Origin of the sequence: Erythrobacter sp. (genome assembly GCF_036351135.1) — a bacterium.
Taxonomy (GTDB): Bacteria; Pseudomonadota; Alphaproteobacteria; order Sphingomonadales; family Sphingomonadaceae; genus Erythrobacter.
In genome coordinates, this window is sequence record NZ_JAZBON010000013.1 from 114,129 (window position 1) to 171,799 (window position 57,671).

Annotated in this window: 50 protein-coding genes and 1 tRNA gene (2 of these 51 cut by a window edge); 38 read left to right on the forward strand and 13 right to left on the reverse strand. The window is 64.7% G+C overall.

Annotated elements, in window-relative coordinates:
* The 24 genes from rsmH to V2I30_RS04230 all read left to right on the forward strand — a co-directional run.
* Positions 1–673 carry the 3' portion of a 16S rRNA (cytosine(1402)-N(4))-methyltransferase RsmH gene (rsmH, locus tag V2I30_RS04115; RefSeq protein ID WP_330660809.1) on the forward strand. 275 nt of this gene lie to the left of the window's left edge, so the window shows 673 of its 948 coding nt (coding positions 276–948); its start codon lies off the left edge, out of view; the stop codon is at positions 671–673.
* Positions 673–1,272 (forward strand): hypothetical protein, encoded by a 600-nt coding sequence (locus V2I30_RS04120; protein WP_330660810.1) that lies wholly within the window; start codon positions 673–675, stop codon positions 1,270–1,272. The genes rsmH and V2I30_RS04120 overlap by 1 nt, the downstream gene beginning before the upstream one ends.
* A gap of 176 nt (positions 1,273–1,448) precedes the next feature.
* Positions 1,449–3,110: a peptidoglycan D,D-transpeptidase FtsI family protein gene (locus tag V2I30_RS04125; RefSeq protein WP_330660811.1), complete on the forward strand. Its 1,662-nt coding sequence runs from the start codon at positions 1,449–1,451 to the stop codon at positions 3,108–3,110.
* Positions 3,107–4,597, forward strand: coding sequence for a UDP-N-acetylmuramoyl-L-alanyl-D-glutamate--2,6-diaminopimelate ligase (locus V2I30_RS04130; protein ID WP_330660812.1), 1,491 nt, complete (start codon positions 3,107–3,109; stop codon positions 4,595–4,597). Before V2I30_RS04125 ends, V2I30_RS04130 begins: the two co-directional genes overlap by 4 nt.
* Entirely contained in the window at positions 4,594–6,066 is a 1,473-nt protein-coding gene (locus V2I30_RS04135) for a UDP-N-acetylmuramoyl-tripeptide--D-alanyl-D-alanine ligase (protein WP_330660813.1), read from the forward strand. Before V2I30_RS04130 ends, V2I30_RS04135 begins: the two co-directional genes overlap by 4 nt.
* 23 nt (positions 6,067–6,089) lie before the next feature.
* Positions 6,090–7,160, forward strand: a complete 1,071-nt coding sequence (gene mraY / locus V2I30_RS04140; protein ID WP_330660814.1) for a phospho-N-acetylmuramoyl-pentapeptide-transferase — start codon at positions 6,090–6,092, stop codon at positions 7,158–7,160.
* A gap of 18 nt (positions 7,161–7,178) precedes the next feature.
* The gene (murD, locus tag V2I30_RS04145; protein ID WP_330660815.1) at positions 7,179–8,555 is read left to right on the forward strand and encodes a UDP-N-acetylmuramoyl-L-alanine--D-glutamate ligase; all 1,377 of its coding nucleotides are present in this window, start codon (positions 7,179–7,181) and stop codon (positions 8,553–8,555) included.
* Positions 8,552–9,781: an FtsW/RodA/SpoVE family cell cycle protein gene (locus tag V2I30_RS04150; RefSeq protein ID WP_330660816.1), complete on the forward strand. Its 1,230-nt coding sequence runs from the start codon at positions 8,552–8,554 to the stop codon at positions 9,779–9,781. Before murD ends, V2I30_RS04150 begins: the two co-directional genes overlap by 4 nt.
* Positions 9,778–10,989, forward strand: coding sequence for an undecaprenyldiphospho-muramoylpentapeptide beta-N-acetylglucosaminyltransferase (gene murG, locus V2I30_RS04155; protein ID WP_330660817.1), 1,212 nt, complete (start codon positions 9,778–9,780; stop codon positions 10,987–10,989). Before V2I30_RS04150 ends, murG begins: the two co-directional genes overlap by 4 nt.
* On the forward strand, positions 10,986–12,434 hold the full coding sequence (murC, locus tag V2I30_RS04160) for a UDP-N-acetylmuramate--L-alanine ligase (protein WP_330660818.1): 1,449 nt from the start codon (positions 10,986–10,988) through the stop codon (positions 12,432–12,434). Before murG ends, murC begins: the two co-directional genes overlap by 4 nt.
* A 5-nt stretch (positions 12,435–12,439) precedes the next feature.
* Positions 12,440–13,405 (forward strand): UDP-N-acetylmuramate dehydrogenase, encoded by a 966-nt coding sequence (gene murB / locus V2I30_RS04165; RefSeq protein WP_442896901.1) that lies wholly within the window; start codon positions 12,440–12,442, stop codon positions 13,403–13,405.
* Positions 13,402–14,415, forward strand: a complete 1,014-nt coding sequence (locus tag V2I30_RS04170; RefSeq protein ID WP_330660819.1) for a D-alanine--D-alanine ligase — start codon at positions 13,402–13,404, stop codon at positions 14,413–14,415. Before murB ends, V2I30_RS04170 begins: the two co-directional genes overlap by 4 nt.
* A complete protein-coding gene (locus V2I30_RS04175; protein WP_330660820.1) occupies positions 14,408–15,328 on the forward strand; it encodes a cell division protein FtsQ/DivIB in 921 nt (306 codons plus the stop codon). The genes V2I30_RS04170 and V2I30_RS04175 overlap by 8 nt, the downstream gene beginning before the upstream one ends.
* Entirely contained in the window at positions 15,328–16,659 is a 1,332-nt protein-coding gene (ftsA, locus tag V2I30_RS04180; protein ID WP_330660821.1) for a cell division protein FtsA, read from the forward strand. The genes V2I30_RS04175 and ftsA overlap by 1 nt, the downstream gene beginning before the upstream one ends.
* Before the next feature lie 155 nt (positions 16,660–16,814).
* Positions 16,815–18,665, forward strand: coding sequence for a cell division protein FtsZ (gene ftsZ, locus V2I30_RS04185; protein ID WP_330660823.1), 1,851 nt, complete (start codon positions 16,815–16,817; stop codon positions 18,663–18,665).
* 108 nt (positions 18,666–18,773) lie between these two features.
* Complete coding sequence (locus V2I30_RS04190; RefSeq protein ID WP_330660824.1) at positions 18,774–20,288, forward strand: tetratricopeptide repeat protein; 1,515 nt, start codon at positions 18,774–18,776, stop codon at positions 20,286–20,288.
* Between the two features lie 152 nt (positions 20,289–20,440).
* Positions 20,441–20,947 (forward strand): YbjN domain-containing protein, encoded by a 507-nt coding sequence (locus V2I30_RS04195; RefSeq protein ID WP_330660825.1) that lies wholly within the window; start codon positions 20,441–20,443, stop codon positions 20,945–20,947.
* Positions 20,948–20,979: 32 nt separating this feature from the next.
* Positions 20,980–21,780 (forward strand): pyrroline-5-carboxylate reductase family protein, encoded by an 801-nt coding sequence (locus tag V2I30_RS04200; protein ID WP_330660826.1) that lies wholly within the window; start codon positions 20,980–20,982, stop codon positions 21,778–21,780.
* A gap of 148 nt (positions 21,781–21,928) precedes the next feature.
* On the forward strand, positions 21,929–22,672 hold the full coding sequence (locus tag V2I30_RS04205) for a Bax inhibitor-1/YccA family protein (RefSeq protein ID WP_330660827.1): 744 nt from the start codon (positions 21,929–21,931) through the stop codon (positions 22,670–22,672).
* A gap of 347 nt (positions 22,673–23,019) precedes the next feature.
* Positions 23,020–23,997, forward strand: coding sequence for a hypothetical protein (locus tag V2I30_RS04210; protein WP_330660828.1), 978 nt, complete (start codon positions 23,020–23,022; stop codon positions 23,995–23,997).
* An 81-nt stretch (positions 23,998–24,078) separates the two neighbouring features.
* Positions 24,079–24,154 (forward strand) — tRNA-Ala (locus V2I30_RS04215).
* Between the two features lie 165 nt (positions 24,155–24,319).
* Positions 24,320–25,378, forward strand: a complete 1,059-nt coding sequence (gene obgE, locus V2I30_RS04220) for a GTPase ObgE (RefSeq protein WP_330660829.1) — start codon at positions 24,320–24,322, stop codon at positions 25,376–25,378.
* A complete protein-coding gene (proB, locus tag V2I30_RS04225; RefSeq protein ID WP_330660830.1) occupies positions 25,363–26,490 on the forward strand; it encodes a glutamate 5-kinase in 1,128 nt (375 codons plus the stop codon). The genes obgE and proB overlap by 16 nt, the downstream gene beginning before the upstream one ends.
* Entirely contained in the window at positions 26,487–27,398 is a 912-nt protein-coding gene (locus tag V2I30_RS04230) for an NAD-dependent epimerase/dehydratase family protein (RefSeq protein WP_330660831.1), read from the forward strand. Before proB ends, V2I30_RS04230 begins: the two co-directional genes overlap by 4 nt.
* A gap of 22 nt (positions 27,399–27,420) precedes the next feature.
* On the opposite strand, the gene V2I30_RS04235 is transcribed toward V2I30_RS04230, so the two are convergent.
* The 10 genes from V2I30_RS04235 to V2I30_RS04280 all read right to left on the reverse strand — a co-directional run bounded on the left by V2I30_RS04235 (position 27,421) and on the right by V2I30_RS04280 (position 36,740).
* Entirely contained in the window at positions 27,421–28,212 is a 792-nt protein-coding gene (locus V2I30_RS04235) for a phosphoadenylyl-sulfate reductase (protein WP_330660832.1), read from the reverse strand.
* On the reverse strand, positions 28,209–28,709 hold the full coding sequence (locus V2I30_RS04240) for a DUF934 domain-containing protein (protein ID WP_330660833.1): 501 nt from the start codon (positions 28,707–28,709) through the stop codon (positions 28,209–28,211). The genes V2I30_RS04235 and V2I30_RS04240 overlap by 4 nt, the downstream gene beginning before the upstream one ends.
* Positions 28,702–30,330 (reverse strand): nitrite/sulfite reductase, encoded by a 1,629-nt coding sequence (locus V2I30_RS04245; protein ID WP_330660834.1) that lies wholly within the window; start codon positions 30,328–30,330, stop codon positions 28,702–28,704. Before V2I30_RS04245 ends, V2I30_RS04240 begins: the two co-directional genes overlap by 8 nt.
* Positions 30,330–30,629, reverse strand: coding sequence for a DUF2849 domain-containing protein (locus V2I30_RS04250; RefSeq protein ID WP_330660835.1), 300 nt, complete (start codon positions 30,627–30,629; stop codon positions 30,330–30,332). Before V2I30_RS04250 ends, V2I30_RS04245 begins: the two co-directional genes overlap by 1 nt.
* Positions 30,626–31,381, reverse strand: a complete 756-nt coding sequence (gene cobA, locus V2I30_RS04255; RefSeq protein WP_330660836.1) for a uroporphyrinogen-III C-methyltransferase — start codon at positions 31,379–31,381, stop codon at positions 30,626–30,628. Before cobA ends, V2I30_RS04250 begins: the two co-directional genes overlap by 4 nt.
* A 93-nt stretch (positions 31,382–31,474) precedes the next feature.
* On the reverse strand, positions 31,475–32,515 hold the full coding sequence (locus tag V2I30_RS04260; RefSeq protein ID WP_330660837.1) for a mechanosensitive ion channel family protein: 1,041 nt from the start codon (positions 32,513–32,515) through the stop codon (positions 31,475–31,477).
* 23 nt (positions 32,516–32,538) lie between these two features.
* Complete coding sequence (locus tag V2I30_RS04265; protein ID WP_330660838.1) at positions 32,539–33,642, reverse strand: mechanosensitive ion channel family protein; 1,104 nt, start codon at positions 33,640–33,642, stop codon at positions 32,539–32,541.
* Entirely contained in the window at positions 33,639–34,892 is a 1,254-nt protein-coding gene (gene metC, locus V2I30_RS04270; RefSeq protein ID WP_330660839.1) for a cystathionine beta-lyase, read from the reverse strand. Before metC ends, V2I30_RS04265 begins: the two co-directional genes overlap by 4 nt.
* Positions 34,889–35,752: a sulfurtransferase gene (locus V2I30_RS04275; protein ID WP_330660840.1), complete on the reverse strand. Its 864-nt coding sequence runs from the start codon at positions 35,750–35,752 to the stop codon at positions 34,889–34,891. Before V2I30_RS04275 ends, metC begins: the two co-directional genes overlap by 4 nt.
* Positions 35,753–35,804: 52 nt before the next feature.
* Entirely contained in the window at positions 35,805–36,740 is a 936-nt protein-coding gene (locus V2I30_RS04280; RefSeq protein ID WP_330660841.1) for a hypothetical protein, read from the reverse strand.
* 70 nt (positions 36,741–36,810) lie between these two features.
* Between V2I30_RS04280 and V2I30_RS04285 the strand changes: the two genes are divergently transcribed.
* The 8 genes from V2I30_RS04285 to V2I30_RS04320 all read left to right on the forward strand — a co-directional run bounded on the left by V2I30_RS04285 (position 36,811) and on the right by V2I30_RS04320 (position 48,850).
* Positions 36,811–37,200, forward strand: coding sequence for a hypothetical protein (locus V2I30_RS04285; protein ID WP_330660842.1), 390 nt, complete (start codon positions 36,811–36,813; stop codon positions 37,198–37,200).
* 188 nt (positions 37,201–37,388) lie between these two features.
* Positions 37,389–37,862 carry a preQ(1) synthase gene (gene queF, locus V2I30_RS04290; protein ID WP_330660843.1) on the forward strand — a complete coding sequence of 158 codons (474 nt, stop codon included), beginning with the start codon at positions 37,389–37,391 and terminating at the stop codon, positions 37,860–37,862.
* A 513-nt stretch (positions 37,863–38,375) separates the two neighbouring features.
* Positions 38,376–40,265 (forward strand): cadherin domain-containing protein, encoded by a 1,890-nt coding sequence (locus V2I30_RS04295; protein ID WP_330660844.1) that lies wholly within the window; start codon positions 38,376–38,378, stop codon positions 40,263–40,265.
* A 111-nt stretch (positions 40,266–40,376) separates the two neighbouring features.
* Positions 40,377–43,466: a beta strand repeat-containing protein gene (locus V2I30_RS04300; RefSeq protein ID WP_330660845.1), complete on the forward strand. Its 3,090-nt coding sequence runs from the start codon at positions 40,377–40,379 to the stop codon at positions 43,464–43,466.
* Between the two features lie 121 nt (positions 43,467–43,587).
* Positions 43,588–43,746: a hypothetical protein gene (locus tag V2I30_RS04305; protein WP_330660846.1), complete on the forward strand. Its 159-nt coding sequence runs from the start codon at positions 43,588–43,590 to the stop codon at positions 43,744–43,746.
* Positions 43,747–43,754: 8 nt separating this feature from the next.
* A complete protein-coding gene (locus V2I30_RS04310; protein ID WP_330660847.1) occupies positions 43,755–45,410 on the forward strand; it encodes a TolC family protein in 1,656 nt (551 codons plus the stop codon).
* A 3-nt stretch (positions 45,411–45,413) separates the two neighbouring features.
* Positions 45,414–47,687, forward strand: coding sequence for an ATP-binding cassette domain-containing protein (locus tag V2I30_RS04315; protein WP_330660848.1), 2,274 nt, complete (start codon positions 45,414–45,416; stop codon positions 47,685–47,687).
* On the forward strand, positions 47,684–48,850 hold the full coding sequence (locus V2I30_RS04320) for an HlyD family type I secretion periplasmic adaptor subunit (protein ID WP_330660849.1): 1,167 nt from the start codon (positions 47,684–47,686) through the stop codon (positions 48,848–48,850). The genes V2I30_RS04315 and V2I30_RS04320 overlap by 4 nt, the downstream gene beginning before the upstream one ends.
* Before the next feature lie 36 nt (positions 48,851–48,886).
* Here the strand turns inward: V2I30_RS04320 and V2I30_RS04325 are convergent, their stop codons facing one another.
* Positions 48,887–49,783, reverse strand: a complete 897-nt coding sequence (locus V2I30_RS04325; protein WP_330660850.1) for a LysR substrate-binding domain-containing protein — start codon at positions 49,781–49,783, stop codon at positions 48,887–48,889.
* Positions 49,784–49,808: 25 nt separating this feature from the next.
* Positions 49,809–51,011 (reverse strand): ribonuclease D, encoded by a 1,203-nt coding sequence (rnd, locus tag V2I30_RS04330; protein WP_330660851.1) that lies wholly within the window; start codon positions 51,009–51,011, stop codon positions 49,809–49,811.
* 196 nt (positions 51,012–51,207) lie between these two features.
* Between rnd and aspS the strand changes: the two genes are divergently transcribed.
* Positions 51,208–53,019 (forward strand): aspartate--tRNA ligase, encoded by a 1,812-nt coding sequence (aspS, locus tag V2I30_RS04335; protein ID WP_330660852.1) that lies wholly within the window; start codon positions 51,208–51,210, stop codon positions 53,017–53,019.
* Between the two features lie 194 nt (positions 53,020–53,213).
* Here the strand turns inward: aspS and V2I30_RS04340 are convergent, their stop codons facing one another.
* Positions 53,214–53,651, reverse strand: a complete 438-nt coding sequence (locus tag V2I30_RS04340) for a ferritin-like domain-containing protein (RefSeq protein ID WP_330660853.1) — start codon at positions 53,649–53,651, stop codon at positions 53,214–53,216.
* A 394-nt stretch (positions 53,652–54,045) separates the two neighbouring features.
* Here V2I30_RS04340 and V2I30_RS04345 point away from each other — a divergent pair, with 394 nt between their 5' ends.
* From V2I30_RS04345 to V2I30_RS04365, 5 genes are all read left to right on the forward strand, one after another.
* Positions 54,046–54,282, forward strand: coding sequence for an acyl carrier protein (locus V2I30_RS04345; RefSeq protein WP_010412439.1), 237 nt, complete (start codon positions 54,046–54,048; stop codon positions 54,280–54,282).
* A 198-nt stretch (positions 54,283–54,480) separates the two neighbouring features.
* Complete coding sequence (gene fabF / locus V2I30_RS04350) at positions 54,481–55,740, forward strand: beta-ketoacyl-ACP synthase II (protein ID WP_330660854.1); 1,260 nt, start codon at positions 54,481–54,483, stop codon at positions 55,738–55,740.
* Positions 55,741–55,744: 4 nt separating this feature from the next.
* Complete coding sequence (mltG, locus tag V2I30_RS04355) at positions 55,745–56,713, forward strand: endolytic transglycosylase MltG (RefSeq protein ID WP_330660855.1); 969 nt, start codon at positions 55,745–55,747, stop codon at positions 56,711–56,713.
* Positions 56,658–57,272, forward strand: a complete 615-nt coding sequence (locus V2I30_RS04360; RefSeq protein ID WP_330660856.1) for a 2'-5' RNA ligase family protein — start codon at positions 56,658–56,660, stop codon at positions 57,270–57,272. Before mltG ends, V2I30_RS04360 begins: the two co-directional genes overlap by 56 nt.
* Positions 57,273–57,332: 60 nt before the next feature.
* Positions 57,333–57,671, forward strand: the 5' portion of a protein-coding gene (locus tag V2I30_RS04365) for a Crp/Fnr family transcriptional regulator (protein WP_330660857.1). Its footprint extends 336 nt past the window's final position; only the first 339 of its 675 coding nucleotides appear in the window; it begins with the start codon at positions 57,333–57,335; the stop codon falls past the right edge of the window.

Sequence of the window (57,671 nt, forward strand, 5' to 3'; positions counted from 1 at the left end):
CGATGCCGTCGTTATGGATATCGGCGTCTCCTCGATGCAGCTCGACGAGGCGGAGCGCGGCTTCGCCTTTGCAAGCGACGGGCCGCTCGACATGCGCATGAGCCGCGACGGCGCGAGCGCGGCGGACTTCCTTAACTCTGCTGACGAAGCCGCGATCGCCGATGTGCTCTACCAATATGGCGAGGAGCGCCAGTCGCGCCGGGTCGCGCGTGCTATCGTCGCAGCCCGCCCGCTCGAGACGACCGGCGAATTGGCGCGGATCGTGCGCCGTGCGCTCGGCTACAAGCCGCACGAAAAGAAGGACCCCGCCACTCGCACGTTTCAGGCGGTGCGCATCCATGTGAACAACGAACTCGGCGAACTTCATGCCGGACTCGCCGCTGCCGAGGCCCTGCTGAAAGAGGGCGGCGTGCTCGCGGTGGTCAGCTTCCACAGCCTCGAGGACCGTATCGTCAAACGCTTCTTCAAGAAGGCCTCCGGCGCGGGCCGCGCTGTCTCGCGACACCTGCCCGGCGAGCGGCCAGGCCCGGCGCCGACCTTCGCCAAGCTCTCCAAGGCGATCCGTCCTTCGCAAGCCGAAGTGGCACGCAATCCGCGGGCCCGCTCCTCGATCCTGCGCCACGCGGTGCGGACCGCCGCGCCGGCCCGCGCTGACAGGGAGGCACGCGCATAATGCCTGCAGGTTCGCATATTCGCCAGATCGGCTGGGCCGCGGTGCTCGCCGCCTGCGCCGCCCTGTTCGCGCTGCTGAGCTTTCAGGTGCAGACCGTGCGCAGCGAAGTGTCGCTGGCCGAACGCATGATCATCGCGCTCGAACGCGACCTGCTGATGCTGGAAACCGAGTTTCAGACCCGCGCGAGCCAGCGTCAGCTTGCGGAATGGAACAACGTCGAACTCGGCTACGAAACGCCGCGCGCCGATCAGTATCTCGACAGCCGGCATCAGCTTGCGAGCCTCGGCCAATCGGTCGGCCCCGATGCGCCCGCACCGATCCGCGTCGCCCATGCGGATATCGACGATGTCACCGGCGACGCGCCCGCCATGGTGTCCCCGATCGACGGCGCGCCGGTGACGCTGGCGATGGCAGAGGAAGAGAGCGGAGCGGGCGCGGTCTTCGTCAATGCTTTCGGCGATTTCCTAATCGAGGCCTCTCCGATCCGCGCCGCCAACGCGCAGAGCGCTGCCCCGTCCGGCGAGCGCTATACGGGGCCACGCGAGCTTAGCGCTCCGACCCGCGGAGCGATCCTCTCGCTCGGCGAGGCGGGCGAATGACGGCTCATATCGTGGGGCGCACGGCGGCTGACCCGTTCGGGCGGCTGACCCGCACACCACGCCCCGCTGCCTCTCCGCGTCAGCCTGCGCCGCGATCAGGGGCAGCTTCGCCGCGAGAGCCGGCACCGGCCGCGCCGAGTGGGGGCAGGGTGCGCGCGGTTCATCTGCGTGCCGCAATGCTGACCACGGCGCGGCTGCGCTTGCTGCTGCTGATCGTCTGTTTCGCGTGCCTGGCGGGAATCGCGATGCTGCGGATCGGCTATCTCGGCTTCGTCGGCGCGGCGCCCGGCCAAACCAGCCTTGCCGATGCGCTGCTGCCCCCGCGCGGCGAGATCACCGATCGCACCGGCACCCCGCTGGCGCGCAATTTTCCCGCCTACGCGCTGTGGTTCAATCCCGAGGCGATGGAGGATGACGGCTCGCCGCTGGTGGGCGAACCCGCTGCCGTCGCCGCGCGGCTGAAAGCAATCTTTCCCGACCTCGATCTGGCCCGCACCACCCGCATCCTCTCCTCGGACAAAGGCGGCTATATCCTGCGCCGTATCCTCCCCGAGGATGCCAACAAGGTGTTCGAGCTCGGCGAAGTGGCGCTCGAGATCCCGCGCGAATACGACCGGCATTATCCGCAAGGCTCGCTCGCCGCACATGTGCTGGGTTACGTCACCGAGAACGACGAGCGCCGGCTCGAAGGTCGCTTCGGAATGGAACAGGTGCTCGACGAGCGGCTGTCCGAGCGCCATCTGCGCGGCGAACCCGTCGCCCTGTCGATCGACCTGCGCGTTCAGGGCGCGCTCGAAGATGAGCTGGGCAAGGTCATGCTGGCCACCGATGCCAAGGGCGCGGCGGGCATCGTCCTCGACGCGGAGACCGGCGAGATCATGGCGATGGCATCGCTTCCGGCCTTCGACCCCAATATCGTCGGCGCGGACGGTGCGCCCAATACGTTCAACCGCGCGACCAACGGCGTCTACGAGCTTGGTTCGACCTTCAAGCCGTTAACCATGGCGGCGGCGATCGATGCCGGGATCGTGCGCGATCTTTCGCGCAATTGGGATGCGACCACGGTCGAGGTCGGCAATCGCCGGATCCGCGATCTCAAACCCAAGGGCGATGTGCTGAACGTCCCGCAGGCCCTGGTCTATTCCTCGAATACCGTAAGCGCGCGGGTCGCCGATGAGCTGGGCAGCGCGCGCATGCAGCGCCTGCTGCGCGATCTTGCGATGGACGAGCGTCCGCAGATCGAACTGCCCGCGCGCGGCCGCCCGCTATGGCCCGCCAATCCGGAAAACCGGCATACCAACATGGTGATCGGCTACGGCCATTCGCTCGCGGTGACGCCGCTCCATCTCGCCAATGCCTATGCTGCGATGGTCAATGGCGGGATCTGGCGTCCGGCCACCCTGCAACGACTGGGCCCGGGCGAAGTGCCCAAGGGCAGGCGCGTGTTCAAGGCCTCTACCTCCTCGCGCATGCGCCAGATGCTGCGCATGATCTCGCTCTACGGCACGGGTCGCAGCGCCGATGCGCCGGGTTACCGGGTCGGGGGCAAGACGGGCTCTGCGGAAAAGCCCGGCAAGCACGGCTATAGCGATCGCAATATCATTTCGACCTTCGCCGCCGCCTTCCCGATGGATCGACCGCGCTACGTGATCGTTGCGATGATGGACGAACCGCGCGGAACGCTGGCCAGCTCGTTCCAGCGGACCGCCGCGTTCAACGCCGCCCCGGTTGTGGGTCGGCTGGTGCCGCGGATCGGGCCGATGCTCGGCGTGCGCCCGGACGAGCGGCGCGATGTCGACATATCCGACCTGCGCTTTCTGGTGGAGGGCCGCGAGTGAAACTGGCGCGAGTGATGGAGGCGGCGGGGCTCGATCCGCACAGTGCCGGCGATCAGGCGGTGACAGGCTTCGCCATCGATCATCGCAAGATCGCGCTCGGCAACGTGTTCGGCGCGTTCAAGGGCGAGCGGTTCGATGCAGAGACCGTCATTCCCGAAGCCGTCGCCAGCGGCGCAGTGGCCGTGATCGCATCGCCCGGTGCCCGCGTCGAAGGGGCGCTGCATATCGCGAGCGAGGAACCGCGCCGGACCTTCGCGCAGGCCGCCGCTTCGTTCTTCACGCCCGTCCCGGGAACCGTCGTCGCCATCACCGGCACCAACGGCAAAACCTCCTGCGCCGAAATGACCCGCCAGATCTGGCGCATTTGCGGCGAGCGCGCGGCGAGCATCGGAACGCTCGGCGTAACCACGCCCGACGGCAGCACTTCTACCGGGCTGACGACGCCAGACATCGTCACTTTCCTTTCGAACATGAGCGGCCTCGCGCGTGAAGGTGTCACCCATGTCGCCTATGAAGCCTCGAGCCACGGTCTGGCTCAATATCGCAACGAAGGGCTTACGGTGGCGGCGGGGGCCTTCACCAATTTCAGCCGCGACCACCTCGATTATCACGGGACGATGGAGGATTATTTCGCGGCCAAGATGCGCCTGTTCGAAGAAGTCGTCGAGGAGGGCGGGCAGGCCATCGTCCATGTCGGCGCGGAGCCCGGCGAATGGACGCGCCGCGCGCTCGAAACCGCACACATGCGCGGTCTGAATGTGCGCACGGTGGGCGAGGGCGGTGCCTTCCTGAAGCTCGGCGCGCGCGAGGCGACCCAGCTCGGACAGGAGCTGACGATAGAATATGACGGCGAGACGAGGGAGGTGAGGCTGCCGCTTATCGGAGCCTACCAGGCGGCCAACGCGCTGGTCGCAGCCGCACTGGCGCTAGCGACGGGTGCGCGCGGTTCGCAGGTCTTCGATGCGGTCTCGCGGCTCCAGCCGGTGCGCGGGCGGTTGGAGCGTGCGGTCATCCTTCCCTCTGGCGCGCCGATCTATGTCGATTACGCCCACACTCCCAACGCGCTCGAAGCCGCCATCGCGGCTTTGCGCCCCCACATCGATACCGGCAGGGGCGGAACGCTGCGGCTGGTGTTCGGGGCGGGGGGCGACCGCGACAAGGGCAAGCGCGCTCCGATGGGAGAAGTCGCGGCGAAAGGGGCCGATGCGGTCCTTGTCACCGATGACAATCCGCGCGGCGAGGATCCGCAAGCGATCCGGGACGAAGTGCTGGCCGGCGCGCAAGGGGCCGCGCATGTGCGGGCGGTGGCGGGACGGCGCGACGCGATCGCCGCCGCCATTGCCGGGGCGGGCACACACGATATCATCCTCATCGCCGGCAAGGGGCATGAGCAGGGACAGATAATCGGGTCGGGAGAGGATATGCGGGTTTTGCCGTTCGACGATGTGGAAGTGGCGCGGGAATGCGCGCGCGAGGCCGAGGCATGAGCTCGGCCCATGCTCTGCTTCACCCCTGGCCGGCCGATCCGCGCGATGCTTTGCCAATCGCGCTATGGCATGCGGACGCGGTCGCTGCGGCGACAGGTGGCACGGCGAGCCATGCGTTCGAGGCCTCCGGAGTGGAGATGGACAGCCGTGACGTGCGCGCGGGCGACATCTTCATCGCGCTCAACGGCGAAGCGATGGACGGGCACAAATTCGTCCCCGCCGCCTTCGACAGGGGCGCAGTCGCCGCGATAGTCGATCGCCCGGTCGATTTCCCGCACGTGTTGGTCGAGGACACCACCGCCGCTCTCCATGCGCTTGGCCGTGCCGCGCGCGAGCGCAGCGGGGCGGTGCGCATCGGGGTGACCGGCTCGGTCGGCAAGACGGGGGTCAAGGAAGCGATCTTCGCCTGCCTCGAGCGCGCCAGCCGCGGCGGTGCCCATCGCTCGGTGCGCAGCTACAACAATCATGTCGGTGTGCCGCTGAGCCTGGCGCGCATGCCGGCCCGCGCGCGTTTCGGCGTGTTCGAGATGGGGATGAACCATGCGGGCGAGATCGCACCGCTCGCCGCACATGTTCGCCCGCATGTCGCGCTCATCACCACGATCGCGCCCGCGCATATCGAAAATCTCGGCAGCATTGAGGCGATCGCGGACGAAAAGGCCCGGATCTTCACCGGTCTGATCGACGGCGGCACCGCAATTATCCCTGCCGACAACGAGATGAGCCCGCGACTGATCGCGCGTGCGCACGAACTGGGCGTGAAGATCGTCACCTTCGGACGCGGGGGCGAGGCGGATGTGCGGCTGCTCGATGCGATCCCGAGCGCAAATGGCGGTTCGCTGGTCACCGCCGAGCTTGGCCGGGGCGAGGAGGCGAGCCGGCTGTGCTATTCGGTCGCCGAGCCGGGCGAGCACTGGATCGCCAATTCGTTGGGCGTCATCGCCGCGGTGCGAGCGGCGGGTGGCGATCTGGCGAGCGCAGGACTGGCATTGGCCGAAATGGGCGGGTTGAAAGGCCGCGGCGCGCGGCTCGACATCGCGGTGGCAGGCGGCAAGGCGCAGCTGATCGACGAAAGCTACAATGCCAACCCTGCCTCGATGCGCGCGACGCTCAAGGCATTGGGCCAGACCCCCGCGCATCGCCGCATCGCGGTGCTCGGCACGATGGGCGAACTGGGCGAATTCGCCGGTCGCTTCCATGCGCAACTTGCCGAACCGCTGGCCGCGGCGAAGATCGATCATGCGATATTGATCGGCGAGGGGATGGACCGGTTGGCGATCGAACTGGGGAGAAGGAGCGGCGCTTCGCTTGGCTTTAGAGCCAGCGTTGCCCATTGCGATACGACGGGCGAAGCCATTGGCCTGCTCGAGGACTACGGCCTGACCAACGGCGATGTCGTGCTGGTCAAGGGTTCGAACTTCATGGGGCTGGCGCAACTGGTGCAACATTTCGCCGGGACGCCGGGCTGACGCGGCGCCGTTAGGGATCGAGAATGCTCTTTTTGTTGGCGGAATGGCTGGGGTTCGAAGGGGCGCTCAATCTCGTGCGCTACCAGACCTTCCGCTTCGGTGCGGCGCTGATGACGGCGCTCCTGCTCGGTCTCGTCATTGGGCCGCGTTTCATCAACATGCTGCGCGTGCGGCAGGGTAAGGGCCAGCCGATCCGCGACGACGGGCCGCAATCGCATCTCGCCAAGCGCGGGACGCCGACGATGGGCGGGCTGATGATCCTGGTGTCGCTTACTCTGTCGCTGCTCTTATGGATGGACATCTCGAACCCGTTCGTCTGGGCCTGTCTCGCGGTCACGCTGGGCTTCGGCCTGATCGGTTTCATCGACGATTACGACAAGGTCACCAAGAACAGCCATGCGGGGCTATCGGGCAAGGTTCGCCTGCTACTCGAATTCGCGGTGGCGGGGGTCGCGAGCTACATCATCGTCAGCCAAATCAGCACCAGCCTCTACGTCCCCTTCTTCTCCGACGTCGAGATCCCGCTCGGGCCGTTCTACTACGTCTTCGCCGCCTTCGTCATGGTCGGGGCGGGCAATGCGGTGAACCTGACGGATGGGCTGGACGGCCTGGCGATCATGCCGGTGATCATCGCGGCGGGGACCTTCGCGCTGATCGCCTACATTATCGGACGCGCGGATTTCAGCGAATATCTCGGTATCCCGCATGTGCCGGGCGCGGGAGAGCTGGTGGTGTTCTGCGCCGCGATCATGGGGGGCGGGCTCGCCTTCCTATGGTTCAACGCGCCGCCCGCCGCGGTCTTCATGGGCGATACGGGCAGCCTGGCGCTCGGCGGCGCATTGGGCGCGATCGCGGTCGCGACGCATCACGAGGTCGTGCTGGCGATCGTCGGCGGGCTGTTCGTGCTCGAAGCCGTCTCGGTCATCATCCAGGTCTTCTGGTTCAAGCGCACCGGCAAGCGCATCTTCCGCATGGCGCCGATCCACCATCATTTTGAACAGCTTGGCTGGTCGGAGAGCAAGGTCGTCATCCGCTTTTGGATCATCGCGATCATCCTCGCGCTGATCGGCCTTTCTACCCTGAAGCTGCGGTAAGGGGAGGCGAGGCAAGGCATGATCACCTCTCCCATCTTTGCAGACCGGCGTTACGGCGTGCTTGGCCTTGCGCGTTCGGGCGCGGCGGCGGCCGAGGCGCTGATCGCGAGCGGGGCGAAGGTCAGCGTTTGGGACCGGCAGGAGGAAGCGCGCGCACCGTTCGAAGGGCGCTGCGAGATCGCCGATCCGCTGCAAAGCGATCTCACGGGCTACGCCGCGCTGGTCGTCTCGCCCGGCGTGCCGCTTAATACCCACCCGATCAGCGATCATGCCGAACGCTTCGACGTGCCCATCATCGGCGATATCGAGCTGTTTGCGCGCGCGCGCGGCGATCTTCCCCCGCACCGCGTCGTCGGGATTACCGGCACTAACGGCAAATCGACCAGTGTCGCTCTGGTCCATCACATCCTGCAGATGGCGGGCCTTCCCACGCTGCTCGGCGGCAATATCGGCGAGGCGATCATGGCGCAGGAGCCGCTCACGCCGAACGAGAACGGCGAAGGCGTCTACGTGCTCGAACTGTCGAGCTACCAGATCGACCTGACGCGCAGCCTCGATTGCGACGTCGCGGCGCTGACTAATATTACGCCCGATCACCTCGATCGCTATGCCGGTTTCATCGCCTATGCGGGCTCCAAGGCGCGCCTCTTCGAAATGCAGTCCGCGCACCGGCTTGCCGTGTTCGGCTCGCTCGCACAGCCGGTGGGAGAGGTCTATCGCCGGGAGGCTTCCCGGCGGCCCGAGGGGCGTGCGGTGGCAGCCGATCTCGACGCGCTGCGCCCGCTGCAAAACCAATGGCCCGGCCTCCAGGGCCCCCACAATCTGGAGAATGTGGCGGTTGCCGTCGCGATCGCCGAGGAATTGGGGGTGACGCGAGCGCAGTGGGAGCACGCTCTTCCGCGCTTTCGCGGCCTGCCTCACCGGATGGAGATCGTCGGCTCGGCGGGCGATACACTGTTCGTCAACGACAGCAAGGCGACCAATCCCGCTTCCGCGGCGCCGGCGCTCGCCGCATTTACGCCCGATCCCGCCATACGCGGCGGAGCGCCTCGGGTGCACTGGATCGTCGGCGGGTTGGCAAAGGAGGACGACCTTGGCGAATGCGAAGACGCGCTCGGCAATATCGCCGCCGCCTACACGGTCGGCGAAGCGGGACCGCGCTTTGCCGCGCTGCTCGAGGAAGCGGGTCTCCATGTCGAGCGCTGTGAACTCGTGAGCGAAGCGGTGCGCCGGGCGAGCGAAGCGGCGCAGCCGGGCGATGTCGTCCTGCTGTCGCCGGCCTGCGCCAGCTTCGACCAGTTTCGCGATTACGAAAAGCGCGGCGAGCATTTCCGCCAACTGGTCGGGGTCATCGCCGGTTGCGAGGCGGCGCCGCTTCCGGGAGCCACATCATGACCGCCCCGCCGCTCGCCTCCGGGGTGGAGCCGCGCTCCGCCCCGCCAGTGCCGCGTGCCCTTCGCGAAGCGGTGCGCATCTGGTGGCGCGAGATCGACAAGGTGCTTCTGTTCCTGATCGTGCTGCTGATGGCACTCGGCATGGTCGCGGTGCTTGCCGCCTCGCCGGCCGGAGGCAAGCAATACGCCGTTTCCGAATTCGCCTTCTTCCAGCGGCATATCGTCTTTCAGCTGCTCGGGCTCGGCCTGATGCTGGCGGTGTCCTTCGTCAGCCGTCCGGATGCGCGAAGGCTCGGCATATTGCTCGCCGCGGTCATGCTGTTCCTGCTTTTGCTCGTGCCGCTTATCGGCGCCGAGAAGAACGGCGCGCGCCGCTGGCTCGACTTTGGCATCTCGCTCCAGCCGAGCGAATTTCTGAAACCCGGTTTCGCGATCCTGCTGGCCTGGATGCTCTCGTGGAGGCTCCGGGACACGAGCCTGCCGGTGGTCGGCTACGCGACGCTCACCATGGCGCTTGTCGCCGCGTTGCTGATGATGCAGCCCAATCTGGGCGCGACGATCCTGTTCGCGGGCGTATGGTTCGTGCTGGTCCTGCTTTCGGGCATTTCGCCGGCGCGGATCGGGGCGCTCATCGCAGGCGGTCTGGGCGCGCTTACGGCCGCCTACCTGTTCTACGACAATGCGCGTTACCGCATCGACAGCTTTTTCGGCGGCGGCACTGCTTTCGACCAGGTCGATCTCGCCCAGCGTACGCTTCTGGCCGGTGGCTGGACCGGGAGCGGGCTGTGGCTCGGCACGCGCAAGATGAACCTGCCCGAGGCGCATACCGACTATATCTTCTCGGTCATCGGCGAGGAGTTCGGTCTGGTCACCTGCGCGATCATCCTTGCGCTCTACCTCGCGATCATCGTGCGCGCGCTCATCCGACTGGTCGGCGAGGAAGATCTGTTCGCACTGTTGGCGGGGGCGGGCCTTGCCACCGTGATCGGCGGTCAGGCCTTCATCAACATGGCGGTCAATCTCCAGCTGTTCCCGTCCAAGGGCATGACGCTGCCGCTTATCAGCTACGGGGGATCGTCGACGCTCGCGGTGTGTTTGACCTGTGGGCTGTTATTGGCAATTACGCGGCGCAATCCGTTCCTCGGACGCGATCGCGGCGGGCTCTCGGAATTGCTGGCCGGCCCGAAAACGACGCTTCAGCCAGGCGAAAGGGGCCACCGCGCATGACCAGCGAAAGACCAGGCGGCGCATCGCGGCATTTCGTACTGGCGGCCGGCGGAACGGGCGGTCATTTGATCCCCGCCTTTGCCCTGGCGAACGAATTGCACGCACGCGGCCATCATTCGGCGCTGATCACCGACGAGCGCGGGGCGGCCATTCCGGGGAAGCCCGACTTCCTGCCGGCGCATATCCTGCCCGCTGGTCGGTTCGGCAAGAACCCATTGCGCTGGTTTGCGGGTGCGCGCGCCGTGCTCGAAGGGCGCAGCATGGCCTTGCGACTGTTCGAGAGTTTCGAGCCGGCCGCTATCGTGGGTTTCGGGGGCTATCCCGCTTTCCCCGCGCTGCTAGCGGCAGGCTCCGCCAAACTGCCCGCAATCGTCCACGAGCAGAACGCGGTGCTGGGCCGCGTGAACCGGTTGCTTGCAGGATCGGTCGATGCGATCGCCACCTCCTATCCCGAGGTCGCGCGCCTCAAACCCAAATATGCGGCCAAGACCCATCTGGTCGGCAATCCCGTGCGCGAAGAGGTGCTGGCCCTGCGCGACGAGGACTTTCCTCGCCTGACCGAGGAGGGCCTGTTGCGCGTCCTCGTGACCGGCGGCAGCCAGGGCGCGCGGGTGCTGTCCGAAGTGGTGCCTGATGGACTTGCCATGCTGCCACCTGCGCTGCGTCAGCGGCTTCAGATCACGCAGCAATGCCGGCCCGAGGATGTGGAAGCGGTGCGCGAGCGCTATGCCAGCCACGATATCCCGGCCGAACTCGGGACCTATTTCGAGGATATGCACGAAAGGCTGGCGTGCACCCATCTCTTCATCGGGCGCGCCGGCGCATCGACCATTGCCGAACTGACCGCGGTGGGTCGCCCAGCGATCCTCGTGCCGCTGCCGATCGCGACCGACGATCACCAGGCGGCCAATACCCGCGAGATGGTCAAGGCGGGCGGAGCGCGCATGATCCGGCAGGAGCGTTTCACACCGAAGGAACTTGCCAAGCAGATCCAAGCGCTTGCGCAGAAACCGGGCAGCCTCGCCAACGCTGCGCATGGCGCATGGAATTGCGGGCGGCCCAACGCGGTGCGCGATCTTGCCGACCTGGTCGAAAGCATCGGCGGGATCGATCTCATGGACGTCATCAGGGTCGGCGCGAACAATGCGCGCGGAGCCTCGCAGCGTGCCGCCGTCGCCAAACCGGCCACGCGAGAACATGTCAGATGAGAGGCGTTGGCACCGATATCGGCACCATTCATTTCGTCGGGATCGGCGGGATCGGCATGTCCGGGATCGCCGAGGTGATGCACAATCTCGGCTACAAGGTGCAGGGCTCCGACCTCAAGGAAGGCCCGGGCGTTATGCGCCTGCGCGAACAGGGCGTTCCGGTGAAGATCGGACACGCAAAGGAGAACGTCGAAGGCGCCGCCGTCGTCGTCACCTCCACCGCCGTGCGCCGGACCAATCCCGAGGTCGCCCATGCGCTCGAAAACCGCATCCCGGTGGTCCGCCGCGCCGAAATGCTCGCCGAGCTCATGCGCCTCAAATCGACCATTGCAGTGGCCGGCACGCACGGCAAGACCACCACCACCAGCATGATCGCCAGCCTGCTCGATAGCGGCAATATCGACCCCACCGTCATCAATGGCGGCATCATCGAGCAATATGGCTCCAACGCCCGGATGGGCGACAGCGACTGGATGGTGATCGAGGCCGACGAGAGCGACGGCAGCTTCCTGCGCCTCGACGGGACGATCGCGGTGGTCACCAATATCGATCCCGAACATCTCGACCATTACGGCGATTTCGACGGGGTGAAGCGCGCCTTCGTCGAATTCATCCACAACGTGCCATTTTACGGCGCGGCGATATTGTGCGTCGATCATCCCGAGGTCCAAGCGGTCATCGGCGAGGTGCGCGATCGCAAGGTCGTGACCTACGGCTTCTCGCTCCAGGCCGACATTTGCGGCGTCAATGTCTGCCCGGTCGAAGGGGGCAGCACCTTCGACGTCATCGTCCGCCAACGCGGCGAAGAGGACCGCCGGATCGAGGGCGTCCACCTGCCCATGCCCGGACGGCACAACGTTCAGAACGCGCTCGCCGCAATCGCGGTCTCTATCGAGATGGGGTGCCCCAACGAGGTCATCTGCAAGGGCTTCGAGAGTTTTTCGGGCGTGCGCCGGCGCTTCAGCAAGGTCGGCACCGTGCCTTTTCCCTCCGGTGAGGCGACGATCGTCGACGATTATGCGCATCATCCGGTCGAAATCCGCGCCGTTCTCGCCGCCGCACGCGAGGCGACCGAGGCTGCCGGCGGTCCGAGGGGAGAGGGTGGGCGCGTCATCGCCGTCGCGCAGCCGCATCGCTACACCCGGCTGAGCAATCTCATGGACGACTTCCAGACCTGCTTCAATGAGGCCGATATGGTGTTTGTCGCCCCGGTCTACGAGGCGGGCGAGGAACCGATCGCAGGCGTCGATGCCGCGGCGCTCGTCGCCGGGCTTAAATCGCGCGGCCATCGCAGCGCGCGCACCATCCAGGACGTCGACGATCTCGCCGCGACCCTGGCCGAGGAGCTCGCGCCCGGCGACATGGTCGTCTGCCTCGGCGCGGGGGATATCACGCGCTGGGCGGCTGTTCTCGGCGAGGCAATCGCAGCAGAGCGGGGCGCATGACGATGATGGTGCAGCCCGATGACGGGTTTCCGCATGATGATGGCCGCGCGCCGACCTGCGCGGTCGAAGGCGATACTGGTGCGCCGGTGCCGATGGCCGGCATTCGCGGCCCACTCACGCCCAATGCGCCGCTTGCGAAACTCGTCTGGTTCAAGACCGGCGGTCCGGCCGACTGGCTGTTCGAACCTGCCGACCTCGACGATCTGCGCACCTTCGTCGAGCGGCTGGACGGGGCGCTGCCGCTGATGGCGCTGGGGCTGGGCTCCAACCTGATCGTGCGCGATGGCGGCATTCCGGGCGTCGTCGTGCGGCTGGGCAAGCCGTTCGCCGATGTCGAGGTAACCGGCGAGACCGAGATCACCTGCAGCGCCGGCGCGCCCGGCATCCTCGCCGCCTCAACCGCGCGCGATGCGGGGATTGCGGGGCTCGAATTCCTGCGCGGCATTCCCGGCACGGTTGGCGGCTTCGTGCGCATGAATGGCGGCGCCTATGGCCGCGAAGTGGCGGACGTGCTGGTGGATTGCGACGTCATCCTGCCGAGCGGCGACTTCGTCACTCTACCCGCAAGCGACCTCGAATATTCCTACCGCCATTCGCGCCTGCCCGAAGGTTCGATAGTGGTGTCGGCGCGTTTTCGCGGCACGCCCGGCGATCCGGACGCGATCGGTGCGGAGATGGACCGGATCGCCGAGGCGCGCGAGGGATCACAGCCGCTGCGCACCAAGACCGGCGGCTCGACCTTCAAGAATCCCGAAGGCCACAAGGCATGGGAGCTGATCGATGCCGCCGGATGCCGCGGCATGACCCATGGCGGGGCCAAGGTATCCGACAAGCACACCAATTTCCTGCTGAATACGGGCGAGGCGACCAGCGCCGATATCGAGGAGCTGGGCGAACTGGTGCGCAAGAAGGTCTACGAGGATTCGGGCGTGGTTCTCGAATGGGAAATTCAGCGGGTGGGGCGGCCATGAACCGGGCCCTGAACCGCGAACGCGCAAACAATAAACCGCCGCTGCATATCGCCGTCCTGATGGGGGGTTGGGCAAACGAGCGCGAGGTATCTCTGATGAGCGGCGAGGGCGTGGCCGACGCGCTCGAGATGAACGGCCACCGCGTAACCCGGATCGACATGGACCGCGACGTCGCGCGCCGTCTCGATGAACTACGCCCAGACCTCGTCTTCAACGCGCTGCACGGGGTGCCGGGCGAAGACGGCACGGTGCAGGGAATGCTCGACCTGATGGGCATCGCCTATACCCATTCGGGGCTCGCCGCCTCGGTCGTCGCGATCGACAAGCAATTGAGCAAGCAGGCGCTGGTGCCCCGCGGCATTCCCATGCCCGAAGGGCGCATGGTCCCGCGCGAGGAACTGTTCGAGCGCGATCCGCTGCCCCGGCCCTATGTCTTAAAGCCCGTCAACGAAGGTTCGTCGGTGGGCGTCGCGATCGTTACCGAAGATGCGAATTGCGGCAATCCGATCGCGCGCGATGCGCCCGGTCCCTGGCAGGACTTTGCCGAGCTGCTGGCCGAGCCGTTCATCAAGGGACGCGAACTCACCACCGCGGTGATCGACGGCGCCGAGGGTCCGCGCGCCCTCGGGGTTACCGAACTGGTGATCGAGAACGGCTTTTACGATTACGAGCACAAGTATACCGAAGGCCGCACCCGGCATGTCTGCCCCGCGGAGATCCCGCCGGACATTGCCGCCCTGTGCGAAGACTATGCCCTGCGCGCGCACCAGATCCTCGGCTGCCACGGCACCAGCCGGACCGATTTCCGCTGGGATGACGAAGCGGGTGAGGCTGGGCTGTTCGTGCTGGAGACCAACACCCAGCCGGGCATGACCCCGCTCAGCCTCGTGCCCGAACAGGCGCGCCACGCCGGGATCGGCTATGCCGAACTGGTCGAGCTGATCGTGATGGAGGCGCTGCGGGTACATGCGGGCAAGGTCCCCGCGAGGAAGGTGGTCGACGATGGCTAGGATCACCCGCTCGGGCAGCAAGGGTGTGCGGCGCGCCGCAAAGTCGCAAGGGCGGTCCGCCGGCGCGCGGCGGGCGAAGGCGGCGACCGGCGGTATCGTCGACAGGGCATTGGCGCTGCTGCCGTTCTCCGAAGATCAGTGGAGCACGATCTGGCTCACGCTCATCATCGGTGCCATGGTCGGTCTCGGCTTCGTCATCGCCAACCTCGCCGGCGTTCCAGCCATGGCGCAGGCGCAGGTCGCGGCGATGGCGTCCGATGCCGGTTTCGAGGTCAAGCATGTGCGCGTCACCGGCACCAACCGCATGGACGAGCGCCAGGTCTATGCAAGGGCGCTGGCGCAGCGCGACCGGCCGATGCCGCTGGTCGAGCTGGAGGCTCTGCGCGCCGAGTTGCGAACATTGCCATGGGTCAAGGACGCGCGCGTTTCGGCGCAGCTGCCCGCCACCCTCGCCATCGACATCGTCGAGCGCGAGCCCCACGCTGTCCTGGAGAAGCCCGACCGGCTGATGCTGATCGATCGCGACGGCGCCGAACTTGCACCGATCGCGCGCGAGGATGCGGCGGACTATCTGCGCGTATCGGGGCCGGGGGCCGCGCGCCAGGTCGCCGCGCTCGACCGTCTGCTCGCCGCCGCACCCGCCATGGGCCCGCAGGTGGCGGCCGCCGAATGGATCGGCAATCGTCGCTGGAATCTGACCTTCGGGAGCGGACAGGTCCTCGCCCTTCCCGAAGGCGACGACGAGGGTGCGAGCGCGCTCGTCAAATTTGCGCGGATGGACGGGCAGAACCGCTTAATCGGTGGACAGGTCGCAACCTTCGACATGCGCTCGCCGCCGCGCATCTATATGCGTGTGCCCGGACGCGCCGATGCGATCGCGCTGGAGGAAGCCGCCGCGGGGATCAGCGAATAATGGCCGTCAGCTCTCCGCGGACCGCAGCCCCCAATGCCCGCATCGCGAAGGTGTTCGGGGCCGTGAACATCGGCTCCTTCCGCATCTCGGCAATGATCATGGGGGAAACCGACACAGGCGATCTCGTCGTGCTCGGTTCGGGACACCGCGCCAGCAACGGGGTCAAGCGCGGCTACATCACCGACATGAAAGCGGCCACCTATGCCATTCGCGACGCGGTCGAGCGCGCGGAAAAGAATGCCGGCACCAATATCCAGAGCGTCTGGATCGCCTGCGCCGGGGCGGGGCTGAGGAGCGAGGTGTCGAAGGTCGAGATCGAGATCGGCGGGCGCCGGATCGAGGAGGAGGATGTCGAGCACTTGCTGATCGAGGCGCGCGACATGATCCATCCCGACGCGCATAGCGTCCTGCACGCGATCCCCGCACATTACACGCTCGACGGCGCCCATGGCGTCGCCAATCCGCGCGGACTGCATGCCGAACGGCTCGGCGTCGATATCCACGTCATGCTCGCCGACGGGGCGCCCGTGCGCAACCTGATGGAGGCGGTGCAAAGCGCGCATCTCGACGTCGAGGCGGTGGTCGCCGCGCCGCTTGCCTCGGGCTATGCCTGCCTTACGGAAGAGGAGCGCGATCTCGGCGTCGCGCTGGTCGAAGTCGGTTCAGACGTCACCAATGTCGCGGTCTTCGCTTCGGGCATGCTGCTCGGCCTGCGTGCCATTCCGCTCGGGTCGGGCGATATCACCGATGCGGTCGCCAGCGCTTTCGGCATCCGCCGCTTCCAGGCCGAGCGTCTTAAATGCGTATCGGGATCGGCGATCGCCTCGCCCAGCGATCACCGCGAGATGATCCCGGTCAGCGGCCCGAACGAGGGGCCGGGCGGCGAACCGGCCGGACTGCAGGCGCGCGGAGCGGACGATCGCAATCGGATCGCGCGCGCCGAGCTGATCTCGGTGATCACCCAGGCACAGGGTCAGTTGACGAACGAGATCGGCAAGGCGCTGAAGGCGCTCGGTTTTGCCGGCGCACGCGGGGGGCAGGTGGTGTTGACGGGCGGCGGCGCCGAACTTGCCGGGCTCGACGAGTTCACCCAGAGCGCGCTCGGCATGCCGGTGCGGATCGGGCGCGCCCCACCGCTGACCGGTCTGCCCGAAGCGCATGCGACGCCCGGCTTTTCGGGGCTGGCCGGCCTGTGCCTTTATGCCGCAGCCGATCCGATCGACATTCGTGCCGTCGGTGCAGCGGGAACGCCGCTGCGCGACTTCGGCGGCTCGCTTCACCCCCTCCTGTCCATCGGCAAGCTGTGGCGCGCGCTGCGTGAGAATTTCTGAAGCGATCCAAGCGCGCGCCCGCCTGCCCGTCCGGCGATTGTGGATAAGGATGTATGCGGTATAACGGGGTGTATACGATTGTGTCACACAATACGCGCGCTTTCCGGGGAACCAGCGCGACCCTATGCCCCGGCGCCTGATAGGAAATACGCAAGATGAGCATCAATATCGGACCTGCCGCCAGCGACGAACTTCGGCCCCGGATCACGGTGATCGGGATCGGCGGCGCGGGCGGCAACGCGATCGCCAACATGATCGATAGCGAGATCGACGGGGTCTCCTTCATCGTCGCCAACACCGATGCTCAGGCGCTTAGCCAGTCGCCGGCCGAAAATCGCATCCAGCTTGGCCCGGACATCACCGGCGGTCTTGGCGCGGGTGCGCGTCCCGAAGTGGGCAAGGCCGCAGCTGAGGAAACGGTTGAGCAGATTGAAGAGGCGCTCGAAGGCGTCAACATGGTCTTCATCGCGGCCGGGATGGGCGGCGGCACCGGCACGGGCGCGGCCCCTGTCATCGCCGAAGCCGCGCGGCGCAAGGGAGTGCTGACCGTCGGGGTCGTCACCAAGCCGTTCCTGTTCGAGGGCACACGGCGGATGCGCGCCGCCGAAGCCGGCATCGCCGAGCTTCAGAGCCATGTCGACACGCTCATTGTCATTCCCAACCAGAACCTGTTCCTGGTCGCCAAGCCCGAGACCACCTTCAAGGAAGCATTCCAGCTCGCCGACGAAGTGTTGCAGCAGGGCGTGCGCTCGATCACCGACCTGATCGTCAATCCCGGGCTCATCAATCTCGATTTCGCCGATATTCGTGCGGTGATGAGCGAGATGGGCAAGGCGATGATGGGCACGGGCGAGGGCGAGGGCGAGAACCGCGCGCTGGACGCTGCCGAACAGGCGATCGCCAATCCGCTGCTCGACGGAGTCAGCATGCAGGGCGCCAAGGGCGTGATCATCTCGATCATCGGCGGCGAGGATATGACCCTGATGGAGCTGGACGAGGCGGCGAACTACATCCGCGATCTCGTTGACGAAGATGCCAACATCATCTGGGGCAGCGCCTTCAACCCCGATCTCGACAGCAAGATTCGCATTTCGGTGGTCGCGACCGGGATCGAGCAGAGCGCGACCGGCGACATGCCGCAGCAGCGCTCCGCCATGCTCCCGACCTCGCGCATGCCCAAGCGGCCGGTGCTCGAATTGTCGGAAAATGCCGAAAGCGGTGAGGGCGCAACGGACAAAGAGGGCGCTGCTACAGCTTCCGCGAGCGAAAGCCCTTCCGCCGCGCCGCGCATTCCGACCATCCCCGCCAGTCCTCCCGAAATGTCGGATGAGCCTGCCGCGAGCGAGGACGACAGCGCTGTCGATGATGATCCGGCTGCGCTCGAACCGACGGGCAGTGAACGCAAATCTGCGCGCGAAGCCGAACCCTTCGATCTTTCCGGCATGCAAGCGGGCGACGACATGGGCGACGAGGAAGACGATGTCGACGGCATCGTCGATCCGCTCGCCGGCCTGCGCGGTGCGGAGGAGGACGAGGACGATCTGCCCCCGCCGCGCTCCGAAAGCGGGCATTCTGCACCTGGCGAGCAGCGCTCCGCCGAAGATGCCGACAGGGAAACGCTCGACCTCGACAACGAATATACCGGATCGGCTGAAACGAATGGGGATGCAGACAGCGCCGACGAGGAACAGGACGATCTGCTTGCTGATGCGGATCGGCTGGCGGCGCAGGATCGCCCGGTGGAAGCCCAGTCCGGCGGCCGTCGCCGTGGCATTCTCGGAAGTAGCGGCGATACGGACGCCGACGATATCGGCGGCTCCGATACCGGCAAAGGGCAGGGCAGCGGAGCCGCCGCCTCCGGGGGTGGTGCAACCCTCTTCGAGCGGATGGCCAATCTCTCGCGCTCATCGGGTTCGAGCGAGGACGATGAGGAAGACGACGATGACGGCGACGACGCACCCGCGCTCTCGATCCCGCGCTTCCTCGGACGTCAGAACAACCAGTAGCCATCTTCGTTCGTCATCATGGCAGCGCGCATGGGCGGGCTCTCGGTCCGTCGATCCGGCAAATCCGTTCGCCGTAAGCTCTCTCGCGAAGGACTGGAACGGCATGGCGTGGGTGATTATCTTCAGGTTGTGAAGACAACCAACCCACAATTTCTGCGCCGCACGCTCTTGCGCATTGCCGCGAGCGCTTTGGCGGTAGGCGGAGCGGCCGTTCCGGCTGCGGCCATGCAGCAATCGACCTCGCGCGAAGTCGTGCAGGCGCTGCCGTCGGTCGAGGTTCAGCGGCTGAACCGCGCGCTGATGGAACTGGCGCGGAGCCCGCGCAGCGTCGGAGCCATGCTCGAGGCCGGCGATGCGTCCCTTGAGGTGGGCGATCTCGATGCGGCGGTCGGGTTCTATGGTCGCGCCGCCGATCTCGCCCCAGACAATCCGCGTGTGAAGCTCGGCCTGGCCCGCGTTTATCTGCGATCCGGGCGACCGACTGAAGCGATTCCTCTGTTTCGCGAAGCGCGTGCTGCAGGTGCGCAGCCCGCCGACCTGCTCGGCGACGAGGGCCTGGCCCTCGACATGATCGGCAATCATTCCGCGGCGCAGTCTGCCTACGATCAGGCGCTCGCGCTGCGGCCACAGGATGACGAGGTGCGCCGCCGACTCGCTCTCAGTCACGCGATCGCGGGGGATCAGGACCGTTTCCAGGAAGTACTCGCCCCGCTTCTCGAAGCGCGCGACATGGGTGCGTTCCGCGCGCGCGCCTTTGGCCTTGCAATCCTTGGAAAGCAGGAGCGGGCGGAGGGGATCGTCGATGCCGTCATGCCGACCGACCTTGCAGCGCGGATCAATCCCTATCTTGCCTTCATGCCGCGACTGACCCCGCCGCAACAGGCGGCAGCGGCCAATCTCGGGATCTTCCCGCGCGCCGCCGATATCGGGCGCGAAAATCCGCGCATCGCGCGGTTCGCAAGCGAGGGCGCGGCGGGCGCACGGCTAGAACCGGCGGGCGAACCCTTCGGCGCTCCCGAACCGAACGAGGCAGTCTCGAACCCGGTCGTGCAGGACGCCCCGCCGCCCACACCTCAACGGATGGAAACGTCCGCGGCCGCGACGGCCGAAACGACGGGCGCGACATTGCCGGCGGATCCAGCCCAGCCGCTGCCCCGCATCGCGACCAGCGAGACGCTCGAGATGGCGCGCCCATCCTCTTCGGTCGCGGCGGCTTTTGCGGATATGGATGCGACAACTACAAGCGCCCCCATGCCGAGCCGTTCGCGCTCGGACGGCGCCGTTGATCTCGCCGCAATCGACATTCCGCGAGAAGCGGCAGCAGCGCCCGAAGCGCCCGCCGTGCCGGACCATCCCCGGCGCATCTGGGTCCAGCTGGCCACCGGGCGCGATGTGACCGCGCTGGGCTTCGACTGGCGACGCTTCGCCCGCCAGGCGCCCGAATTGCTCGAAGGTTTCGCGCCGCATGTCACGCCCTGGGGCGAGGCCAACCGCCTCCTCGCCGGACCGCTCGAAGATCGCGCCGCCGCGCGGCGTCTGATCAATGCACTGGCCGAAAAGGGCATCGAGACCTTTTCCTATACAAATCCCGAAGGCACGCAGATTCAAACGCTTGCACGATAATTCGGGCCATCCCCGGCTTTCTGTGCACAGACTTTGAACAGGCCGTTTGGGTTCTCCCCAATCGCGCCGACGACGCGCGTTGCCAAGTTTGCGGCTTCGCGTGCATTCGTCACGGCAATGGACAACGCAAACCCCTCCCCGAAGGCGCGCCGATGATGGCCCGCGAACCCGAACTCGCCGCCGACGACGACGCGGCCCCCGTCGAAATGCTCGCCGCGCTGTTCGAGGCGCGCGGCTGGGACTGCGAGGTGGTCGCCGACGACGAGATGGTCGGCGAAGTGCAGGGCAGCTGGGCGAAATATCAGCTGCGCGCGATCTGGCGCGCGGCGGACAATGTGCTGCAATTCCTCTGCCTGCCAGACATTCGCGTCGCGACCGAGAAGAAGCAGAGCGCCTATGAATTGCTCAGCCTGGTCAACGAACAGGTCTGGCTCGGCCATTTCGACATCTGGTCGCAGGGAGACGTGCTGATCTATCGCCACGGCGCGCTGCTCGGTGACGAGGGCATGCTCTCGATCCAGCAGGCGCAGGCGCTGGTCGAGAATGCGATCGACGAATGCGACCGGTTCTACCCCGCGTTTCAGTTCGTGTTGTGGGGCGACAAGGCGCCGCGAGATGCGCTCGACGCCGCCATGGTCGATGCGGCGGGCGAGGCGTAAGGAAGGCGCGCCTCGATAAGGGAGTGGCCGAAATGCAGCAGCTTCTGATCGTTGGATGCGGCAATATGGGCGGCGCGATGCTGGTGGGCTGGCTTGCCGACGGCCTTTCGCCCGAACGCTTCGCCGTTCTCGATCCCGCCCTTAATGAAGCGCCCCCCGGCGTCGCGCTCTATCGCGATGTACGCGAGGCCGAAGAGGCGGGTAAGCATGACCGGCTGATGCTCGGCTTCAAGCCTCAGCAGCTCGGCAGCCTTGCCGGTGGCCTTCAGGGCCTTACGCGAGGCGTGCCGCTCTATTCGCTGCTCGCCGGGCTCACGCTCGCGCAATTGCAGGCCGCCTTTCCAGAAGCGCTCGGCCGTGTGCGGGTCATGCCCAACCTCGCCGCGCGGATCGGCAAGTCGCCGGTTGCGCTGATTGGCGAAGGACTGGACGCCGCGGAGCGCAGCGCGGCATTCGACTTGTTCGATGCGCTGGGCCTCGCCGTCTGGATCGAGGAGGAAAGCGCGTTCGATCTCGTCACTGCGCTGGCCGGTTCGGGGCCGGGCTTCGTCTACCGTTTCATCGACGCTCTTGCGCAGGCGGCTGCGGAACTGGGGCTCGAGCGCGGACAGGCGACCCGGCTTGCCCTGACCATGGTCGACGGCGCCGCGTCGCTTGCCGCGGGGTCCGAGCTTACACCGGGTGAACTCGCCGACAGGGTCGCGAGCCCGGGCGGAATGACGCGCGAAGGGCTGAATGTGCTCGACGAGGACGGGGCGCTCGCAAAGCTCCTGACCGCAACCCTTGCCGCTACCCGCGATCGCGGCGCGGCGCTGTCCAGTTCGAGCGATTGAAAGGTTCTGTTAAGCCTTAGCCATCAGAACATGAACCGAATTCGCGATATGGGCTCCGGTTTCGCTTGAAAACATCGGCCGAAAGCCCGATATTGCACATTGAGAAGGCGCATATCTTTGCGCCGGAATTGGAGACAAGGGATCCAAAATGTCTGACTGGAAAGACACTACCCGCACCAATGCCGCTTTCGGCTCGGTGCCGCGCGCGGGCGGAGAGCTTGCCGCGGGCGAAACGTACGATGCGGGCCTGCGCTCGTACATGCTCAAAATCTACAATTACATGGCTTCGGCCGTGTTGTTGACTGGTATCGTGGCGGCCGGCGCTGCCGCGACCGGCCTCGCCTATGCATTCGCCAGCGGTCCGCTGATGTGGATCGTGGCGCTGGCGCCGCTCGGCTTCATCATGGCGATGAGCTTCGGGCTTCACAAGATGAGCGAAGGTACTTTGCAGGCGATCTTCTGGTCCTTCGCCGTGGTGATGGGTCTGTCGATGTCGACGATCTTCCTCGTCTTCACCGGCGAATCCATCGCGGTTACCTTCTTCGCGACCGCCGCGGCCTTCGCCGGTCTGTCGCTGTGGGGCTACACCACGAAGAAGGATCTGTCGGGTTTCGGCTCGTTCCTGATCATGGGCGTGATCGGTCTGATCGTCGCCATGGTGGTCAACTGGTTTCTGCAGTCCGAGGCGATGGCCTTCGTCATAAGCGGGCTCGGCGTGCTGATCTTCGCCGGCCTCACCGCTTACGATACGCAGCGGCTGAAGCGCGACTATCAGCATCTGCGCGGCACGGCCTTCATGGGTAAGGCCGTGATCATGGGCGCGACGAGCCTCTATCTCGACTTCGTCAACATGTTCATGTTCCTGCTGCAGTTCCTCGGCAGCCGCGAGTAACCGGTAAGAGGCCAGCGTTCTGGAACGCATCTAAACTGTTGAAACAATGCAATGCCCGGAGCCCGACCATAGGCTTCGGGCATTTGCTTTGGCATAGGCGGATAGAGCTCGCCGGCGCGACAATCTCCAAGCCGAGCCATTGCAGGGCGAGGGCCGCGCGCGGCTTCATCATGGGTCAAGGATCGCAGCCCCATCGTGGAATTCAATGGAAAAAGGTGACGGCCCTTTTGCTTGCCGAAAGAAAGCGACGGGCCGGCAGGCTGGAATGCAGACAAGGTCTCGGACTGGCGGGGCCGCGGACAGTCAAGACAACATTACCCTGGGTGACGGGGAAGCGAGAGGCGTAAATGGGAAGCACATTCAACACAGGTTCGGCGCAGCATCGGCCCGCTAAGTCCGCAGGCGGCAGCCCCGTCCGGCTGACTGTCGTCGGAGCCGGCCTCGCCGCGCTCGCCGCCTGCGCGACGCCAGAGCCTCCACCCCCGCCGCCGCCGCCACCCCCGCCGCCTGTGGTCGAGCGCGTGCCCTATCGCCCGATCCCGCCAGGCGGGGCGACCTATGTCATGGATATCCCGATCCGGAACATCGCCGGGCAGCGTCAGACCGTTAATACCGGCCTCACCGACAACGAGAAGGTCTGGCATTTCCGCTCGGCCTGGAACGTTGCCGCGCTCAATTGCACCGCGCCCGAATATCAGCCAATCCTGGACGCCTACAGCGCCTATATCAGCGATCACGCGCGCGCCCTAAAGTCCGTCAATGACGAGATCGACACGCGCTATCGGCAAGAGAATGGCGGGCGGCGGCCCGGCATCCTGGCGCGTGAGCAGCAAATGACCGCGGTTTACAATTTCTTTGCTCTGCCGCCGGCAAGGGCGCGCTTCTGCCGCGCCGTGCTCGATATCGCCAATCGCGCGCTGATTGCGCCGCCCACCGATCCCGTTGCCTTCGCAATGGACAATTTTGCGCTGGTCCAGGAGCCCTTCGAACTTTTCTTCCAAGAATACGAGACCTATCAGCGCCAGTCCGCCGACTGGGACAGCCGTTATGGTGCGCGTTATGGAGCGTCGCAGCCCGGCTGGGTGGCGACCCAGCGCGCGCGTGCACGCGGTGTCGTCATTCCGAGCTCGCAGGGCGATCCGGCTCAAACGCTGGCACAGCCCGGCGTTCAGGCAGGTGCGGTGACCGATCCGGAAACGGGGGCCGCCGTACCTGTTGTTCCCGTCCGTGAGAACGTCATCTCGGAGCCAATCGTCGAACCGGTCGCCAGCGAGGAGGACGAGGCGAGCGCTGCCGGCGACACCGGTGGTCCCGGCGGGCAATAGACGGTTCGCGCGGGGCCTGACGAATTCGATGCAACCTATGCTTGCGAGGCTTGCGCGATCACGCTATCGCGCGCTTCGCCTGGGGCCGTAGCTCAGTTGGGAGAGCGCGTCGTTCGCAATGACGAGGTCAGCGGTTCGATTCCGCTCGGCTCCACCAACTTTTCATTTTCCTCGGTGCTGTTCCTTTCGGTCGCTGCGCTTCCTGCAGGGCACCTGCGGGCGCGCAGTCGCGCTTGCGACGCTTTGCGCGTCGTTCTTTCGTTCCAATCAATCGCGTCCGCTTCACAGTGGCGCTCGACCTCGCTTGCGATTAGGGGAAGCCATGCATTTTCTCGACCAGGCGAAAATCTTCCTCAAATCGGGCGCGGGCGGGCCGGGCGCGGTGTCGTTTCGGCGTGAGAAATATATCGAATATGGCGGCCCCGACGGTGGCAATGGCGGCAAGGGCGGAGACATCGTGTTCGAGGCGGTGCAGGGGCTCAACACGCTGATTGACTTTCGCTATGCGCAGCATTTCAAGGCGGCGCGCGGCGGCCACGGGATGGGCAAGGACCGCACCGGTCCGGGCGCGAAGGACCTCGTCATTGAAGTGCCGGTCGGAACGCAAATCCTGTCCGAGGACAGGGAGGATGTGCTCGCCGACTTCACCGAGGTCGGCCAGCGTGTGACCTTCCTGGAAGGCGGGCTGGGCGGGCGCGGCAACGCCTCCTACAAAAGCGCGACCAACCGCGCCCCGCGCCAACATCAGCCGGGCGAGCCGGGCGAGGAGATGTGGGTCTGGCTTAGGCTCAAGCTGCTCGCCGATGTTGGCCTTGTCGGACTTCCCAATGCGGGCAAGTCGACCTTCATCAATGCCGTCTCCAATGCGCGGGCCAAGGTCGGGCACTATGCCTTCACCACGCTCATCCCCAAGCTCGGCGTGGTGCGACACAAGGGACGCGAATTCGTGCTTGCCGACATACCCGGCCTGATCGAAGGCGCGGCTGATGGCGCGGGGATCGGCGACCGGTTTCTCGGCCATATCGAACGCTGCCGCGTGCTCATCCACCTGATCGACATTGCTGGCGAGGATCCGGCACAGGCGATGCGCGTCGTGCGCGAGGAGCTCGCCGCCTATGGGGCCGGGCTCGAGGACAAGCCGCAGCTCGTCGCACTGAACAAGCTCGATCTTGCGGATGCAGAACTTGGCGCGGCCTTCGCCGACGAGCTGCGTACGGCAGGAGCGGACGAGGTTTTTACGGTGTCGGGGGCCACCGGTGAGGGTATCGAGCCGCTGCTGGACGCGGTTTTGACCTATCTGCCCGATCGCACGGCGACCGAGACCAATGCCGCCGAAATTGAGGAAAGCGAAGAGGACGGCGACGAATGGTCGCCGATCTGACTGGCTTTGCCGACTTTGCCCGGGCGCGGCGATTGATCGTCAAGGTTGGCAGCGCGCTGCTGGTGAACGAAGGCAAGCCGAACCGCGATTTCCTCGCCTCGCTTGCGGACGATCTCGCGGCGGCGCGGGGGCGCGGGACGCAGATCGTCGTGGTCAGCTCGGGCGCAATCGCGCTCGGCGCGGCGCGGCTGGCGCTGAATGCAAGACCCCGCGCGAACCTTGCCGATGCGCAAGCCGCAGCCTCGATCGGGCAGGTGGCGCTCGCGCAATTATGGGCGCAGGCACTGGGCGAGCACGACCTGATCGCAGCGCAAATGCTGGTGACGCTGGGCGACCTTGAAGATCGGCGGCGCTACCTCAACGCCGCGGCAACGCTCGAACGGTTGCTGGAGGCGGGTGCGGTCCCGGTGGTGAACGAGAATGACAGCGTGGCGACCGAGGAAATTCGCTTCGGCGACAATGACCGATTGGCGGTCCGGGTGGCGCAGGCCTGCGGCGCGGACGCGGTGCTGCTTTTGTCCGATGTCGCGGGGCTCTACGACCGCAACCCGGCCGAGGAAGGCGCGCGGCTGATCGAGCGCGTCGAAGGGGTGACACAGCGGATCGCGGCGATGGCGGGCGGCGCATCGCCGTCCGGCATCGGCTCCGGCGGAATGGCCGCGAAGCTGAAAGCCGCTAAGATAGCCGAACGCGCCGGGATCGTCCTCGGCATTGCAGACGGAACGCAGTCCGCGCCGCTGTCGCGCGCCATCGATAGCGGGCGCGGCACCCTATTCCTGCCCGTCCGCAGCGACAATGCGCGCAAGGCCTGGCTTGGCGGACGGATCGCGCCGGAAGGGGCGTTGCATATCGATGCGGGATGCGCCGCCGCGCTCGGCGACGGGGCCAGTCTGCTTGCGGCCGGCCTGACCCGGATCGAAGGCGAGTTTCAGCGCGGCGCGCTCGTCAGCCTGCACGGACCGGACGGCGAAAGGTTGGGCCAGGGCCTCGTCGAATACAGCGCCGCCGAGTGCCGGGCCCTGCGCGGATCGAAACAGGATGAGCAGCCGGAAATACTGGGCTACGCGCCGCGCGCCGCGGTGGTTCACCGCGACCATATGGTGCGGATATGAGGATCGCGATTACCGGGGCGACCGGCTTCGTGGGGCACGCCGTGCTCGAGGAAGCGCTTGCGAAGGGCCACCGTGTGAGTGCGCTGACCCGCCGCGAACAGCGACCGCGCGAACGCATCGCTTGGGTGCGCGGAACTTTGGACGACACCGACACGCTCACCGCCCTTGTCGAGGGGGCGGAGGCGGTCATCCATGTCGCAGGACTCACCAATACGCGCAATGTCGAGCGGTTCGATGCGGCCAATGTCGAAGGCACCGCCAATATGCTGGCCGCGGCGCGGGAGGGCGGCGTGAGCCGTTTCGTCTTCGTCTCGAGCCTGTCCGCCCGCGAGCCCGATCTGTCCGCCTATGGCGCTTCCAAAGCGCGGGCCGAAGCGCTCGTGCGCGAAAGCCGCCTCGACTGGACGATCGTGCGTCCGCCCGGCGTTTATGGGCCTGGCGACCGCGATTATCTCGAGCTGTTCAAGGCGGCGAAGCTGGGCGTCGTCCCGGTTCCGCCAAAGGGGCGTAGTTCGCTGATCCATGTCGAGGATCTCGCGCGATTGCTGGTAGCACTTGCCGCACCGAATGCGTTGGCGCGCGGGGCGACCTACGAGCCCTGGGACGACAATGCCTTCGGCTACGAGCACAGGGAACTGGCGCGCATGATCGGCGAGGCGGTCGGAAATCCCGGCGCGGTCGCGGCGCCATTGCCGGCGCCGGTGATGAAACTCGGCGCGCAATTGGACGGCCTCCTGCGCGGCAACAAGGCGAAGCTCACGCAGGACCGCGTCGGTTACATGCTGCACGAGGACTGGGTGTGCGATCCGCGCAAGGCCCCGCCGCGCTCGCTGTGGCACGCGGTGTGGGATGGCGAGGCGGGTCTCGCTATGACGGCCGAATGGTACAAGGCCGAGGGCTGGCTCTAACAAGCGCCCGAGCGAGCGCGGTCTACAGGAACGGTTCCTCGCCCGGCTTGTGAATGCCGCATTCGGTCTTGTCCCAGCCCTTCCAGCGGCCCGAGCGAGGGTCTTCGCCCGGCGCCACCTTGTGGGTGCACGGCTCGCAGCCGATCGAGGGAAAGCCGCGCGCCACCAGCGGGTGACGCGGCAGATCGTGCGCTGCGAAATAGGCGGCGATATCCTCGGCGCTCCAATCGATCAGCGGATTGATCTTGAGCCGTCCCTGCGCGTCGGAATTGTCGATCTCGAAACGCGGGAGATTGGCTCTCGTCTGCGACTGAAACGCCTTGCGTCCGGTAAAGCTCGCATCGTACCGCGCGAGCGCCTGCGCCAGCGGCTTCACCTTGCGAATTTCGCAGCACCCGTCGGGATCGTAGGACCAGCGCAGACCGCTCTCGTCCTTTTCCGCAAGTTCGACGATATCGGGGGTGAGGTTTATCAGGTTGGTAAGGCCGAGCCGTTCGACCACCTCGTCGCGGTAGCGCAGCGTCTCGGCAAAATGCTTGCCGGTCTCGAGAAACAGCACCGGGATGCCCGGATCGACTTCGGCGAGCAGGTGGAGGAGCACCACGCTTTCGGCACCGAAGCTGGAGACGGTCGCGACATCGCCGGCGAGATCGCCGCCGATCACGCCTTCGAGCATCTCCTGCGTCGAGGAACCGCGAAACATCCGGTTGAGGCGCACCGCGTTGTGCTCGTTGAAGCGGGGGGTCGCATCTAGCCGATCGAGCGCGCGGGCGCGCGCTTCGCCTGTGGTGAGCGGCGCTTCGGGTTTGTTCATGCGCCCGCTCCGTGGCGCTTTTGCGCGATGGTGCGCCATGCGCCGAGCTTCGTATCCACCGCGTGCTGATAGACGTTGTCCCAGGTCGCCAAAGCGCGCTCGGCGTCCGCTTCGCCCAGCGGTCGCTCGGGGGCGAAGGCGTCGAAGCCGCAGCGGCGCATATGGCTCAGCTGGTCGACGCCGATATCGCCGACGGCGCGCAATTCGCCGCGATAGCCTTCCTCTCGCAGGATGCGGGCGGCGGAATAGCCGCGTCCGTCGCCGAAGCTCGGAAAATTGACCTCGACCAGAGTCAGGCGAGCAAGATGGGGCAGGAGCTCGCGCGTATCGTCGCCTGGCTCGATCCGTACCGCACTCGCATCGGACTGCGCGAGGAAAGCGTCGACCGTCACGGTGGCATCGCCCGCCATGTCGTCCTCGCGAAAACGGAACTGCACGGCGTCCGGACTGGCACCGAGCGATCCGGCTTCGCTGTCGAAAGCGTCCCGGTCAGCCATAAAGCGCCTCCTTGAACGGCTCCATGCCGATCCGGCGATAGGTGTCGAGGAAGCGTTCCTCGCCCTCCTTGCGCTCAAGATAGACGTCGGTCACTTTCTCCACCGCCTCGATCACGCCGTCCTCGGTGAAGCCGGGGCCGGTGATCTTGGCGAGACTGACATCCTCCGCCTCCGAGCCGCCGAGCGAGAGTTGGTAGTTTTCGACGCCTTTCCGATCGACGCCCAGAATGCCGATATGGCCAGCGTGGTGGTGCCCGCAGGCATTGATGCAGCCCGAGATCTTAAGCTTCAATTCGCCAAGCTTTTCGGTCTTGCCCGCTGCATCGAACCGCTCGCTGATACGCTGCGCAAGCGGGATCGAACGGGCATTGGCGAGGCTGCAATAATCGAGGCCGGGACAGGCGATCATGTCTTCGATCGTGTCCATGTTGGACGCGCCGAGGCCTGCTTCATCGAGTGCGGTCCAGAGCGCGGGAAGATCCGCGATCCTGACATGGGGCAGAACGACGTTCTGCGTGTGCATAATGCGCAATTCGTCGAAGCTGTACTCCTTGGCGAGCCGCGCCATCAGCCGCATCTGCTCGCCGCTCGCATCGCCGGGGATGCCGCCGACGGGCTTCAGCGAGATGACGGCAGAGACGTAGCAGTCATGCTTGTGGCGATGCGTGTTGTTGCGCAGCCAGAGCGCGAAATCGGGGTCGGAGCGATCGACCTGCTTCGGCCCATCCTCGAAGGGTGGTTCGGTGAAGAAGCCCTTGATCCGTTCGAGCTCTTCGCGCGGCGGCTCGACGCCGACTTTGAGCAGGTGCGCGAATTCCTCCTCTACCTGGCGGGTATATTCCTCCGCGCCAAGCTCGTGGACGAGGATCTTGATGCGCGCCTTGTACTTGTTGTCGCGGCGGCCGTAGCGATTGTAGACGCGCAGGCAGGCCTCGGCATAGGTGACGAGCTGATCCAGCGGGACGAACTCGCGGATCATCGGCGCGATCATCGGGGTGCGGCCCATACCGCCCCCGACGAAGAAACGCGCACCTATTTCCCCGTCCCGCTCGACGATCTGAATGCCGATATCGTGCAGCCGCATCGCCGCGCGGTCCTTTTCCGCGGCAATCACCGCGATCTTGAACTTGCGCGGCAGATAAGTGAATTCCGGGTGAAAGCTCGACCACTGGCGCAGCAGCTCGGCATAGGGGCGCGGATCGACCAGCTCGTCGGCGGCGGCCCCGGCAAAGTGATCCGACGAGATGTTGCGGATGCAATTGCCGCTGGTCTGGATCGCGTGCATCTCGACCTTGGCGAGATCGGCGAGGATTTCGGGCGCGTTGGCGAGCTTGACCCAATTGTATTGCAGGTTCTGCCGGGTGGTGAAGTGCCCGTAGCCGCGATCGTATTTGTCGGCGATATCGCCGAGCGCAATCAACTGTCTGGAGTTGAGCGTGCCATAGGGGATGGCGACGCGCAGCATATAGGCGTGAAGCTGCAGGTAGAGCCCATTCATCAGGCGAAGCGGCTTGAACTGATCCTCGCTCAACGACCCGTCGAGGCGGCGACGCGTCTGATCGCGAAACTCCTCGACGCGGGCATCGACCATGGCCTGATCGTAATTGTCGTATCGATACATCAGATCACCCAGTCGATGGCTTCGGGGTCTTTGGGTTTCAGTGTCAAGTCGGGCCGGACGGTGGGGCCGAGCGCGCGGATGCGGTCCTTGATATGGGCGGGGCGGATGCTGCCATCCTCCTCGCAAGTGGCTTCGATGACGTAAGGCACATTGACCCGGCGCGCCGCTTCCTCGGCGGCAAGGATCTCCTCGGCCTTCTCGCCTGCATCGATGGCCTCGTCGACATGGCGCGACCAGCCGCTGCCGGTCCACCACACGACATCGCCCGTCTTGAGGTCATTTCCGGTGAGTATTCTCACGCCGCCGCCTCCGCCGCCTGCGCGGCGAGCTCGGCATCGCTGCGCGCAGTGACCTCGCCGATCACGATCAGCGCCGGGCTGCCGATCCGATGTGCGGCAACCAGATCGGGCAGTTCCGCCAACAGCCCCCGGATCATGCGCATCTCGGGACGCGAGGCGTTTTCGACGATGGCGAGAGGCATGTCGGGGGAAAGGCCGTCCGCCATCAGCTTCTCCGCAATCTGTGGCGCAGTCTTGACGCCCATATAGATGACGAGCGTGCGGCCCTTGCCGGCGAGCCCGGTCCAGTTCTGGTCGGACAGTCCCTTGCATTGGCCCGCGACGAAACTGACGATACTGGCGGCGTCGCGGTGGGTGAGCGCGATCTGCGCGGCGGCGGCGGCTGCATTGGCGGCGGAAATGCCGGGCACGATCTCGACCTCCACGCCGCAGGCACGGGCAAGCTCCGCCTCTTCGCCGCCGCGCCCGAAGATCAGCGGATCTCCGCCCTTCAGCCGCACGACGTCGCGTCCCGCCTTCGCCTCGCGGATCAACAGGCGGTTTATCTCGTCCTGCGGCAGCGTGTGGTGCGAGCGTTTCTTGGCGACGGAGATAAGCCGCGCCGAGGGCGATGCGAGGGCGAGAATGTCCGCGCTCACCAGCCCGTCATGAACGATGATCGATGCGCGCTCGATCAGCCGCGCGGCGCGCAGGGTGAGAAGGTCGGGATCGCCGGGCCCTGCGCCGACGAGATAGATGGTGCCGTTCTCCATAGCCCAAGCGAGATGGCTCGGCCGGGCAAAGCGCGCCAGCGAGAATGGATTGCCCCGCCGCAAGCAGAGCTATCGCCCGTGCGGCTAAGGCCGCTATTCGGGTTGTGCCTGCCGAGCGGTCATCAGTTCGACCAGCCTGTCGAGCTGTTCCGAGGAGCGCAGATGCAGGTCGCGCTGCGGGAAGGGGATTTCAATGTTGTGCTCCTGGAACAGATCCCAGATGCGCATGTAGACGTCGCTGCGGATGTTAGCGAGGCCCTCCTCCGGGTCCTCGATCCAGAAGCGAACCTCGAAATTCACCGAACTGTCCCCGAACTCCATGATGTTGACGCGCGGCTTGGGGCGGGTGAGAACGCGGTCGGTGTCGTCGACCGCCTGGTAGAGCAGTTTGGTGACCAGCCTGAGATCGCTGTCATAGGTCACGCCCACCGGCGCCTTCACGCGAACGTCGCGGCTGGAATAGCTCCAGTTAACGACCTGGTTCACCATCAGGTTCTCGTTGGGGATAAGGTGCTCGGTCTGGTCGCGGGTAATGACCGAAATCGCACGGATGCCGATCTTGCGGATCTGGCCCACCGCCTCGTTGCCCGCTTGATCGGTGACCGAGATAACGTCGCCCGGCTTGATCGACTTGTCGAGCAGCAGCAGAATGCCCGAGATCAGGTTGCCGAAGGTCTTCTGCAGGCCGAAACCGATGGCAAGGCCGAAGGCGCCGCCGAAAAAGGCAAGCGCGGTGAGATCAATGCCGACGAGATCGACCGTCATGAAGAAAGCGAGCGTCCAGATGAGGATGGTCGCGATCTTTTCCGCAAGCACCTTTTGCGCCTCGTCGAAGCGTGAGGCATCGCGCAGCAGCTTGCGCGCGATCCGGGTGGCGAACCAGGCGGCGGTGATGACCAGGCCGACCGTCGCCAGCAGGAACAGGACGTCGAACACGGAGATACGGACCGAACCGAGCGTCAGCGCCCAGCCGTCGAGCGTCGTGATCAGCGCGCCGAGCGTATCACTCTGTGCCGCGAGCCCTTCCTTCGCACCCTCGGCGACGCTGACAATCTCCTCCTCTGGCGCAGCCTCCTGCGCCAAGCTCCAGACCTGTTCGGGCGCGGGCGGCGTCTCGGCTGCCGGCGTTTCCACGGCTGGGGGCGAGGGCGGCGCGCTCACGGGCGGGCGTCACCGCGCAGCGCGTCGATCAAATCCTGCATCTGAGGCCCGTCGCGCAGGTTCAGATCGCGCTGCGGGAAGGGGATCTCGATGTCGTTTTCCTTGAGCAGCCACCACAGGTTCTTGAGCACTTCGCTGCGCACATTGCCCACGCCCTCTTCGGGATCGACAATCCAGCAATGGATGATGAAGTTGACCGAGCTGTCGCCATATTCGGTCATCCAGACCGTGGGGGCCGGGGATTTGAGGACGCGCCGCGCCTTGCCGGCCGCTTCGAGCATCAGCTTCTCGGCCAAGTCCATATCGGCTTTGTAGCTGACCCCGACATGGACCTGCATGCGGACATTGCGCGAAGAATAGGACCAGTTCTCGACCTGATTGATCATCAGGTTTTCGTTGGGGATGAGATATTCGCGCTCGTCCCTGGTCGTCACCGAAACCGCGCGGATGCCGATCTTGCGGATCTGGCCGAAAGTTTCCTGCCCCGCCGTGTCGGCCACCGCGATGACGTCGCCGGGTTTGATCGACTTGTCGAGCAGCAGGATGATCCCGGCGATGAGGTTGCCGAAGGTCTTTTGCAGGCCGAAACCGATGGCAAGGCCGAACGCGCCGCCAAATACCGCAAGCGCGGTCAAATCGACGCCGATCAGGTCGATCGCGATGAAGAAAGCCGCCGCCCAGATCAGGATAGAGATGAGCTTTTCGGCAAGCAGAACCTGCGATCCCGATAGCCGCGTGAAGCGGTGAAGCGCTCCGCGCACCGCCCGCGTCAGCAAGAAGGCGACAAAGACGAGCAGCGCGATGCCGCCGCCCACCACCACCATATCGAGCACCGAGATGCGGAAGGTGCTGGTTTCGAGCGCGACCTGATCGAGCGAGGACAGGACATCGCCAATGGTCTCGTTCTGCTGAGCCACACCCTCGACGATATTGTCCGCGGCGCTGACTTCGATCGGGCCTTCGCGCGGTGCCTCGCTCGCGGCCGCTTCCGGCTCGGGCGCGAGGGGCGAAGCGGTTGCGGGTTCGGCGGCGGCGGGCGCAGGCGACCCTTCGCCCGGGGGCGCGGCGGTCGGTTCTGGCGTCGGGCTCGCGGGCGTCATTTCTCGTCCAGGCGGGCAAGGGCCTGATCGAGATCGGCGATCAGGTCGGCAGGTGTCTCCAGACCGATCGATAGGCGAACCGCCGGGCGAGCGCCAGCCTCCCCCGCCGCCTCGCCCTTTGACCCTGTCGCCCGTGTCGGCGGGGTCATGGCGCTGCGATGATGGTCGGGGAAGATCGGGAGGACGAGGCTTTCGAAGCCCCCCCAGCTGTAGCCGATACCAAACAGTTCGAGCGCGTCCGCCAGCCGGCCGCTCGCCTCCGGATCCCCGCTCGCCAGAACGAAGCTGAAGAGCCCGCATCCGCCGGTGAAGTCGCGTTTCCACAGATCGTGACCGGGCGAGCCGGGCAGCATCGGGCACAGTACCTGTTCGATCCGCGGATGAGCGTCGAGCCAATTGGCGATCTCGAGCGCGCTGGTGGTGGAGCGTCCAAGCCGCAGCGGCATGGTGCGCAGGCCTCTTGCGGCGAGCGCGGCATCGTCGGGCGAGACGACCTGCCCCAATTGCTGCGAGGTCCGGCGCAGCGCGCGGTACCAGCGTTCGCCCGCGCTCGCGCAGCCCATCATCAGATCGGAATGCCCGCCTACATGCTTGGACAGGCTCTGCACGCTGATCTCGCAGCCATGTTCGAGCGCGGCAAAGCCGAGGCCGCTTGCCCAGGTGTTGTCGATCAGGGTGACTGCGCCCGCATCGCGCGCAATGGCGGCGAGCGCAGAAACGTCGCACACTTCCATCGTCAGGCTGCCCGGGCTTTCCAGCCAGACGGCGCGCGGATTCTCGCGCTCTACCAGCGCTTCGAACGCGGGTATGTCGAGCGGGTCGAAAAACGTATGCGCCATGCCCAGCCGTGCAAGCAGCCCCTGGGCCATCGCACGCGTGGGGTCATACGCATTGTCGCTCATCAGCAAGCGATCGCCCGGTTTGAGCACGGACAGCAGCGCCCCCGCAATCGCCGCGACGCCGCTGGGATAAAGCACGGTCCCGTGCGCGCCCGGCTCGATCGCGGTCAGCGCCTCCGCCAGTGCCCATTGCGTCGGCGCGCCGCGCCGTCCGTAGAAGAAGGCGCCGTCCTCGTTCCCCTTGAGGGCGGCCTTGCGCGCCGCCTCGCTCTCGTAAAGATGGGTCGAGGCGCGCCAAACCGGCGGATTGACGACCGGCCCGGTCCAGCGCGGGTCGCGACCGGCTTGAGTTACGCGCGTTTCCGCGCCGCGCGTTTTGCCCCCGCTCTTCCCCGGGCCCTTGCCGCTCATGCGGGACCTTGCGCCTTGGGGGTTGCGGGATCGGCCTCCCATTCGAGCCAGCTGCCGTCGTAAAGCCGCAAATCGTCCTTGCCTGCAAGATGCGCGGCGAAGAGTAGCACGCAGGCGGTGACCCCGCTGCCGCAAGTGGTGACGATCGGACGGTCCCAGTCGATCCCGGCCTCGGCGAACAGCGCGCGTAGCTCGGCAGGCGAGCGGTAGGTCCCGTCCGCCGCGAATACCTTGGCGAAGGGAAGGTTGAGCGCTCCCGGAATGCGTCCGTTGGCGCCGCCATGCACGGGGTCGATACCGCTGCCGAAAACCCGCTCTGCGCTGCGCGCATCGAGCACCTGTTCGCGGCTGCTGTCCAAGTTTGCGAGCATGTCGGCCTTGGTCGCGACGCGGTCGGTCTGTGCGAGAGCCAGCTCGGGCGCATGGAGCGCGGGCGCGAGGCCTTGGTCGAGTGGGCGACCTTCCTTGCGCCATTTGACAAGGCCGCCGTCGAGGATGGCAACATTCGTTACGCCATGCGCGGCCAGCATGAACCAAGCGCGCGCCGATGTTCTGATATCGCTGTCGTCGTAGAGCACGATCCGCGTCTCCGGTCCGACGCCGAGATCGGCGAGGCGGGCGGCAAGGTCGCGGGGATTGGCGAGCGCCGCCGGAACGCTCGATTTCCGGTCGGTCAGGCTGGCGAGATGCAGAAACCGCGCGCCGGGGATATGACCGCGCTCGAACTCGGCATTGGCATCACGTCCGGTCGCGGGGAGGTGAAGCGAGGCATCGAGGATGCACAGGTCGCTCTCGCCGAGCGCGGCGGCAAGCTCTTCGCAGGATATGAGGCTTTGGCTGCGCGGCACATCGTCGGTCATCACGTGTGGCGTTAGCGCGCCGCCCCGTCCTCGCCAAGTCAAGCTGTACGTATCAGCCGGATCCTGCGACGTAGGGTTCAGCCGGCATTGGGGCTCCGACTGGATCGATAGCCTGCGCGCGCAGCGGGGGCAGCCCGCCCGGCGGTTCGTCGAGAGGCAGTGGCTGAACCCGCCCCGGCGCACTCGTACTTGGCGTTCCGACCACGAAACTGCGCTCGATCGGCTCACCCTCGGCCGATCGAACGGCGATATGGAGCAGCGGAATCGCCAGCGGCCGTCCGCTTTGCTGAAGCGGGACGATCGCAGAAAGAGGAAGCTGGAGCCGGCCGGAAACGCGGCGGCTCTGGTGCGGGGCGATCCGCTCGATCCGGTCGATGGTGCGGCGCTCGGCTACGGGCGGGATCGAGGCGTCTGCTCCACTGCCGCGCGGATCGACGCTGGCGAGAGAACCCATGACCGCGACGTCGCGCAAGGCCCTGTCGGAGCGGTTCGCGATGTCGAGGCTGAACTCGATAGTCAGCTGCATGAAACTGCGCGACCCTTTGATGATCTCCAGCCCCAGCTCGATCGATTTGCCAGGAGCGCCGTCCGGACCGAGCGGCGGAACCGGCTCACGATTAGCCGGTGCTTTTCCCTCGTTTGCGTCGGCGCGCGTTCGCGTGGGTCGCGGCATAAGCTCGACCGGTTGCGCCGCCTTGAAGGATCGCAACATCCCGGCCATCACCCGCTGGTCATCGCCATTACCATCAGCCAGCGCGGCGCGGCGTCGATGCAAGATCCAGGCTACCGCACCTGCTGCGGTTAGGAAGGTGGCGAGCAGCGCGGCCCACCATGCACCATCCCAGCCATCCTGCATCGGCGCCGTACCGATTGCCGCAGCGGAAGGCGGCGCCGGCGAAGCGGAGCCGTTCGCCGGAATTTCGGGTTCGACATCGTAGAATCCGTCCGATCCAGGCGCGGGCGCAATGGCAGGATCATCGCCTAACATATCGAAGCCCGGCCGGGCGGTTGGAGCGTCCGGGCCCGGTGACGGCGCGGGGGCCGCAGGCGTAGAGGCCGTGGGGGCGGATGACGCCGTACGCGGCGCGGTGCGTGCAGGTGTGGGCAGGGTGGTCGGAGAAGGGGAGGGCCTCCCGGTCGGCAGCGGCTGCACCGTCGCCCTGCCGGGCCCACCGCTCGTAGAGGGCGCCGTGGAGGAAGGACGCGACGTAGAGCGGGTCGACGCCTGCCCCTCGATCGTACGCGGCGCGATCGGGACGCCCGCTCGCTCGTCCGCCGGGCCCTGCGGGGCGGGCGTCGGTGTTGGTGTCGAAGTGGATGTCGGGCTCGGCAGCTCGAAATTCTGTGGTGACGTCTGCGCGCTGGCCGCCACGCAGACTGCCGCTATCGAAACGACGATGGCGAACAGGGCGGCGCGCATGGATCGCGGCGAGGTAACGCGTGGGTAAGGTCGGGGGCGGACAGACATGGTTCGAAACGAGGATCTCTTTGGTGTGATGGAAGCGGGCAAGGCGGGCCGCCGCACGATATTCACCCAAGCTGCTTTGCGAGGGCCGAAAGCGATGCCCCGCCTTTCGTCTCAAAGCGTTTTAACGCGCTTGCAACCCCACGCCAACCACGGCAACAGCTGCCGCCTATGACCAACCCTCCCGAGACGCCCTCCGGCACTCCCGCCTTTCTCGGCCAGCAGACGCCACTCCCCGCATCGCCGCAGGAGGCGCAGCTCGATTACGTGCCCAATCCGCGAGCCGGCGCGCTCTACATGGTCCGCTTCGTCGCGCCCGAGTTCACCTCGCTGTGCCCCGTTACCGGTCAACCCGACTTCGCGCATCTCGTGATCGACTATGCCCCGGACCGCACGATCGTCGAATCCAAGAGCTTGAAGCTCTTCCTCGGCAGCTTTCGCAATCACGACGGTTTTCACGAGGACGTGACCGTGGGCATCGGTCAGCGGCTGTTCGAGGAGATGGCGCCCCACTGGCTCAGGATCGGTGGCTACTGGTATCCGCGCGGCGGCATCCCGATCGATGTGTTCTGGCAAAGCGGCGCCCCGCCCGAAGGGTTGTGGTTGCCTACTCAGGACGTCCCTTCCTATCGCGGCAGGGGATAGCCCCACCCAGTTCGTCTCAGATTTGCCCGCGTTCGGCGCAACATTGTGCGCAGTATGATCGCCGGGATAAGCCTCATATCACTGTCGGCGATGAAAAACGGCCTGATTCTCGTGGCTTGTCCCTTCTTCATCACAGCCAACACGGGAAGGTTTGCGGACAGAATGTCCCATTCGAGGGCGACTTCGGATAAAAAGTCGACAATTGATGCGTTTATGGCACACCAGCGCTCGATTGAGCTTTGCGCAACTGCGCGGCCCCCCGTCGTTCCCTCGGTAGGGCTGCCATAGTCGACCAGACCGGCCCCGCCCCCGTAGAGCCGCCTATCGCCGAAACCGGGCGTTCATGCGCCGGTTTACGGGTGCATACTGCCGCTTTTGCCGTTGACATCCACGACGCAGTTTCGTTTAGGAGCACTGCCAACTGTCGCGGATGTTCGGTCCGTGCTCAGAACAGGTGCCAATTTTGCCGCACCGCACAATCGCGGCAAGCACGAAATAACAAGGGAGCTTTCAGTGAGCGAACAGCACAACATGGGCTTGGACGCAGAAGGCGAAGTCGTTGATCTCGAGGCAGTGCTGACTGCCGACAACGCCGAAGCCAATCCTGACATGGACAGCGAAGAAGCCGAGGCGGTAGCCGAGGGAGAGGCCCCTTCGAAAGAAGCGGCCAAGGCGCAGAGCGGTCTTGAGAAACTCGTGGAAGAGCGTCTTGCCCAGCGCGAAGACGACAATCGCGACGAAGAGAGTGCTGAAGGCGAAACTGAAGAAGAGCAGGTTGCCGAAGCGGCAGCTGCCGGCGGCGGCGAAGCGGGCGAAACGGTCCAGGTTGCCGACATCATCAACGGTCTCGACGGCGTTTCGGAAAGCTTCGTGCGCGCCAGCGAACCGCTGACCGGCGGTGCGAACCTGCTCGGCGACGACAATGACGGCGGCAGCATCATCCTTGCGATCGGCGCGATCGGCCTTGCCGCCGCCGCTATTGCATTGGTTGCAAGCGGCGATGACGACGACGATCTCCCGCCTCCGCCGCCTGCGAATGAGGATCCTGTTGCGGGTGATGACGCGGCGGTTGTGATCGAGGGCGAGACCGTCATTGGCGATGTATCGGTCAATGACACCGATGCCGACGGCGACACGCTCACCTACAGCCTCGCCGATGACGTCGACGGGTTGACGCTCAACTCGGACGGCACCTTCACCTTCGATGCGTCGGACGACGAATACGACGATCTTGCCGATGGCGAGACGGAAGACGTGACCGCGACGATCAATGTCAGCGACGGTAATGGCGGTACGACGACCTCGACCCTCACCATCACCGTCACGGGCGTGAACGATCCCTCGGTTATCACTTCGGATGCGTTCTTCGATGTCGACGAGAACACGGCGGTCGGAACGGTGGTCTTCACCGCCGAGGCGACTGATATCGATACCGACGACGTCGTTGCCTTCTCGCTCACGGGCGCTGATGCGGACCTGTTCGACATTGATCCGGTGACGGGAGAAATCTCGGTCGCCGGACCGATCGACTTCGAGGACGACGACGAGTTGGACATCACGCTCAACGCGACCGATCTTTCGGGCGAAGTGACGAGCCAGGACATCGTCGTAACGGTCAACGACGTGGACGATACGCCGACCCGGATCAGCCTCGACGTCGACAGTGACGGCAACCTTGCCACGCTCGAGCCGTTCAGCGGCGACGGCGGTGACATCGGCTTCAGCGACTCCGCCGATATCGCCAGCAACGTCGAAATTACCGATTTCGAGGTTGGCGACACGATCTCGGTCGATACCGACACGTCGAACTTCAGCTTCACGACGAACAATGATGGTTCAAGCGACGATTTCGACGATCTCGTGATCGCGTTCAACAACGATGGCGTACTGTCGCAGATCCTTATCCAGGACGCGGTCCCTGCCGGATCGTTCGTGTTCGACGAAGCTTCGGCCGAAGCTGCCTTCGGTGCGGACTTCTTCTTCGAAGGCGATGCGCCGCCTGCACCGCCGCCCCCGCCTGCGCCCACGACGCCCGGCGAGGACGGTGCGGTTTCGCTCGATCAGGACGATGATGCCAGCGTTGCCACCGGGTTCCGCATTGATGCCGGCGCCGGAGCTTTCCGCTTTGAGGATGATTCCGACACTGCGAACAGCATTATTCTCGAGGACGTGTCGGCCGACGATCTGATCGTCTTCACCAACGGTGATCTGGACGATTACTCGTTCACCACCTCCGGAACCGACCTGATCGTGACCTTCAACAATGACGGTGTGCTCAACACGGTTACCCTCGAAGATGCTGTGTCGGAGGACGATTTCGTTTCCGACGAAGCGTCGGCTGAGGCGGCGCTCGGAAATGCCTTGAACGAGGGCGTGCCGCTCGACTTCTTCCAGGATGGGTAGGATTTAAACTTACCCACATCTGACTAATCCCGGTTGTAATCGCCACTATGGCGGTTACAACCGCGGCCGGTGGGCCGAAATCAAATTATTCGTTAGGGAGTTAAACGAATCATGGAACGCGATCTTCTCATTCTTAATCCGGGGAGCACGACTGCGCTCGCCGGAGGCAGCTTCAATATCATCGGCACCACGGGTGACGATGAAACCGTTATTCTGGCGCCCGCCGCCGGTACCGACCTCAACGTCCTCTTCGATCCGTCCTTCAACGGCGGTGACAATGTCATTCGCTTCGAAGGCGATGCCAGCGAGTACACGATCGCGCGCAGCGGTTCGTCGGTCATCATCAGCGGCAACGGCGTCACGGCGACCATCCCGGTCGGCCTCGATGCCAACTCGATCCAGTTCGACGATTCCTCGTTCGCTCTGTCGTTCAACACCACGACCAACAGCATCGAACTCGACGACGACGACAGTGACGACGTCCAGACTGTCGACAGCACGCCGACCACGATCGGTGTGGACGACGTCAACGACGCTCCGAACGCCGTCGATGACACCGACACGGTGACCGAAGGCCAGACCACCAGCGGCAACGTTTCGCTGAATGACAGCGACCCGGACGGCGACACGCTGACCTACACGCTCGCCGCTCCGGTGGACGGCCTGACGCTGAATGCCGATGGTTCCTACACCTTCGACGCCTCTGGTTTCGAAGACCTCGAGGAAGGTGAAACCGAGACCGTCACGGCGACCGTGGTCGCCAGCGATGGCGAGCTCACCGATACCTCGACCCTGACCATCACCGTCCAGGGCGGCGATCCGGCTATTTCGGTCGACAGCCCCACCGCTTCCGAAGCTGCGGGTTCCGTGACCTTCACCATCACGCTGGACGAGCCGAGCAATGGTTCGACTTCCGTGAACTTCACGACCGTTTCGGGTTCCGCGATCGCCAACCAGGACTTCACGCCTGTTTCGGGCACGATCGTGTTCGTGAATGGCCAGCAGTCGGCGAACGTGACGGTGCCGCTCCTCAACGACAGCGTTGTCGAGGGTGACGAGACCTTCACCCTGCAGGCCAACATCCAGGGCAACATCGTCGCCACCGGCACGGCCACGATCACCGACGACGACGCACTGCAAGTCGCGCTGACCACGGGTATCGACGATCTGGAGGGTTCGGACAGTGCCGAAAACTTCACGTCGAACAATGTCAATCAGATTACCCTGAACGACGGTGATTTCATCGATGGTGCAGGTGGTGAGGATCGTCTCACCATCACGTCCGACGGCGATTTCTTCGACAATTTCATCGTGCAGAATGTCGAGACTATTGCCATTTCGAACAACGAGAACTTTTCGTCATTCGACTTCTCCGGTGTCAGCGGTCTCGAAACGATCCGCGTTCGCAACACGACGGACGGGGTCTTTATCTTCGACGCCGAAGCATCGGATGTTTTCCTCACGAACGTTTTTGACAACGCAACGGTAGAAATCGATTACCTCGCTTCGGAAGTTGCAGGTGCGGGCACGGCCGTCACGCTCACTGCTGACAACGTCACTTCCGGCTTCGTATCGCTCGGAAGTGGGATCGAGAACCTCGATCTCGTCCTGAATGGGCTTTTCGATGTAAACACTCTCGATGTTTCCGACGCGTCGGATATCGACATCACTGGTTCGGGTAATGCTACGGTTGACAACAACTTCGGTGCTGACACCAAGACGGTCGATGCTTCGGGCGCTACCGGTGCGCTGACCTTCAGCTTCTTCGGCACCGAGCTCACCTATCTCGGTTCGGCGGGTGCGGATACGATCGATCTCAACAGCATCGGCACTGTTACCGCGGCGTTCAACGCCGGGGACGATGTTGTGACCATTGATCGTACACTCACCGACGACGACTCGCTCTTCGGCGGTGTTGGCACGGACACCCTGATCTCGAATGCGGATCAGGACGATGACAGCTTCACCAATGTCACTGGCTTCGAGGTTCTCGTTCTCAATGACTCCGATGCGACGCTTGGTGAAGAGGCGGCTCAGGCCGGGATCAACACCATCCAGTTGAACGGTAATTCGACCTTCGACGCTGACGACGACTTCACGAACGACCTGACCGTGGTTCTCAGCAACGGCGTGGACAACACGTTCACGACAGGCGTGGGTGACGATACGATCGATGGTAGAGATGGTGACTTCACGATCGGCTTTGGTGACGACATCGATGCCGGCGATGGTGACGACACCGTGCTCCTGGACGGGGACGCGGATCTTTCCAACATCACCGGTGTGGAAAATGTCGACGTCACCACGGACGATGACGATGCCGACATCTTCGTCGACACCGAAGATACCGATGTGGAAACGCAGACGATCACGTCGAACACCGGCACGGGTGCCTTCACCTTCGACGGCACAACGGCAACGTCTGACCTCATCGTTTCGTCGACCTCGACCAGCGATAGTGAAAGCATCGGCACTGGCCTCGGTGACGATGTGATCCGCGCCGGCGACGGTGACTCGTTCATCAGCAGCAGCGATGGCGACGACGCCATTAACGGTAATGGCGGCGACGACACCATCGATGGTGGAAACGGTGCCGACGTGATCCTCGGCGGCGCAGGCGAAGACGAAATCGACGGCGGCGACGGCGACGATGCACTCTTCGGTGGCAGCGACGCCGACGTGCTGTTCGGACAGGACGGCGACGACATCCTGCATGGCGGCGGCGATGCCGACTTCCTCGAGGGTGGCGACGGTGCCGATACCTTCTTCTATCTCTCCTCTTCGGAAAGCACCGCCGGAGGCATCGACCTCATCAATGACTTCGATGTGGCAGAAGATAACATCGACATCTCCGGTCTTCAGGACGCTGCCGCGCAAGGCCTGACGATCAACCTCCTCGACGGCAACAGCGCCAGCGTGACCAGCATCGCCTTTGCCAACGGGACGCTCGCTGAAGCTGCGATTGCTGCCCGGGCGAATGACGGGAACCTCGACGTCGCTTACGACGGCACGTTCCTGTACTTCGACGTCAACGATGATGGTGACATCGTGGCTGGTGAGGATCTGGTTATCGAAGTCGGTACTCTCACCAATTCGGCGGACATCGATGTCGGTGACGGCGACACGGTCGACGCCAGCGATGGACTGGACACCGTCGAAGCGCTGATCGATCCCTTCACTCTCGCGGAAGTTACCGCCTGATTGTGGGTTAACATGACGCTCATATGAGCCTAGGTAGGGCCGCGGGGATTTCCTCGCGGCCCTTTCCTTTTGCCAGGCGCAAGAGAGCGGGTCCCTGCGACCAGACGTTAGACGGGATCATATGTCCAAGACCAAGCGTGACTTGCGCTTTTCCGTGCGCGGATCGAAGAACGGCAAGCCTTTCGAACTCTACACCGACACGCGCGAGAACGCTGATCGGATCGCGTCCGACTTCGCCGAGCAGGGCGCGGTCGACGTCGTGGTTTCCGAAACCAACTGACCTTCTCAATGACACAGGCGCAATCAGGAGGCACCCGGCTCACCAGGGCACGGGTGCTCGCAGTCGTATCGCTCGGCGTGGCCACTGCGGGCTTCGCGGGCGGCGGCATGCATGCTCGCGCGGCGACATTTCCCGCGTCCCTCTCCGACATCGCCGCGCTCTCCGATGCCGCGCTCGGGACTCTGGTCGCGACAGACGCGGGCGGCGTGGGGCCACGCGCCGATCTTGCGCAATTCGGCGCACAAGAGGTTTCCGAACCCGGCAGGCGCCGGGCGGGCAATGGCGCCGCCGATATCCAAGCGATCGATCCGGATGCGAACATGGACGACACGCCCCAGGGTGATGCGCCGATCCGGCTCGGCGAGGTCGAGGATGTCTTCCCGCCCGCTTCCGCCGAGCTCGATCCCGAAGCGCCTCCCGCAACCGATCCCGACGGGGTCGCCGAGGTCTATGGGCCCCCTACGCAGAGAGAGGCGATCGAATATCCCGAGGGGGTGCCGCCCGATCTGGCGCTCGGCGTCGCGCTCGCGCTCGACGAATATCCCGCAATCCGCGCCGCGCGGCTCCAGGAAGAGGCGTCCGACCAGGAAGTGCGCGCGGCCAAGGGCCAGCGTCTGCCCACGGTCACGGTCGATGGTCAGGGCCTTGGCGGCGGCACGGCGATCGTCGAGGACCAGCAACTGGCGCTCAACGTGACGGTGCTGCAACCGCTGTGGTCCGGGGGCCGGATCGACGCCGCGATCGATCGCGCGCGCGCGGCGCGTGAGGTGAGCCTCGCGCAGACGCTTGAAACCGGAGAGAGCATCGCAATCCAGACGATTAATGCCTTTTACGAGGCGCTGCTGGCCCGGCGGCGGATGCTCGCGCTCGAGGAGGGCAACAACCAGCTGACCGATCTCGTCGGCTCGATCGAGCGGCGGGTGGATCAGTCGGTCAGCCCGCGTGCCGATCTCACGCTGGTCCTGTCGCGGCAGGCGGAGATCCAGCGGCAATATCAGGTCGCGCAGGCGACGTTCCTCTCCGCGCGCGAGACCTATCGCCAGTTCACCGGGCAGTTCGACTATCGGCTCGACGAAATCCCGCCCTATCTGGGCGAGGCCGCGCATCCCGATCTCGACACTGCGATCGCCGACGCTGAGACCTGCAATCCGCTGTTGCGCCGCCTCAACGCCGAGGCCGTGCTGGCCGAGGCCGAGGTAGAGGTCGCGCAAAAGGAGCTGTTTCCGACGGTCAGCGCGCAGCTCAGCCGCAACGAGATCACCGGCACGCGCTACGGCATCGTCGTGCGCTCGGCGCTCAATAACGGCCTGTCGCAATTCCGTCTGGTCGACGCCTCGCGCGCGCGGCAGTTGCAAGCGAGCACCAACATTCTCACCGCTGCGCGCGAGACCAGAGTCCGCTTGACGGAGGACTTGCTTCTCAATTATTCGAGCCGCGAACAGATACCGATCGTGCGCACGGCTGTCGAAGCCGCGAGCGATCTGACGGTCTCCTACAGGAGGCAGTTCGTGGCCGGACGGCGATCCTGGCTCGACGTCGTCAACGCGGTCCGTGAGGAAATCACCGCGGACCTCAATCTAGTCGATGCAGAAACCTCGGCGATGGCCTCGGGCGCCCGCATTTTGATTTACACGTGCCGGTGGACGCCGGCGATCGGGAGTTGATTGGTGAAACTTGTCCAGCTGATCGAGGAACTCGCTCGGTTGCGGTCGGTCGGCCTTTCGCCCGGTTGGGCGGACGGGCTGCCCACGCGTCCGGCGCCTGCGGATGAGCCGGCGGAAGCCGAGGCAGATATCGCGGAGTCCGATCGCGCCCTGATCGTGCCCGAGGGCGAGGTCCGGATCGACGACGAGGACGGCGGCCATGCCGAGATCGAGAGCGAGGAGCTTCCCGCCTTTCTCGACGAAGAGCGACAGGCAACCCGCGCGGCGCTGGTCGATCTGAGCGCAGCGCTCGGTTGGCAGGCGCCCGCATTCCGCGAAGACGTGCCCAAGGCGCAGGATTTCCCGCAGCTCGCGTTGGTGCGCGGCGAGGGATGGGTGATCGCGCTCAGTCCCAATGTCAGCGGCATGATCGAGACGACCGGGCTGGTCGGCGGCACCAGGCCGGTCGCGCCCGACGATATCGAATGTTTCGCCTTTCCGATCTTCCCCATGCCCGTCTCCCACAAGGTCGAGGGAGATGAGAAAACGCCTTCGGCGAAATCGATCTTCATCAATTCGCTGATGAAGCGCAAGAACGTTTTCGTGACGGCCATCCTGGCAACGCTTTTTGCCAATTTCCTCGCGTTGATTACCGGTCTCTATTCGATGCAGATCTACGACCGCGTCATTCCGCGCAGCGGCTATGCGACGCTGATTGCGCTGACGCTGGGCGCTGCGATCGGTTTGATGTTCGACTTTATCCTGCGTTCCACCAGGGCGTTGATGATGGAGCGCGAGGCGGCACGGGTGGACGAGGAAGTGTCCGAGGTGTTCTTCTCGCGCACGCAGAACATACGGCTCGATGCCCGCCCGCCGCAGGTCGGCACGCTCGCCTCGCAGCTGCGCGGAATCGATCAGATCCGCAGCCTTATGAGCTCGTCCTTCCTGTTTCTGGTCGCCGACTTGCCCTTCGCACTGTTCTTCATCTTCGTGATCTACTTACTTGGCGGCGTGGTCGCAGTGGTGCCCTTGGTCGCATTCCCGATCAGCCTCGGCCTCGCATTTCTCTTCGCCTATCTGATCCGCGCGGACACCGACAAGGCGCAGATCACCGGGAACCGCAAGAACGGGATGCTGGTGGAATCGCTCGACGCGGCCGAGACGGTCAAGGCCAATGGCGGCGACTGGATGATGCTGGGCAAGTGGAACCAGCTGGTGCGCGACGTTCATGATTACGAAGACCCGATCAAGCGGACCACGGCGGTCGCGGCGAGCATCTTCAGCTCGATCCAGCAGATCGCCTATATCGGCCTGATCGCATTCGGCGCCTATCTGGTGACGCAGGGCAATATGACGATCGGCGCCTTGATCGCCTGCGGCATCATTGCCGGCCGGGTCAACGGTCCGCTCATTTCGGCACTCCCGAATTTCATCGTCCAGGCGGGCTATGCGCGTTCGTCGCTCAAGGCGCTCGACAGCATCCTCGCGCTGCCCAACGACGAAACCACGCGCGACCGTTTCCTCCGCCCCGATGCGATCGAGCCGCGGGTTGAGGTTAACAATCTGACCTTCGCTTATGGGGAAGATTCGCCGGTGCTCGATGTCGGGCGGCTGCGGATCGAGCCTGGCGAGCGCGTCGTCATCATCGGCGGTATCGGCTCGGGCAAGAGCACCTTGCTCAAGACGCTGGCGGGTCTCTATCAGCCGACGCAGGGGCAGGTGCTGGTAAGCGGGATCGAGGCCTCGCAAATCGCGCCCGATATCCTTCGCCGCAATGTCGGCTATATTCAGCAGGAGCCGCGGCTCCTCAACGGAACGCTGCGGGAAAACCTCATCCTAGGTCTGCGCGATCCGGGCGACGAGGCGATCATCGAGGCCGCCAACAAGACGGGCCTTGCGCGTATGATCGCGTCCAATCCGCGCGGGCTCGGCCTGAAGATTTCGGAAGGCGGCCGCGGGCTTTCGGGCGGTCAGCGGATGCTGACGCTGCTCACCCGCCTGATGCTGCTGAATCCCAAGCTTCTGCTGCTCGACGAGCCGACCTCGAACCTCGATCAGAACACGGAAGCGGTGGTGCTGCAGCAGGTGGTCAACCTCGTGGGCAAGGACAAGACGATGGTCATGGTTACCCACAAGCTGCCGCTGGTGCGGCTCGGGACGCGGGCGATCATTATGGCGAACGGCAAGATCGTCCACGACGACACACCGGAGAAGACGCTGAGCAAGCTGCAAGTTCGCACTAACGCCAAGAAGCCCGCGAAGCAGCAGGGCATCCAGAGGAAAGCTGCCGGTCAATGAACGATCCCACCCACTCGCGACGTTTCAACATGTCGCGGGTCATTATCATCGCAGTCGCGCTCGTCATTACGACGGCGGTGGTGTGGTCGATTTTCGCCCCGCTCGATCAGATCGCGCGCGCGCAGGGGCAGGTCATTCCGACCTCGCGCGTGCAGGTGATCCAGAGCCTCGATGGCGGGCAGATCACCGAGATTCGCGTGCGCGAAGGCGACCGCGTCAAGGCGGGCGATCTTCTTGTCGTGCTCGACAAGGTCAAGCTCGGCGCGTCCGTCGAAGAAACGCGCGCGCGTGTCGCCGCGCTCACCGCGACGATGTCGCGCATCGAGGCGGAGCTGTTCGAACGGCCGTTGCGCTTCGAGGCGGTCAGCCTCGAATATCCCGAATTCGTCAATAATCAGCGCGCGCTCTATGCCCGACGACGCCAGGCGCTTGCGAGCCAGATCAGCAGCCTCGATCGCCTATATACGATGGCCGGCGACGAGCTCGATCTGAACCGTCCGCTCGTCGAGACGGGCGATGTCGCCGCGGCGGAGATCATCCGCATGGAGCGCAGTCAAGAGGACATCCGCCGGCAGCAGGCGCAGGTGCAGGATCGTTACGTCCAAGATTTGCAGACCGAATTTACCCGCACGCAGGAGGAGCTCGTCAGCGCCGAACAGGAACTGACCGCGCGGCAGGATGCGCTTGAAAACGCCGAGATCTTTTCCCCGGTGGATGGGATCGTGAAGAATGTCCGCCTGACCACGGTAGGCGGCGTGCTTGGCCCCGGTGACGAGGTGATGACCATCGTGCCACTCGATAATGAGTTGATCGTGGAGGCCCGGGTCTCGCCGTCCGACATCGCCGAGGTCAAGGTGGGGCAGCCCGCCGAGGTCAAGTTCGGCGCTTATGACGCCAGCATTTATGGCGGCGCGAGCGGGGAGGTCATCCTGGTGAGCCCGGATACGCTGACCGATCAGACGTCGGAGGGGCCGAGCGACCCCTATTACCGCGTGCAGGTGCGCAGCGACACGTCGACCATGCGCCCGCGTCCCGGCGAGACGATCGAAATCCAGCCCGGCATGATTGCGACGGCGGAGATCAAGATCGGCACGCAAACCGTATTCGAATATCTCTCCAAGCCGATCCTTAAGACTGCGGACGAGGCTTTGACCGAGAAGTAGGTGGCGCCAGGCGATCGCCTGCCAGCCCTCTTATGCTCAACCGGCGCGCAATTCCTCGGCTAGCAGCTTGAAATCCGCCTCGCGCGGCGAATTCTTGCGCCATACGAGGACGATCTCCCGGCTCGCCGTCTCGCTTTCAACCGGGCGTGCAACGACATCCGTATTGGCCAGTATACCGGCTTCGATCGCCATTTCCGGCAACATTGTGAGCCCGAGATCGTTGTCGACCAATTGCACCAGCGTGTGCAGGCTGGTCCCGATCATGCGGGCGTTGGCGCGAAGTTCGGTGCGGTTGCAGGCCGCAAGCGCGTGATCGCGCAGGCAATGTCCGTCCTCCAACAGCAGCAGCCGCCCCTGATCGATCATTTCGGGCGGAACCCGGTCGGGCGGATTGCGGGGGCTTCCTGCAGGAAAAGCGACGAACAGGCGGTCTTGCGCGATATGTTCGACCTCAACTTCGCCGGTGTCGAAGGGGAGGGCGAGCAGCACGCAATCGACCCGTCCATGCTGCAGTGATTCGATGGCATCGTGGCTGGTCTCTTCGCGCAGCATCAATTGCAACTCGGGTCGCTCGGCGCGAAGGCGGGGGAGAAGGCTCGGCAAGAGGAACGGCGCGATCGTCGGGATGACGCTCATCCGCAGTTCGCCCGAAAGCGGCTTGCCTGCCGCCTGAACGAGGTCGGAAAGTTCCTCCGCCTCGCGCAGCAATCGGTTGGCCTTGGCGACGACCTGATCGCCCAAAGCCGTGAACCGGACGACACGGCGCGAGCGTTCGACCAGCGTTACGCCGAGCAGAGATTCCAGCTCCCGAATGCCTGCGGACAGGGTCGATTGCGACACAAAGCTTGCATCCGCCGCTCGCCCGAAATGGCCGTGTTCGTGCAGCGCTACGAGATATTGCAGCTGCTTGATGGTGGGGAGATAGGTCGACATCGGATGGAGCCTAACGGCGTTCGGATTACTCCGCTGCCTGCGCCGCTTCCATGCTCGCCTGCATGTCGTCGATATGGGTCATGACCAGCTTGCCGCCCTTGACCGCGAAGGCGAGCCGCCCCTCGACCAATTCGAGCGCGTCCTTGCCGAACACATCGTAGCGCCAGCCCTGAAGCACCTTCAGATCGCGCACTCCGGCGGCGAGCGCCTCCATCTCGTCCGCCCGAGTGAGCAGACGTGCAGCGACGTCGATCTCGCGGGCGCGAATCTTGAGCAGGAGTTTCAGAAGGTCGGCAACCAGTGCCCCCTCCTTGCCGAGCGGCGCGCCGCGTTTCATCTTGGCGGGCATTTCGGACTTGGGCAAAGGCTCGGCATCGGCGATGACTTTCATCAGACGTTTGCCGATCTCATTGTCGCGCCAGGCGGCGGAAAGGCCTCGTACCTTCGCAAGATCGCCCTGTTTCTTCGGCGGATGCGAGGCGATGTCGGCGAGCGTTTCGTCGCGCATGATCCGTCCGCGCGGGATGTTCTTGCGCTGCGCCTCGCCCTCACGCCAGGCGGCAAGCGCCTTCAGCCGCCCCAGCACCTGCGGGTTGCGACCGGGCTGGCGGATGCGCTTCCACGAACTTTCCGGATCGACCAGGTAGTTGGACGGATCGGCCAGCTTCTCCATCTCCGCGTCGAGCCACGCGCCGCGACCGGTCTTGATCAGCCGCTTCAGGATCTTCGGGAAAATCTTCGAAAGATGCGTCACATCGCCGATTGCATATTCGATCTGCCGATCGGTGAGCGGACGGCGGCTCCAATCGGTGAAACGCGCGCCCTTGTCGATCTGGATGTTGAGCCAGTGATCGACGAGATTGGCATAGCCGATCTGTTCCGACTGACTGATCGCCATCATCGCGATTTGCGTGTCGAAGACCGGATGCGGTGTGCGCTTCGTCATATTGACGATGATTTCCAAATCCTGACCGCCGGCATGGAAGACCTTGAGCACGTCTTCGTTGCGGGTGAGCAGGTCCAGGAGCGGCGTCAGATCGATCCCGTCCGCCAGCGGATCGATTGCGGCCGCTTCCTCGGTATTGGCGATCTGGACCAGGCACAGTTCGGGCCAATAGGTGTTCTCGCGCATGAACTCGGTGTCGACGGCGACGAATTCGGATTGGGCAAGCCGCCCGCACAGATCGGCGAGCGCGTCGGTGGTGGTGATGAGGTCGTGTATCTTCATCGTCGTCTTCACATGACAAGGAGCGGAGTGCCGCTCTCGGGCCGTGTCAGGGCCCTGCTGGATGGATGAGCGGATGACTTGACAAAAGGCAGGCCATGCCCTGTTAGCGCGCGCATGGATCGGCGGGCAAAATGCCCTGCGCCGTCACGCTGCACGCGCCCTTAGCGCTATACACCCAAACAGGACAAGAATTTAGATGCACGCCTACCGGACCCATAGTTGCGCACAGCTTTCGGCGCAAAATGTCGGCGAAACCGTCCGCCTGTCAGGCTGGATCCATCGCAAGCGCGATTTCGGCGGCGTTCTGTTCATCGATTTGCGCGATCATTACGGCATCACTCAGATCGTCGCCGACGAGGATTCCCCGGCGCTGGCCGTGCTCGATCGCCTGCGCGCGGAATCGGTCGTGACGATCGACGGCGAGGTCAAGGCCCGCAGCAGCGACACCGTCAATCCCAAACTCGCAACGGGCGAGATCGAGGTGTTTGCGCGTGCGATCACGGTCCAGAGCGCGGCCGAGGAGCTGCCCCTGCCGGTTGCCGACGAACTCGACTATCCCGAGCACATCCGCCTGAAATATCGCTTCCTCGATCTGCGGCGCGAGACCATGCACCGCAACATCATGCTGCGCAGCCAGGTCATCACCTCGCTGCGCAAGCGGATGATCGATCAGGGCTTCACCGAGTTTCAGACCCCGATCCTGACCGCGTCCAGCCCCGAAGGCGCGCGAGACTTTCTGGTGCCGAGCCGCATGCATCCGGGCAATTTCTACGCGCTTCCGCAGGCGCCGCAGATGTTCAAGCAGATGCTGATGGTGTCCGGCTTCGACAAGTATTTCCAGATCGCGCCCTGCTTTCGCGACGAAGACCTGCGCGCCGATCGCAGCCTCGAATTCTACCAGCTCGACCTGGAAATGAGCTTCGTGACGCAAGAAGACGTGTTCCAGGCGCTGGAGCCAGTATTAGCCGGGACGTTCGAGGAGTTTGCCGACGGCAAGAGCGTGACGCCCGCGGGCGAATTTCCGCGCATTCCCTATGCAGAGGCCATAATGAAATACGGCTCCGACAAACCGGATCTCAGGAACCCGCTCGAAATCAGCGACGTGACCTCGCATTTCGAGACGTCGGGTTTCAGCCTGTTCGAAAAGATCGTCGGCGGCGGCGGGGTGGTGCGCGTGGTGCCTGCGCCCAGCACGGCCGACAAGAGCCGCAAATTCTTCGACGACATGAACAATTGGGCGCGTTCCGAAGGGTTCGCCGGGCTCGGCTACGTCACTCGCAAGGGCGGCGAATTTGGCGGGCCGATCGCCAAAAATCACGGCCCCGATCGCATGGCGCAGGTATACGACGAGCTCGGCCTGGGGCCCGATGACGGCCTGTTCTTTGCCGCGGGCAAGGAGAAAGAGGCCGCAAAACTGGCAGGCGCCGCGCGCACGCAAGTCGGCGAGCAGCTGGGCCTCATCGAGCAGGACTGCTTCAAGTTCTGCTGGATCGTCGACTTCCCGATGTTCGAATATGACGAGGAAGCAAAGAAGATCGACTTTAGCCACAATCCTTTCTCGATGCCGCAGGGCGAGATGGAAGCACTGGAGAACGAAGACCCGCTGGCGATCAAGGCGTGGCAATACGACATCGTGTGCAACGGATACGAGCTGTCTTCGGGGGCGATCCGAAACCATCGCCCCGACATTATGTACAAGGCGTTCGAGATCGCCGGTTACGACAAGGCGGCGGTCGACCGCGAGTTCGGCGGGATGATCGAGGCATTCAAGCTCGGCGCGCCGCCACATGGTGGCTCGGCGCCCGGCATCGATCGGATCGTGATGCTGCTCGCGGGCGAAGAGGCCATTCGCGAGGTGATCGCGTTCCCGATGAACCAGAAGGGCGAAGACCTGATGATGGGCGCACCCTCGCGCGCCGAAGCAGCGCAGCTGCGCGAATTGCAACTGCGATTGATGGAACCGGCCAAAAAGGCCCCGAACACACCCGACGTCGTCGCGGACAACTAATGCGGACGGCGCGCATAAAAAAGCGCGCTACCGATCTCGGCAGCGCGCTTGAAAGGTTCGGGGAATTTTTATGTTCTTAAATGACTGAGCGGAGCGCGAGCTCGCTATGCTGAATTGCGTCTCAGCGTCGGAACGCGCTCAACGCTCTTTCGCAAGTCCCCACTTGCGAGGCCGTCAGGCCTTTGAAGGTTGGGTTATGCGTATTGCTTCTCAAGCATGTCGCTGAAGCGTTCGCCAGCCGAAATTTCTTGATACGCCTGCTGAATTACCGAACGGAATGCTGGGTCAATATCGTTGTCTTCCAGCGCGTCGCGGAATTTCCCAGCAATATAATCTTCGCCTTCTTCCACACGCTCGACGGCTGCTTCGTTGCCGTTCTCAAACGCATCGGCGATGTTCATAAAGGTCTGGTGGGTCGAAGCGGTAACGCTCGAACTGTCGATGCGTTCTTCGCCATTCGACATGAGAAGCGAGTTAAGCTTCGTCAGCGTTTCTTGACGCGATTGCAGACGTTCGTTGAGCGCATTCTTCAGCGCCGGGCTCTCGGCCTTTTCGATGGCCTTGCGATAGCCTTCGACCGAATCGTAGGTAGTCTGGGTAAGGTCTTTCACGGTACTGATATTGTTAGTCATGGGTCTCCTTCGTAAGTTTGGGGTTTGTCGGAGCAGCAGAGCCGAATGTGCCGCGCTTTCAATGACTTAACGGCTGTAGGGCGGTAATCGTTCCGACCGCTCGGCGAATCGTTGCGGAGCTGCGATAACTTGTTAGTTCAACCGTTTACGCGCCGAATTCGCCGAGGACCGACACCAAACTGGCTCTTCCTCGCGCCCAGCGAGACGGCTCTGCCACGCGATTTATCCATTTGACGCGGTGCACATCGAACGCGCTCGATTGAAGGGTTCAGTGGTAGCCGGACGGTAGTTGGCAAGGCGCCTTTGCCGCTCCGCGCATCTTGACTTGCACTCGGTCGAACCGCCCTTTAGGGCCGGGCAAAGTGTTTCAAACCCCATCACAAGAGGGATATTTATGAGCGATACCGCCGACCGCGTGCAGAAGATCGTCGTCGAGCACCTTGGCGTCGAAGCAGACAAGGTCACCCAGGATGCGAGCTTTATCGACGATCTGGGCGCCGACAGTCTCGACATCGTCGAACTCGTCATGGCTTTCGAGGAGGAATTCGGCGTCGAAATTCCGGATGACGCGGCGGAAAAGATTTCGACGGTTGGCGATGCCACGAAATATATCGAGGAACATAAGGGCTGAACCCCCGCCGCCGCCGTGTGGGTGGCAGCCGAGTAGAACGGGGCCTCGTGCGGTCGGGTTGCGCATGCCAAGCGCAGCGCACCGGCGGGCCGAATGCCCGGTAAGGCGCCCGACCCTTCGGCCCATGAGGAATTGCAGGCTCGGCCCCGGCGGGCCGGGCCTGTTTCATTTCGTGCCTAGCTACACTTGGAGAGTTTAATGCGCCGCGTAGTGGTAACCGGTCTCGGCCTCGTCACCCCGCTTGGGGGCGATGTCGAAACGAGCTGGAAAAACCTGATTGCCGGAGAAAGCGGCGCGGGTCCGATCACGCGGTTCGACACCGAGGGGCAGAAGGCAACGATCGCTTGCGAGGTCAAGGGGCACGAGCACCCCTGGGGCTTCGATCCGGACAAGCGCGTCGATCACAAGGTTCAGCGGCAGGTCGATCCCTTCATCGTCTATGGCATCGATGCCTCGGGTCAGGCACTCGAAGATGCGGGCCTCACGGACATGAGTGAGTCCGAGAAGGAGCGGACCGGCTGTTCAATCGGTGCCGGCATCGGCGGTCTGCCGGGGATCGAGATAGAGAGCGTCAACCTTCACGAACGCGGGCCCGGCCGGGTCAGCCCGCACTTCGTCCACGGCCGCCTGATCAATCTCGTCACCGGCCAGGTGCAAATTAAATACGGCTTCATGGGGCCGAACCACGCGGTGGTGACCGCCTGTTCCACCGGCGCCCATTCGATCGGCGATGCGGCGCGCATGATCGCGATGGACGATGCCGACGTGATGCTGGCTGGCGGAGCGGAGAGTACCGTCAATCCGCTCGGCATTGCTGGTTTCGCGCAGGCGCGCGCGCTGAATACGAGCTACAACGATCGTCCCAAACAGGCGAGCCGCCCTTACGACAAGGACCGCGAGGGCTTCGTCATGGGCGAAGGCGCAGGCGTCGTCGTGCTCGAGGAATATGAGCGGGCAAAGGCGCGCGGCGCGACGATCTATGGCGAAGTGACCGGCTATGGCCTGTCCGGAGACGCCTACCACGTCACCGCCCCGCATCCCGAAGGTAAGGGCGCGGAACTCGCCATGCGCATGGCGCTAAGGAAAGCGGGTCTCGGCCCGGGCGACATCGACTACGTCAATGCCCATGGCACCAGCACGATGGCCGACACGATCGAGCTCGCCGCGGTCAAGCGTGTGCTCGGCGACGATCTGGGCGGCGCCTCGATGAGCTCGACCAAAAGCGCGATCGGACATCTTCTGGGCGGCGCGGGTGCGGTCGAGGCGGTGTTCTGCCTCCTCGCTATGCGCGACGGCATCGTGCCGCCGACGCTCAATCTCGACAATCCCGACGAGGGCACTGAGGGGATCGACCTCGTGCCGCATCAGGCCAAGGAACGCGAGGTCCGCGCCGTACTCAACAACAGTTTCGGCTTCGGCGGAACCAATGCCTCGCTGATCATGCAGAAGGTCGACTGACCCGATGCGCCGCCTGGCCCTGTTCGCTGTCAGCCTGATCCTGCTCGCAGGCGTCGCGCTGCTGCTGGCGCCCACCTTTCTCGGCGAGGCAAGCATAGAGGAGGAGACGCCCTTCATGGTGCCCGCAGGCTCGTCGCTCTCCGCGGTCGCGCAGGATCTCGAGCAGCAGGGGCTCATCACCTCCGCCGACGGTTTCCTGATGAGCGCCCGGCTGTTCGGTTCGTCCGATCCCATCCAGGCGGGCGAGTTCGAGCTGACGCCCGCCATGGGCCAGCGCGACATCCTCGAACTTTTCCAGTCGGGCGATGTTATCCGCCGCTTCGTCACCATCCCCGAAGGCATGCCCTCGATCCTGGTGTGGGAGCGCGTGATGGCCGAGGAATTGCTGACCGGCGAGATCGAGGTGCCCGCGGAGGGCTCAATCCTGCCCGACACCTATTCCTTCGAACGCGGTTCCACACGCGCCGAACTGATCGAGCGGATGCAGAGCGCGATGGACCTTTATCTCGCGCAAGCCTGGGCCGAGCGCGGCGACAATATCGCGGTCGACACGATGCGCGAGGCGCTGATCCTCGCCTCCATCGTCGAGAAGGAAAGCGGCATCCCCGAAGAACGCGGTATGGTCGCCGGGCTTTATTCCAACCGATTGGATGTCGGCATGATGCTGCAGGCCGATCCGACGATCATCTATCCGATCACGCAGGGCAAACCGCTGGGCCGTCGCATACGCCAGTCCGAGATTGCCGCGGTCAACGGCTACAACACCTATACGAGGATCGGCTTGCCCGAAGGTCCGATCACCAATCCGGGCAGTGAAAGCATCGCCGCGGTGATGAACCCGGAAGACCACGATTTTCTGTATATGGTCGCCGACGGCACGGGAGGGCACGAATTCAACGCGACGCTCGCCGAGCACAATGAGGCCGTCGGGCGCTGGTTCGAGATCCGCCGGCGGCGCGGCGAGTTGGATTGATGCCACTACGCCTGCGGGAGCCCGCTCGATTAACCAACCCTTCATCCTGACCGCCACCATTCCCGAACCCCTGCGCGGCTTTGCAGAGGGCCTGCGTCGCGCCCACTTTCCGCCCGAGCGCAATCACCTCCATGCGCACGTCACCCTGTTCCACGCCTTCGCGCCCTCCCTGCGCGAGGAGCTCGCGACCTTTATCCCCCAGGTCGCGCGCGAATACGCGGCGCCCGAGGGCCGCGTCACCGGACTCCTCGATTTCGGCAAGGGAACAGCGATCCGCCTTTCCTCGCCGCAATTGCTGGCCGTCCGCAGGGTAATCGCCGAGCGGTTTCATGGCACGCTGAGCGATCAGGATCTGCACGAACCTCGGCTTCACATTACCGTGCAGAACAAGGTGACGAAGGAAGCGGCGCGCGCGTTGCAACACGATCTGGCTGCCAAGCTCGAACCGTGGACGACGCGCGAACCCTTCGCCTTTCCCTCGCTCGAACTGCACATCTATCAGGGTGGCCCGTGGGAGCATCTCAAGACGGTTGCCTTTCGCGGAAACGAGAGATTGTAGTATAGGCGATCGAAACGCGCGCGCCCACGCGACTTTCCGCGCGCCACGAGGGGGAAGATCATGGACGATCTGGGGACGGCCTATGGCTGGGTGGCTGGGGTCGCACTGATAGCGGCGATGATCCCGCATCAGGTGCGCCTCATGCGCCTCCTCTTGCTGATTGCGGGAATTTTCGGCGTTCTCCATTTCGCCTTCGCCGAGGAGGTCGGCACGGGCGTTGTCCTCGCGCTCGCCTTTCTCGCCGTCAATACCGCCCGGCTCTATCAATTGTGGAGCCGCGCGCGGTCGGGCTCGATGACATCGGAAGAGCGCGAACTTTTCGACCACGTGATGAAGATCGAGGACCCTTCGCAGCAGAACCGGCTGCGCGACCTCATGGAATGGCGCGACATGGAAGTG

Bases quoted from the DNA above. Each gene is read 5' to 3' on its own strand.
- V2I30_RS04120 (WP_330660810.1), top strand. From the start codon at position 673: ATGCCTGCAGGTTCGCATATTCGCCAGATCGGCTGGGCCGCGGTGCTC.
- V2I30_RS04125 (WP_330660811.1), top strand. From the start codon at position 1,449: ATGCTGACCACGGCGCGGCTGCGCTTGCTGCTGCTGATCGTCTGTTTC.
- V2I30_RS04135 (WP_330660813.1), top strand. From the start codon at position 4,594: ATGAGCTCGGCCCATGCTCTGCTTCACCCCTGGCCGGCCGATCCGCGC.
- mraY (WP_330660814.1), top strand. From the start codon at position 6,090: ATGCTCTTTTTGTTGGCGGAATGGCTGGGGTTCGAAGGGGCGCTCAAT.
- murD (WP_330660815.1), top strand. From the start codon at position 7,179: ATGATCACCTCTCCCATCTTTGCAGACCGGCGTTACGGCGTGCTTGGC.
- V2I30_RS04150 (WP_330660816.1), top strand. From the start codon at position 8,552: ATGACCGCCCCGCCGCTCGCCTCCGGGGTGGAGCCGCGCTCCGCCCCG.
- murG (WP_330660817.1), top strand. From the start codon at position 9,778: ATGACCAGCGAAAGACCAGGCGGCGCATCGCGGCATTTCGTACTGGCG.
- murC (WP_330660818.1), top strand. From the start codon at position 10,986: ATGAGAGGCGTTGGCACCGATATCGGCACCATTCATTTCGTCGGGATC.
- murB (WP_442896901.1), top strand. From the start codon at position 12,440: ATGGTGCAGCCCGATGACGGGTTTCCGCATGATGATGGCCGCGCGCCG.
- V2I30_RS04170 (WP_330660819.1), top strand. From the start codon at position 13,402: ATGAACCGGGCCCTGAACCGCGAACGCGCAAACAATAAACCGCCGCTG.
- V2I30_RS04175 (WP_330660820.1), top strand. From the start codon at position 14,408: ATGGCTAGGATCACCCGCTCGGGCAGCAAGGGTGTGCGGCGCGCCGCA.
- ftsA (WP_330660821.1), top strand. From the start codon at position 15,328: ATGGCCGTCAGCTCTCCGCGGACCGCAGCCCCCAATGCCCGCATCGCG.
- ftsZ (WP_330660823.1), top strand. From the start codon at position 16,815: ATGAGCATCAATATCGGACCTGCCGCCAGCGACGAACTTCGGCCCCGG.
- V2I30_RS04195 (WP_330660825.1), top strand. From the start codon at position 20,441: ATGATGGCCCGCGAACCCGAACTCGCCGCCGACGACGACGCGGCCCCC.
- V2I30_RS04200 (WP_330660826.1), top strand. From the start codon at position 20,980: ATGCAGCAGCTTCTGATCGTTGGATGCGGCAATATGGGCGGCGCGATG.
- V2I30_RS04205 (WP_330660827.1), top strand. From the start codon at position 21,929: ATGTCTGACTGGAAAGACACTACCCGCACCAATGCCGCTTTCGGCTCG.
- V2I30_RS04210 (WP_330660828.1), top strand. From the start codon at position 23,020: ATGGGAAGCACATTCAACACAGGTTCGGCGCAGCATCGGCCCGCTAAG.
- obgE (WP_330660829.1), top strand. From the start codon at position 24,320: ATGCATTTTCTCGACCAGGCGAAAATCTTCCTCAAATCGGGCGCGGGC.
- proB (WP_330660830.1), top strand. From the start codon at position 25,363: ATGGTCGCCGATCTGACTGGCTTTGCCGACTTTGCCCGGGCGCGGCGA.
- V2I30_RS04230 (WP_330660831.1), top strand. From the start codon at position 26,487: ATGAGGATCGCGATTACCGGGGCGACCGGCTTCGTGGGGCACGCCGTG.
- V2I30_RS04235 (WP_330660832.1), bottom strand. From the start codon at position 28,212: ATGAACAAACCCGAAGCGCCGCTCACCACAGGCGAAGCGCGCGCCCGC.
- V2I30_RS04240 (WP_330660833.1), bottom strand. From the start codon at position 28,709: ATGGCTGACCGGGACGCTTTCGACAGCGAAGCCGGATCGCTCGGTGCC.
- V2I30_RS04245 (WP_330660834.1), bottom strand. From the start codon at position 30,330: ATGTATCGATACGACAATTACGATCAGGCCATGGTCGATGCCCGCGTC.
- cobA (WP_330660836.1), bottom strand. From the start codon at position 31,381: ATGGAGAACGGCACCATCTATCTCGTCGGCGCAGGGCCCGGCGATCCC.
- V2I30_RS04265 (WP_330660838.1), bottom strand. From the start codon at position 33,642: ATGACGCCCGCGAGCCCGACGCCAGAACCGACCGCCGCGCCCCCGGGC.
- metC (WP_330660839.1), bottom strand. From the start codon at position 34,892: ATGAGCGGCAAGGGCCCGGGGAAGAGCGGGGGCAAAACGCGCGGCGCG.
- V2I30_RS04275 (WP_330660840.1), bottom strand. From the start codon at position 35,752: ATGACCGACGATGTGCCGCGCAGCCAAAGCCTCATATCCTGCGAAGAG.
- V2I30_RS04280 (WP_330660841.1), bottom strand. From the start codon at position 36,740: ATGTTAGGCGATGATCCTGCCATTGCGCCCGCGCCTGGATCGGACGGA.
- queF (WP_330660843.1), top strand. From the start codon at position 37,389: ATGACCAACCCTCCCGAGACGCCCTCCGGCACTCCCGCCTTTCTCGGC.
- V2I30_RS04300 (WP_330660845.1), top strand. From the start codon at position 40,377: ATGGAACGCGATCTTCTCATTCTTAATCCGGGGAGCACGACTGCGCTC.
- V2I30_RS04305 (WP_330660846.1), top strand. From the start codon at position 43,588: ATGTCCAAGACCAAGCGTGACTTGCGCTTTTCCGTGCGCGGATCGAAG.
- V2I30_RS04310 (WP_330660847.1), top strand. From the start codon at position 43,755: ATGACACAGGCGCAATCAGGAGGCACCCGGCTCACCAGGGCACGGGTG.
- V2I30_RS04320 (WP_330660849.1), top strand. From the start codon at position 47,684: ATGAACGATCCCACCCACTCGCGACGTTTCAACATGTCGCGGGTCATT.
- V2I30_RS04325 (WP_330660850.1), bottom strand. From the start codon at position 49,783: ATGTCGACCTATCTCCCCACCATCAAGCAGCTGCAATATCTCGTAGCG.
- rnd (WP_330660851.1), bottom strand. From the start codon at position 51,011: ATGAAGATACACGACCTCATCACCACCACCGACGCGCTCGCCGATCTG.
- aspS (WP_330660852.1), top strand. From the start codon at position 51,208: ATGCACGCCTACCGGACCCATAGTTGCGCACAGCTTTCGGCGCAAAAT.
- V2I30_RS04340 (WP_330660853.1), bottom strand. From the start codon at position 53,651: ATGACTAACAATATCAGTACCGTGAAAGACCTTACCCAGACTACCTAC.
- V2I30_RS04345 (WP_010412439.1), top strand. From the start codon at position 54,046: ATGAGCGATACCGCCGACCGCGTGCAGAAGATCGTCGTCGAGCACCTT.
- fabF (WP_330660854.1), top strand. From the start codon at position 54,481: ATGCGCCGCGTAGTGGTAACCGGTCTCGGCCTCGTCACCCCGCTTGGG.
- mltG (WP_330660855.1), top strand. From the start codon at position 55,745: ATGCGCCGCCTGGCCCTGTTCGCTGTCAGCCTGATCCTGCTCGCAGGC.
- V2I30_RS04360 (WP_330660856.1), top strand. From the start codon at position 56,658: ATGAGGCCGTCGGGCGCTGGTTCGAGATCCGCCGGCGGCGCGGCGAGT.